Genomic DNA, 57671 nt, shown 5'->3' with positions numbered 1-57671 from the left:
CTTTCATATTGTTTACTTTATTACGCGGCAGCAAGAACTTAGAAAGCCAATTGAAAGAGGAACTACCAGAAAATGACGGTGACTCGGTCGCAAAATCTTTGATCATATCCTTAATTGGCTTAGTCGTATTAATCGGCAGTTCTAAACTTCTTATTTGGGGGGCTGTTGGCATCGCCAAAGGGCTTGGCGTTAGTGAGCTAGTTATCGGCCTTACCATAGTCGCTGTAGGAACAAGTCTTCCAGAGCTCGCCGCCTCTATCAGTAGCGTTCGCAAAGGATTACATTCTATTGCAATAGGCAATATCATTGGCTCAAATATCTTCAACCTAGCCACCGTATTGCCAATTCCTGGCTTAATATCACCAGGCGCTATAGATCCAAATGCATCCGGACGAGATTACTACTGGGTTCTTGGGCTTACTCTAGCGCTTTCCATACTTATTTTTGTCTTTGGAAAATCCAAAAAGGCAACCATCCCAAGATGGATTGGCATCCCTTTAATTGGATCCTATATTGCCTACTTACTTCTCATTAGCTTTGGAAGTACTGTCTAATGATTCAACTCAACGCAAAATACACCGTACTTGGCGTCATTGTGATCGCTCTGGCATCTGGCGTTTTTTTTGCTGACACCCCTTTAACTAAAAATCTGGTGGCGACTCAAAAGCTCAGCAGCACGCCAGATTATTTCATCACCAATATCAAAGCAAAAGAATATGATCAAAATGGCGCATTACAAGAGACGCTAACGGCAACACAAGCTCTGCACTACAATCAAGAATCTCGCACCTTGCTAGACAATCCGACAATTCAGCGACATGACTCAGCTGGGGCTTGGAATGCAAAAGGGAAAAAAGGAGTAATAGAGGACGGTAGTCATGATATCCTATTAACAGATGACGCTGTCGCTGTTAAACAATTTTCAGATTCTCCTGATATCACCCTTAACGCAGACAGCATTCATTATTTGGATGACAAGCAATCATTAACAAGCAGCGGTAACGCCACCCTTTATTCAACGCAAGGCAAAACTACCGCAAAAACAATTACTACCTACATTAATTCAGAAGAAGTCGTGATGACAGGATCTGTACGAGGACAGTATGAAACAACTCATTAACATTAGCGCGCTACTGGCCGGACTCATAATTAGCCAGCACGCACTTGCACTGCCTGATGACTTAAGCAAACCGCTGACGATACAGTCTAACGAAGCATTTTTAGACCAAAAAACTGGCATAGCGACTTATAAAGGTGATGTTTTTGTTAAACAAGGATCCATTGAGATACAAGCTCAATTCCTGAAAGTAACAACGGATCCTAAAACACGCAAATTCAGCAAATTGGTAGCCACAGGCAAGCCTGCAAAATTTAGCCAACAAATTGATTGGAATGGCAACATGATGATCAGTCGAGGTGAGCAAATTAACTATGAAGTTACCAGCTCAACATTAGACATATCAGGCAATGCTTACCTCAATAGAATGGATGATAAAATCACAGCAGATCATATTCTATACCACATAGACACTGGCACCTTTAACGCTCAGAAACAAGGTTCTGGCCGAGTATCCATGACACTACAACCAGCAGATGACAAAAAAGAGAAATAGATGGCCCTGTTAGAAGCTAGAAACCTTGCTAAAAGCTACAAAAAAAGACAAGTCGTTAAAGATGTCTCCATTTCTGTTGAATCAGGACAAGCTGTTGGACTACTTGGGCCAAATGGTGCAGGCAAAACAACGTGCTTTTATATGATAGTGGGCATGGTGTCTAACGACGCTGGCGGCATTTTTATTGACGGTCATGACATCACCAAAAACGCCATGCATACTCGCGCCCAAAAAGGTATCGGCTACCTACCGCAAGAAGCTTCAATTTTTAGAAAAATGTCCGTTGAAGACAATATTTATGCCATTTTAGAAACACGCAAAGAATTATCCAAAGAGCAAAAGCACGAAAGATTAGAAACATTATTAAATGAATTTCATGTCACCCATATTCGTAGCAACCTAGGCATGGCACTATCAGGCGGCGAAAGACGTCGCGTTGAAATAGCTCGCGCGTTGGCAATGAACCCTAAGTTCATTCTTTTGGATGAACCTTTTGCTGGTGTTGATCCCATCTCTGTCGGCGACATCAAATTAATCATAAAACATTTACAAGAAAGCGGCATAGGTGTTTTGATTACAGACCACAATGTACGAGAAACGCTGGATATTTGCGACAAGGCTTATATCGTTGGTAATGGAAAAATCATTGCTTCAGGTGATGCCCAAACAGTCATAAACAATGAACAAGTAAAAAAGGTTTATTTAGGCGACGACTTCCGCCTATAGCCCCTTATCTTTGCAGCCGAAAGGGAGTAGTATGCATAACTCGTTCCAATTTTCTCTTATTAGAAGTGTTTCTTTATGAAGCAGTCCTTGCAACTAAAAATCGGTCAACAACTGACCATGACGCCTCAGCTGCAACAAGCCATTCGGTTGCTGCAGCTTTCTACGTTAGATCTGAAACAAGAAATTCATGAATTTCTAGAGTCAAACCCTCTATTAGAAATAGACGATGATGACTATGCCAGTTCAGAAGTACCGACAAGAGAACAACAAGAAGCAAACGACAAGAAAGTTGAAGCGAACTCAAGCGAAGAAGCTCGTGTCGAATCGGAGTGGACCGACAGCATCCCTGAAGAGCTATCTATCGACAGCAACTGGGACGACACCTTTCAAAACTCAGCGGCCGCGGTCACTTCTAGCACAAACTATGAAGGCGAAAGCGACTATGAGAGCCGTAATGCTCCCTCAGAAAGCATTCAAGACCATCTAATTTGGCAACTCAATTTAACGCACATGTCAGACCGAGACATAGAAATCGCTTACGCAATCATCGAGTGCGTCCAATCTGATGGCTATTTGAGCATTACAGCGGAAGATATATGGGAATCGCTCTCCAGCGAACTAGAAGACTTAGAACTTGACGAAGTAATGGCGGTGCAGCATAGACTCCAACGCTTTGATCCTGTTGGCGTTTGCTCAACCGACTTACGCGATTGCTTATTAGTCCAACTAGAAGCCTTTCGCGACCACCCACTGTACAAAAGCACTTACAATTTAGTCGATAACTATTTACCTCTGCTGGGTAATCGTGATTTTGTACAATTAAGTCGAAAAACAAAACTCAAAGAAGAATCATTAAAAGAAGTGGTTGAGTTAATTCAACAACTTAATCCACGCCCAGGCTCTATCATTGATTCCGATGACACAGATTATGTAATACCTGACGTATCTGTTAAAAAAATAAATAACACTTGGCAAGTCGAACTAAATAATGACGCCCTTCCACCTGTCAAAATTAATGAAACCTACTCTGCAATGGCAAGCACTGCGTCCACCTCAGAAGACGCAACATACATAAAGAATTCATTGCAAGAAGCCAAATGGTTCATGAAAAGCCTGCAAAGCCGCAACGAAACACTATTAAAAGTGACTAGCTGTATCGTTAAACGTCAAATTGATTTTTTCGAATTAGGCGAAGAAGCCATGAAACCCATGGTGTTGCATGATGTAGCCGAAGAAGTAGGCATGCACGAATCTACTATTTCGCGAGTTACTACGCATAAATACATGCACACACCTAAAGGCATATTTGAACTAAAATATTTCTTCTCTAGCCATGTAAACACCGCCTCAGGTGGCGAATGCTCTTCTACTGCAATAAGAGCCATGATTAAAAAATTAGTACTGGAAGAACCGGCTAAAAAACCGCTAAGTGACAATAAACTGGCCACTGTTTTAGCCGACCAAGGCATACAGGTAGCACGACGTACTGTGGCAAAATACCGCGAGGCAATGAATATTCCTCCTTCAAATGAACGAAAACGATTGATCTAATACGGATAATATTTCCCTATGCCATTGAAATCATTATTAAAAACAGACCTTGTACTAGCAAAACAAGACATCGTCAGTAAAAAACGCATTCTTGAAAGCATTGCTGAAGTTGCTGCAAACCGACTTCATTGTGACAAAGAAGCCATTTATGAAGCACTGTTAAGTCGAGAAAAACTCGGCAGCACAGGCATAGGCAATGGTATTGCTATTCCACATTGTCGCCTAGAAACTGCCAATCACACTGCTGTTATCGCAATTTCGTTACAATCTGCTATCGATTTCGATGCTATAGACAAGAAACCCATTGATTTAGTCTTTGCACTTATCGTACCGCCACAGGAATGCGACGAACACCTATCTACACTTGCCGAAATAGCAGAGTTGGCACAGTCGGATGACGCCTTAAACAAGCTTAGATCAGCAGAAACAAACGACGCTCTATTTGCAGCACTAGATTCTCTACTATAAGGAAAAAACATGTTGGAAGAGTCTGTCACAATCATAAACAAACTTGGCCTTCACGCTCGTGCAGCGGGAAAACTGGTCGAAACAACCTCACGTTTCTCTTCTGACATCACCATTGAAAAAGATGGTCGTAATGTGGATGGGAAAAGCATTATGGCGATGATGATGCTAGCAGCCAGTAAAGGTACTGACATCAAGATCAAAACCAATGGGGAAGACGAAGAGGAAGCAATCAAAGCGATCATCGCCTTGATCCATGATCGCTTTGGCGAAGACGAGTAAGGACGGCCATGTCAGAACAAACTACTCTCGCTCATCTTCAAACGGTCACCGAATCTCTAGAATCCGGTGCCACCATGCAAATCCGTTATTTACTTAACGGCGCCCTACCCGCACAAGACGTTGCCCGCTTACTTGAGTCATCCCCACCAAAAGAACGTAAACTTCTCTGGGATTTAATCGACTCTAAAAATGAAGGCGAAGTACTCCAATACTTAAGTGAAGAGATTGGCGTACAGTTCATGTTAAACATGGACACAGAACGCCTAGTCGCTGTTTCTGAGCATTTCGAAAGTGATGACCTTGCCGATCTTTTACAACACCTCCCAGAGACCGTTGTAAAAGAAGTTCTAGCTTCCATGTCCAGCCAAGACAGAATGCGAGTGGAAGCATTATTAAGCTACTCAGAGGACTCCGCTGGCGGTTTGATGAATACGGATACAATCACTATCCGTCCAAACATTACCCTTGATATCGTTTTTCGCTACTTACGCCGGCATAAGACTCTTCCAGATATGACCGATAGCCTACTGGTTGTTAGTCGCTCTGATCGCCTACTAGGAACGCTGCCTCTAACAAAACTACTGGTTGCAGACGTGAATTGCACCGTGCGCGACATTATGGAAACAGACAATACCGTTATTGATGCCAACACACCCGCTAGCGAAGTAGCACAACTCTTTGAAAAGATGGACCTAGTATCGGCTCCCGTTATTGATAGCATCACAAAAAAACTATTAGGTCGAATCACTATCGATGACGTAGTTGATGTAATTCGCGACGAAGCAGAACACTCAATGCTGAGCATGGCCGGCCTAGACGATGACGAAGACACTTTTGCCCCCATACTAAAAACAACGAGACGACGCGCAGTTTGGCTCGGCATCAACTTAATTACCGCATTCATCGCATCGTATGTAATTGGCTTATTTCAGCACACCCTAGATCAAATTGTCGCGCTTGCTATTCTGATGCCAATTGTTGCCAGCATGGGCGGCATTGCAGGGTCTCAAGTACTGACTCTTGTCATTCGAGGCATTGCCTTAAACCAGATAGGTGCGACCAATACTCGATGGCTTTTAAACAGAGAACTCATTGTTGGCGTATTAAATGGTATACTTTGGGCGACCGTTATTGCCGCTTTAACAGCACTTTGGTTTGACAACATAAAGATTGCCTATATCATTGCAAGCGCGACAATCATAAATCTGTTTTTTGCCGCACTCACAGGCACGCTATTACCAATTTTCTTAAAAAAACTTGGTATCGACCCAGCTTTAGCCGCCAGTGTGATTTTAACAACTGTGACTGATGTCGTTGGCTTTTTAGCCTTCCTCGGTCTTGCTACCATTTTTTTAGTATAGGTTCCCATGACAGACTTTGATCAAATTGATGACGATGAAGAAATTATTAAAAGTAAAACGCAGATCAAGCGTGAAATGGAAGGCCTACAAGAGCTAGGTAAGAAATTATTAAGCCTGAGTAAAAATCAGCAAAAGAAAATCCAGATGTCTGAAACATTGAGAGCCGCTCTTACTGAAGCCACTCGCATAAAACAGCACGAAGCATCAAGAAGACATCTACAATATATTGGCAGAGTGATGCGCACTGAGGATCATGAATCTATTGCGCATAGCATAGCCATATTTGATAGTACGTCTGCTGCCTATAACAAGCTATTCCACCAACTAGAGCTAAAACGTGATGCTCTAATTGGAGAACATAGCAAAGAAGTGCTTGCTGAGTATCTAACAGATCACCCTGAGGTCGAAGATATTCAACAACTTAGACAACTGATTCGCTCATCACAAAAAGAAGCCTCTCTACAGAGCAATACAACAAACAGAAAAAAACTGTTTCGCTTTCTAAGAGAAGCTGAAGAAAAGAAATTAGGCTTATCCGAATAGAACAATTCGCTAAGCAAGCACAAGATTAACAATCGTTATTTGATTAAAGCGCCTTAAGTGAAATACCTAAGGCGCTTTTTTTACAGACGACGATGCGACAAACAAGGCATCTTGTTACGACACTCCAGCAATACTTCATCGGTAATGTCGCAAACAAAATACCCAGGCTCTTCTTCCAATCCAGCAAGAAACTCACCATTTGGTGAATACAACACACTATGACCATAAGTTTGTCGAGTATCGTTGTGCCAACCGCATTGATTAACACCTAGTACAAAACACTGGTTCTCTATGGCTCGGGCTGCTAATAAAGTGTTCCAATGCGCCTTACCTGTAACATAGGTAAATGCCGCCGGCACAAGCAAGACTTCCGCTCCCGCCTTTGATAAGGCCCTATAAAGCTCAGGGAAGCGCACATCGTAGCAAATACTTAGACCCACTTTAAAACCATCCACATCAATGATCTGGGTCTCAATATCCCCAGGCTCAATCGATGCCGATTCTTTGTAAGTTCCTGCTTTGTCGTTAACCGCCACGTCAAAAAGGTGAATTTTGTCATAGCGTTTTATCAGTTCCCCATCAGGAGAAAAAACCAAGCAAGACTGACGCACTCGCCCACCGCCAACGTCCTCACCTGTGACACGATTAGCCGATGGGTGAGAGCCTACAACAAGATAAATAGAGTGCTTGATAGCTAACTGGGATACTTCTTTCAGAATTTCATCCTGTGGAGGAGAATCTGCCAAATAACGCATTGCTTTGCCATCAAATAAAAACACATTTTCTGGTAAAACAATCAACCTCGCGCCATCTTTTGCCGCCAAACCGACCCATTTTTTCGTCATTTCTAAATTTTGAGCCCAATCAGCGGTACTCGTTAACTGAATAGCTGCGATGCGAAGTGATTTCATTTAATTACTCACCTTTTTTACTGGCTTGTGCTTTACCGGTGTAATTTCAGGACTGTCAAATGATCCCTTTATATGGTACTGGACACTGGTGACTTTTGATAAACTATCGCCGATCAATTTATCTGTAAGAAACAAAATTCCCGCCAATTGAGGCGACCCCCACAACAAACCTGCCAACGGCAAAGAGCGCGTAATAGGCAAGGTTGCCGTTAACGTTTCATCTAACGCCTCATTCACTATATCTGCCGTGCCTTCCAATGACACCTCTGCCGTTGGAGAACTGATACTCAAAGGTTTTGTGGTCTTAAGAATGCCTTTATTAATATCAAAAGTACCTTTGAAACTGTCATACGTTAATCCAGGTTTATAGACATCAGAAAAATCCAGACTCAATCGTCGTTTTAATGATTCGACATTAAAAATACCAAATATTTTCATAAAAGTAGGCAATTCATCCACCTGTGAAAAGTTGCCATCCTCAGCGTCAAAAGAAATCCTTCCCGATACCGTCTTGCGGTTAAAGTAGAAAGGGTGACCTTGCCAATTTAAAACCACATTAATTTTATATTGCTTAGAGGTGACAAAGGGCTTATTTGAAAACTTATCTATCAACTCAGCCAGATCCTTGCCATTTACCGAGATAGTTAACATAACGGTTGGCTGAGCTGCATGATCCTTCCAAATAAGGTGACCATCAAATTTGCCTTTTTTCAAAACAGAAGAAAATGGATCTATACGTAGCTCATTACCATTTCGCACCACATTTAAATTCCAATCACCATAAGGCTTTTGATTAATGTACAGTTGATCCACTATTAGGATCATATTAGGGACTTGACTGGCATGAAAAGGCGGTTTATCAGGGCTACCGTCCCCCGCGTCTCTATCGGTATTCCAACTTAAATAACCAAAATGCAATCTCGGCTTAAGCCCATCATGATCAAATTTGAAATTCAGCTCATCTGAACTAACCTGGAACTTTCCATTCGGATTGCTGGCATCATAATTCACTTTAACATTATGCAGGCTGTTTTGCGGGTTCACTACAACCTTATCAATCAATAAATTCACGTAACGTAGCCAGTCAGGCAACTTAATATTACTGTCATTTAATGAAGGAACAGAACCCTCCTCCCCACCTAACTTCTCAAATACATTACTCCAGTCTGATACATCAAAAGACGAAAACTGTCCTTCTACTGCCAAACCTTTTTTCATATTACTCGGAAGCGGCTTATCACTATTAAAATACAGTTCGCCACCAATAAACTGGCCCGATTTTATTAATAAATTCGTCTTTACTAAGGAAGAAAAGTCACTTTGAATCACGATATCTTGTTGGTGAGACATCATTTTAAAGGTAAAAGGCATGACCTGAGCAGATACTTTAGAGAATGGTTGCGGAAGCGCAATCGCTCCTCCCTTAAGATCGCTATTAATCAGTAAGTCAACCTGCCCCTCCTGGGACTTATTTATCGACAAAGTGCCGTTATATTTAACATCTCCAGTGATCTTATTCGCTAGATAGTCCGGTAGTTTTCGCCACTGTGCAATTTGATAAAGGTTTGCCGAGCCTGATAGTTGACCCAATATACTAATTCGACCATCTTTTTCAAAAGATGATGTAAGCACCATATGTGTATGGCCAGCAAAAGATTGAATATCGAAATCGGAGTCATAAATTCCTTTTTCGCTGGAAAAGTTGAATTGGCCTTTATCAACGACATTATTCAAATCGATATCGCCAATATAAACCGGATTATTCTTAAAGCGTAACCCAAGACTTACTCTTGGCTCTTTATGCGTTTCATTAAGCGGAATGGAAACATTAAAATCACCAGCCATAACGCCTGATACACGCCATGTTTTAAAAGGCTCCAATACATTATTCGCCAACGGCGTCGACTGCAATAAACGGAGCATTTCAGACGATTCTTGCGCAACACTTCCCTTTACACTTAACCAATCTGCCTTACCGTTTTTAACGGGCACATCCACTGAAATATTCGAGACAGCAACATCTGATAAGGACGCAGATTTCACCAGAACATGCACACCAGATTCATTCAACGTAAATTGACCATTAACCGATTTTGCCGTGGGCCAATTCTTATCAAAAGTAATATCCGCATCGCTTACATCCATTTTTAGCCTAACATCTGGCACTGCACCATCAGCCAAATCACTTTGAATAAGTAAATCAACATTATTCACTTCGCCTTTATTGGCAAAAGAGTCTTTTATCCAGCTTCGCAACCCAGCATCAAGCGCCTTGTCAGGAAGGTAAGTAAGCCTATCCGCCACAGGCACATGTTGCGCCGCAATATTCAAAGACAGCCAATCTGGAGCGTTCTGCCGGGCTTCAAAACGAAAGCCGCCCTTAATGTCAGAACCATTACGCTTCAACTTTAAGTCTTGCCCTCTAACAACCAGTGTATTTTGCACAAGCTGCCAATTAACCGTGCCAGATAACGAACTGACTTGCCATTCGTTAGCATAGAGATCAGGAAAGGCAATCACACCCTTGTGCTGCTTGAACTGAATATAACCTCCAGTATCAGCAATACTTAATACCGCATCAATATGATCAGCTTTGGGAATACCTAGATAGCCTGAGCTAGAGACATTTTGTAAATTGCTTAAAAAGTGATAAGACACCGCATTGTCTTTTTTACCAATACGTAATGAAGCATTCGAAATAACACCTTTAGGCGATAGTCCAGAAATTAGTTTTGTTATATGCCAATCAGGTTGTAAAAAATGATTTGCTATCCGATGAGCCAACGCCAAATCAAACTGATTGAAAAGCAAATAAGATTGGTTGGTAGCAGTCGACCATTCATAGGATAAGTTCATTGGCTCATATGTTTTTTCATGCTCATCTTTAAGTTGCATATGATGAACATCGACAGACAAACTCGCCTTTTTTTGACTGTACCCAACTCGCACAGAAGGCGCAGATTCATAAGCTTCACCATTTTTAAAAGCAACACTAAGTTTTGATGCTTTAGCCTGAAGCATAAACCCTTCGCCAACTCGATAATTAAGCCAAAGCTTGCCCGCAAAATCAGCACTCGTTAAGTCAGCCGACCAAGTTTCAGACTTACCATTGAAAGGAATTAAAATATTAGGGACATTAACACTCGCGTCAACTTGATAATCACCAAAGGCACCCAGTGATTGATAGATTTTAGCGTTGAGATCAAAAGGAGTCGCATTACCATCGACATATACTTTTGACTTAATCCACGAGGATTGAGAATACTGAAAAACATAGGCAGCTGGGATAGCAATAGCGTGCTTACCATATTGCTCACTATTGATATCTATTTTGGCATTTAGAATAGAAAACCGCTGTTGCGCCGTTAAATAGCCTAAGATCCTCTCCACCCCCACATCGCTTTTGACATTGGATGAAGACACAGCACCTTTTAGTCGCCATTGACCACCACTCTCCTGAAAGGATAAAGAGGGCTTAACAAAACGAACATAGATAAATTGAGGCGTTAAAGACAGAAGAGACTTAATAAGATCAATTCGAACTCTTATTTCTGGAATACTGACAGCGGACTCACCATTAACTGTTAGCACTAAATTACTAACAGAGACAGTAGGATCAACCCCTTCCAAATGACCACCGATCTTACTAAGCGTCACTTGATAGCCCGTTAACTGACTGAGATTACTCTCTATTTGTAATCGATAGTCATCAAGACAAGGCAGCAACAACTTAACCGCAACAACCGTCATAGCAAGCAGAGCGGCTACACACACTAGCGCCCACCACACAACGCCGATCGCTCTTTGCAGAGACTGCCTCATCTTAGAACCTATTATCGAAGAACAACATCATATTGATCCTGCGTATAAACCAGATCAACTTGAAAACGAATTGTTTTACCTATAAAGGCCTCCAATTCAGCAACAGCAACGCTTTCTTCATCTAAAAAGCGATCAACCACTGAGCTCGCGGCCAATATTGTATAGGTCTGTGAATCATAAGCACGATCAGCTCGAAGTATTTCACGAAAGACCTCATAGCAAACTGTTTCAGGTGTTTTTACTAACCCACTACCCCGACAAGAACGACATGGTTCGCAGAGCGTCTGCCCCAAACTTTCCCGTGTACGTTTTCTCGTCATTTCGACCAAACCAAGCTCAGAGACACCAGTAATTTTTGTCTTAGCATGATCGGAGTCTAGTGTTTTTTCTAACATTCTAAGTACTTGCCGCTTATGCTCTTCATCTTCCATATCGATAAAATCAATAATGATGATGCCACCCAAATTTCGCAATCGCAGCTGACGACCGATAGAAGTCGCGGCTTCTAAATTTGTCTTGTAGATGGTTTCTTCTAAATTTCGACTGCCAACAAAAGCCCCAGTGTTGACGTCAATGGTTGTCATAGACTCAGTTTGCTCAACCAGCAAGTAACCGCCCGACTTAAGCTGTACCTTACGATCCAAGGCTTTTTGTATTTCATCTTCAACGCTGTATAAATCGAAAATAGGACGCTCGCCTGGATAATATTCAATGCGTTCTGTCAACTCAGGCATAAAATCTTCAGCAAAAGAGCGAAGCTTGGCATAATTTTCTCGAGAATCTATACGGATTTTTTCCGTTTTTAAACTCACTAAATCACGCATTGTTCTCAAATGAAGCGGCAGATCTTCATAAATAATGGAGGGAGCTTTGGCAACTTTAATTCGTCGTTTCACTGCTTGCCACAAACGCGTAAGGAATTTTATATCGGCTAGGATTTCTTCTTCGCCAGCTCGCTCTGCTGCAGTTCGTAAAATATAACCATTCGTTTCATCCGCGTCTTTTAACGCCTCAGAAATAAGAGATTTTAAACGCTCACGCTCCTCTTCATTCTCAATACGTTGACTAACACCAACATGAGACTGATCAGGCATATAAACAAGGTAACGAGAGGGTATAGAAAGATGGGTGGTTAAACGCGCCCCTTTTGTGCTGATGGGGTCTTTTGTCACTTGAACAACAAGAGATTGACCTTCTCGAAGGTAATCACCGATTTGATCACTTGGATTGATCGCATCACGATCAGCCACTTCAGAAACATGAATAAAAGCCGCTCGCTCTAAACCAATATCCACAAATGCAGCCTGCATTCCAGGTAAAACACGAACCACTTTACCTTGATAAATATTGCCTACGATGCCTTTACGACTGGCTCGCTCTATATAAACTTCTTGCAGCATCCCATTTTCAACAAGAGACACTCGAATTTCCATCGGGGTGACATTTATTAATACATCTTCACTCACCGGACATCTCCTCTAATGCATGAATACCAAACAAAGCAAGTAACTGAGATGTTTCATAAAGAGGCAAACCCACCACAGCAGAATAAGAGCCAGATACTGAGCGAACAAACACCGCCCCTAACCCTTGAATCGCGTAAGAGCCCGCTTTATCTTGAGGCTCTCCGCTTTTCCAATACTGCGCTATTTCAACATCAGACAACGCTCTAAAAGAAACATTACTAGTAACATTAGTTAGTTGAACATGCTCACGATGTAAATCATAGAGGCAAATCGAGGTCATTACCTGATGATCACGACCTGACAATAATCTAAGCATTCTTTTTGAGTCTTCAAAACAAGAAGGCTTTCCAAGAATAACCCCATCAACAACAACACTTGTATCGGATGCTAAAATAACAACATTTTCTATTTCGTTTCGTTTTGCTTTAAGCTTCTCAGCAGCGGCTTGCGCTTTCTCGCGCGCCATCCGAAGCACATAATCGACAGCGCCCTCATTTTCATAAGGTGCTTCATCTATATCAGCAGGACAGACCTCAAAGCGCTTAACTAATTGCGCCAGAAGCTCTTGTCTTCTTGGCGATGCTGAAGCTAATACAAGCATAAACCCTTCCTAATAAACGACCTTAAAGACCTAAAAACCAACTTGAAAAAACAGTTTAGCGAATCGAGTAAATGCGACGAATACTGCGTAATACAACAAACGACCATGGCCAAAGCAAGCCAGTAATAATCGCCGGCATAAAAATCATCAAGGTTGGTTGCGCATTACCAAGATAATGATCAATCCAGAAGCCAACCAACTGATTAATGCTCACTAAGAGACAGACAAAAATACCTTGCTGCCAGCGATGATACATTCGTAATCGTTTATAAAAAATTGCACATGAAAAAGCGATAATGACATAAGTCAGAGAGTGTTGACCGATAATACCACCTTGCAGTAAATCCACCATCAACCCAAGAAACCACGCGACTCCCACTCCAACACGAAACGGCAAAGCAATAACCCAATATAAAATAACCAACAAAGCCCACTCAGGTCGATACCATACCAACGACTCGGGTAAAGGCATCGCCTCAAGCATAAGCGCAACTATCAGTGTGACAACAAAAATACTAAAGGATTTCATTGATGCTCCGTCTTAGATTTTTCAATTAACATCACATGACGGCTTCGCCCTAACTGAGCCAAAGGCACAACATCCACCTCAGTATAGGGTTGTCCAGATATATGCTTTACAGAACGCACAACACCGACCGGATACCCAGCTGGAAAACGCTTACCTAAGCCCGACGTTGTCAAAATATCACCTTTCTTAATGTCAGCAGATTGCGGAACACTCATCAGTTTCAAATCTTTTAAATCGCCAACACCACGTAATACACCTCTAAAACCTGTGCGAGATAACTGAACAGGTATAAAATGGCTCGCATCAGCAATTAATAAAACACGACTAGTATAGGCAGACGTTTCTACAACCTGACCCAGCACTCCTGTCGCATCCAAAACAGGTTGACCAACATACGCACCTGAAGAGAAACCTTTATCGATAAGTAGCTTATGACTATAAGCATTTTGGTCAAAACCAATCACTTCTGCCATAACGACTTTCTCATCAACTCGCTGCGAAGCATCTAACAATTCTCGCAGACGAACGTTTTCAGCCTGGAGAGAGTTTAACTTCTGCAGTCGACTTTGAAGCATAAGTACTTCTTGGTTTAATGATTGATTTTCTTTAACCAGTCCTTCGCGACTCTCTAAATGTTCACCAGTCCAGTAAAGAATTTTTTGTGGCGTGTTTACCACGACCTGAATAGGCGCAACAAGCCAAGTGAGATAAGGACGAACCGGGGCAAACAAAGAATATCTAGTATCAGCAACAATCATCATGATAGATAAGATGACCAGCACAACAAAACGCGTGCTGGATATCTTGCCATTAAAATAAAGCGAATTATTAATGGTATGGCTCCTAGCAATTACTCATTTTCAGCAGTAAAAAGCTCTGAGGCATGTTTATCCATCATTTCAAGCGCCATACCACCACCTCGAGCAACACAGGTAAGCGGATCATCAGCAATAATCACAGGAAGACCTGTTTCTTCGCTAATTAAACGATCGATTTCACGCAACAAAGCACCGCCACCAGTCAGAACCAAGCCCGTTTCACCGATATCAGCCGCTAATTCTGGCGGAGATTGCTCTAGAACACCTTTGATTGCTTGAACAATTTGCGCGAGCGGTTCTTGCAAGGCATCTAGTATTTCGGTACTGGTCAACGTAAAGGAACGTGGAATACCTTCAGCTAAGTTACGACCGCGAACATCAATCTGCAACTCTTCACCAGTATGATAAGCCATGCCTATTTCGGTTTTAATGCGCTCAGCCGTAGCATCACCAATCAAACTACCGTATTGACGACGCACATACGTTGTAATCGCTTCATCAAAACGATCACCACCAACGCGAATAGACTCAGAAGTAACAATACCGTTTAAGGAAATAATTGCGATTTCTGTGGTACCGCCACCAATATCAATAACCATTGAGCCAGATGCTTCTGCAACTGGCAGACCAGCCCCAATAGCTGCCGCCATTGGTTCTTCAATAATATAGACTTCGCGAGCACCGGCACCCAATGCCGATTCTTTGATAGCACGTCGTTCAACTTGTGTTGATTTACAAGGAACACAAACCAACACCCTCGGGCTTGGTTTTAAAAAGCTATTCTCATGCACTTTAGAAATAAAATACTGAAGCATTTTTTCAGTGACATGAAAATCGGCAATGACCCCATCTTTCATTGGTCGAATCGCCGTAATATTTCCAGGCGTTCTGCCCAACATGCGCTTTGCATCTTTACCAACTGACGCGACTGTTTTTTGATTCCCATTATGACGAATGGCGACAACAGATGGCTCATCAAGCACTATGCCACGGTCACGAACGTAGATAAGGGTATTAGCCGTCCCTAAGTCAATTGACAAATCGCTAGAGAACATTCCCCTAATTTTTTTAAACATGTAATTCCACACCCTAATGAATACAATACGAACAGTGTGAAAATGTAACAATCGCCCACACATTCAGCAAGCCGATTCGTCGTAAATAAGCAAAAAGTCTTAAGGTATTTCATTGTTTATACGAATTTTTTTAATTTGATCGAAAAGAAATTGCTTTTTCCCTTCATGGTCTTTCTAGCTCCTGCCTGAAGAGATACAATACACACCATTTTCGACAATCTAACATCAGGTGGAACATGTCCATAAACAAACAAGACGTGCAAAAAATAGCACACCTGGCTCGCCTCGCCCTCACTGAGGAAGACGCAGCTCAATACCAGCAATCACTATCCAGCGTATTAGCACTCGTTGAGCAAATGCAATCGGTTAATACCGATGGTATTGAACCGCTTGGCAACCCACTTGAAATGACCCAGAGACTCAGAGAAGACGTCGTCACAGAAGGCAACCGTCGAGACGAGTTCCTAGCCAACGCGCCACAAACTGAAGCTGGCCTTTTCTTAGTACCGCAAGTGATTGATTAACGAGAACACAATATGTTTGAACAAAGCATCTCTACCTTAGCGACAAAATTGCGCAATAAAGATATTTCTAGCGTTGAGTTAACACGCCTTTTTTTAGATCGAATTAGCAAACTTGATCCTCAGCTCAATAGCTTCATCACCATCAGTGACGAGCTTGCATTACAACAAGCAAAAGCAGCCGACACCTTGCTAGCAAGCAACAAGGGCACCAGCCTAACCGGCATACCTATCGCTCACAAAGATTTATTTTGCACCCAAGGCGTACTGACAACTTGCGGCTCTAAAATGCTCAATAATTTTGTTCCGCCTTATGAGTCAACAGTAACAAGCCGCATACAACAAGCGGGCGCAGTAATGCTAGGCAAAACAAATATGGATGAGTTCGCGATGGGCTCTTCTAACGAAAACAGTTTTTTCGGGGCCGTTAAAAACCCTTGGAACCTAAACAAAGTACCTGGCGGGTCTTCTGGTGGCTCCGCTGCTGCCGTTGCCGCTGGACTTGCTGTTGCCGCTACCGGCACAGACACAGGCGGCTCTATTCGCCAGCCCGCATCGTTTTGCGGCATAACAGGCCTAAAACCGACTTATGGACGCGTGTCACGCTTTGGCATGATCGCTTACGCTTCCAGCCTAGATCAAGGTGGCCCAATGGCGAAAAGCGCCGAAGATTGCGCCCACTTAATGCAAGCCATGGCAGGCTTTGACGAAAAAGACTCGACTTCTTCTGAAACACCTAAAGAAGACTACTTAGCTAACTTAAATGCGCCATTAACTGGCCTTAAAATTGGCTTGCCGAAAGAGTATTTTGGCGAAGGCTTAGACCCTAAAGTAGCTGATACAATTATGTCGGCAGTGAAAGAGTTTGAAAAACTCGGCGCGACAGTGAAAGAAATATCACTACCGAACCTACAACTAAGCATTCCAGCCTATTACGTTATCGCACCTTCAGAAGCGTCTTCTAATTTATCTCGCTTTGACGGCGTTCGATTTGGACATCGCTGTGACGATCCAAAAGACTTGCTAGACATGTACACCCGCTCGCGCGCTGAAGGCTTTGGCACAGAAGTACAAAAACGCATCATGGTAGGTACCTATGCCCTGTCTGAAGGCTATTACGACGCTTACTACCTAAAAGCACAAAAAATTCGCCGCCTAATCAAAGAAGATTTCGTTAAGGCGCTCAGTGAAGTCGATGTCATCATGGGACCCGTCGCACCAACCACTGCGTTTGACATTGGCAGCAAAACAGACGACCCAGTCGCTATGTACTTAGAAGATATTTACACCCTATCTGTGAACCTTGCTGGCATTCCAGCCATGTCTGTTCCTGCCGGCTTTGCAGACGACATGCCTGTTGGTTTACAAATCATGGGCAATTACTTTGCCGAAGCCAAGCTATTAAACATCGCACACCAGTTCCAGCAGAATACCGACTGGCACTTACAAACACCAACATTGGCAAAAGGAGCATAATATGGACTGGGAAGTTGTTATTGGCCTAGAGATTCATACTCAGCTCTCTACGAAATCAAAATTATTTTCTGGCGCAGCCGTTGGCTTTGGCGCTGAACCAAACACCCAAACAACCCTTGTCGACCTAGGCATGCCTGGCGCCTTGCCCGTTTTCAACAAAGAAGCATTGCGCATGGCTGTTATGTTTGGTCATGCTATCAACGCTGAAATTGGCATACATTCTGTCTTTGCTCGCAAAAATTACTTTTACCCCGACCTTCCAAAAGGCTACCAGACCAGCCAAATGGACCACCCTATTGTGGGCAAAGGCCATTTAGACGTTCTTCTTGACGACGGCACCACTTCACGCATCGGCATCACTCGCGCCCACCTTGAAGAAGATGCTGGCAAATCATTACATGAAGACTTTCAAGGAATGACTGGCATCGACTTAAATCGCGCCAGCACACCCTTGCTAGAAATTGTTTCTGAACCAGACATCCGCTCAGCAAAAGAAGCCGTAGCGTACGTTAAAATGATTCACTCTATCGTCACCTATTTAGGTATTTGTGATGGCAACATGGCAGAAGGCTCAATGCGCTGCGATGTTAATATTTCACTACGCCCAAAAGGTCAAAAAGAGTTTGGCACTCGAACTGAAATTAAAAACGTGAATTCATTTCGCTTTATCGAAAAAGCCATCTACACCGAAATTGAACGCCAAGCTGACATCCTTGAAGACGGCGGCAAAATCACTCAAGAAACTCGCTTATACGATGCCGAAAAGAATGAAACTCGAAGCATGCGTTCTAAAGAAGACGCGAATGACTATCGCTACTTTCCATGCCCCGACCTACTCCCTATAGAATTAACCCAAGAGTACGTTGACGACATTAAAGCAAGCCTACCTGAACTACCTAGCCATAAAGCTAAACGTTTTCAGAGTGAGTACAACCTTAGCGAATACGACGCTCACGTTTTGTCTTCTTCTCGTGAAATGGCCGACTTCTTTGAAGCAGCAAACTCTGCCACAAAAGACCCTAAATTAACCGCCAACTGGGTAATGGGGGAGCTAAGTAAATTACTAAATCAGGCTCAGCTAGAAATCAACCAATCTCCCGTTTCAGCAAGTGCTTTTGGCAAACTTCTTGCCCGCATCCAAGACAACACTATCAACGGCAAAACAGCCAAAGATGTGCTGCAAGCTATGTGGAACGGCGAAGGCTCAGCCGACGCCATCATTGACGCGAAAGGCCTTAAACAAGTCACCGACACTGGCGCGATCGAAAGCATGATACAAGCCATTTTAGACGCGAACGCGACTCAAGTGGAACAGTACCGCGCCGCGGAACCTGACAAGCAGAAGAAAATGATTGGCTTTTTTGTCGGCCAAGTTATGAAAGCTTCTCAAGGTAAAGCAAACCCTGGCATGGTAAATCCAATTCTAGCCAAGCTACTTAAAGGCTAACCAACCCATACCAATTTAAAACGACCCACTTTAGGGTCGTTTTTTTTCCCGAATATTCAAAAAACACATTACAAAAGCCTCAAGACACAAAAAAAGCACTCTAATCACTTAGAGTGCTTTTCAATAAACAGGCGACAAAAATAACAGACTATTGATCCAATAATGCTCTTACAATCACTTTATTGGCCTCAGGAAAAGAGTAATCAGCTAAGTCAGTAATAGAAACCCAACGCACTTCCTGTCCTTCTTTCCCTCTTGCCTCTCCGTCAAATTGAGTGACAACAAAGAAAATCAACTCAACCTGCTTATCACCATAATCATGCGAAATCGTCTGAAAAAAATTCGCTTGCCTAACAACTATTCCACACTCTTCATGCAACTCTCTCGCTAACGCATCAGCAGGAGATTCATCAGGCTCACATTTTCCACCCGGAAATTCCCACAGATCACCTTGATGCTGACTTGCCTTACGAAGAGCAATAAAAACAGATTGATCTCGCAGTATAATACCTGCCGCAACACGCACCAACATCAGGTACGATAATCTGCATTAATAGTCACATAATCACGCGAAAGATCCGTCGTCCATACCGTGTCTGAGACATCACCCGCCCCAAGGTTAATCACGATATGAATTTCTTCAGGCGCCATCGCCTCTTGGCCATGTTTCTCAAGATAGTCTGGTGATCGACAACCATCACGAACAATTTCAAAACCATTTATATGGAGCTGAACTTTATCCACGTCAAGACCTTCAACGCCAGCACGACCTACCACCGCCAAAATTCGACCCCAATTAGGATCAGAGGCAAATAAAGCTGTTTTCACCAGAGGAGAATGAGCTACCTCAAACGCAACCTTAGTCGCGTCAGATACTAAATTCGCCCCTTGAACTTCAACAGTAACAAATTTAGTCGCACCCTCGCCATCACGCACAATCGCGTGAGCTAACTCTTGCATCACCTCAGTAAAGGCAGTTAAAAAAGCTTGAGCCAATGGTGAGGCAACATCAGTTACCACCTCATTACCCGCTTTCCCTGTTGCAACCGCAATACAGGAATCATTTGTCGAGGTATCGCCATCGATCGTAATACGATTGAAACTCTTTCCAACCACTTCTTTCAACATTTTCTGAAGAAGCGACGTATCCATTGCAATATCACTAAACACATAACCTAGCATGGTAGCCATATTAGGACGAATCATTCCCGCCCCTTTAGAAATACCAGCAACAGTATAAGCACGCCCCTCATACTCAAATGAGCGAACAGAACCTTTAGGCAGTGTATCTGTGGTCATAATGCCAGTGCCTGCAGCGCGCCAACTATCCCCAGAGAGAGACAGAAACGCAGCTGGGATTGCCGCTACTATTTTATCCGTCGGCAATGGTTCACCGATAACCCCTGTAGAAAATGGCAAAATAGCATCGACATCAACACCAGCTTGCTCAGCCAACACCTGGCAAGTAAGCAAAGCATTTTCAACACCCAACTTACCCGTACCCGCATTGGCATTACCGGTATTAATCAGCAAATACCTAGGGCTTGAGCTAGCCAAATGTTTCTGACATAAACGTACTGGCGCTGCACAAAAAGCATTTTGCGTGAAGACTCCAGCAACAGCAGCCCCTTCACACAATTCAAAGATAACAAGATCTTTTTTGTTTGGTTTTTTAATACCCGCCTCAGCAACCCCTATCTTCACTCCTTTGATTTCAGGAATATTAGGGAAATCACACAATCCTACTGCCATTCGAACACCCTCAACTAAACAAGACTGCCGTGACAATGCTTGTATTTTTTACCGGAACCACAAGGACAAGGCTCATTACGACCAACCTTAGGATACTCTGCATCATCCGAAGACCCCTCAGACAGCACAGATGAAGACTCATGCTGCATACTCAATGTCGTTTTTTCTTCTTGAATACGGCGCGCTTCTTCTATTTTCTCAGATTCTTCAGGAGACTGAACTTTAACGCGAGTCACAATCTGAATAACTTCAAACTTAACTTGCTCAAGCAAATCTTGGAACAACTCAAAAGCTTCACGCTTATACTCTTGCTTCGGATTTTTTTGAGCATAGCCGCGTAAATGAATACCTTGACGCAGCATATCCATAGTTTGAAGATGCTCTTTCCACAAAGTATCGAGCACTTGCAGTAAAACCTGCTTTTCAAAAACTCGAAGCGACTCAGCGCCAGCTACTAACTCTTTAGCCTTATAGTCATCAACAAAGGCATCATGTATCTTTTGTCGTAGTGGCTCTTCATATAATTTAGAATCTTCCTCGACCCACTGAACAACAGGCAACTCTAGACCAAACTCATTACGAGCTTTTTCTTCCAGTCCTTTCAAATCCCATTGATCGTAAACACTTTGAGGAGGAATAAACTCATTAACAAGATTGGCAACCACTTCTTCACGCATCGCGTTAATCGCTTCGGATAAGTCTTCAGAAACCATCATATCGAAACGCTGACGATAAATAACCTGGCGTTGATCGTTTGCTACATCATCATATTCGAGAAGCTGCTTACGGATGTCAAAGTTACGACCTTCTACTTTACGCTGAGCTTTCTCAATGGCATTAGAAACCATCTTATGCTCAATAGCCTCGCCTTTCTCCATCCCCAAAGCCAGCATCATTTTTTTAATGCGGTCAGACATGAAAATTCGCATCAAGCTATCTTCAAGAGACAAGTAAAAACGCGAAGAACCCGCATCACCTTGACGACCAGCACGACCACGCAACTGATTATCAATGCGGCGCGACTCATGACGCTCTGTACCAATAATATGCAAACCGCCGGCAGCTAATACAGCTGCATTTCGCTCTTTCCAATCCGCTTTTAACGCATCAACTTCTTCCTGCGTCGCTGATTCGCCAAGCTGATCAAGCTCTACCTGCAAATTACCACCCAACACAATATCAGTACCGCGACCTGCCATATTAGTGGCAATCGTCACTGCTGATGGACGCCCAGCTTCGGCTACAATTTGCGCTTCACGCTCATGCTGCTTCGCATTCAAGACATTGTGTTTGATGTTTTTCTTATTTAGATAATCAGATAACAACTCAGAATATTCTATCGACGCCGTACCCACTAGAATAGGGCGACCTTGAGCAGAGATGTTCTCAATATCAACGACAATGGCCTCAAACTTGTCTTCTGTAGACATATAAATAAGGTCATTAGAATCTTTTCGTTGTACCGGATTATTAGTCGGTATCACAACAACTGATAAGCCGTAGATTTGCTGAAACTCAAACGCTTCAGTATCTGCCGTACCCGTCATACCAGATAGGTTGTCATATAAGCGGAAATAGTTCTGGAAAGTAGTTGATGCCAAAGTTTGACTTTCAGCTTGAATAGTCACACCTTCTTTCGCTTCAACAGCCTGATGAATACCTTCAGACCATCGTCTACCTTGCATAGTACGACCAGTATGCTCATCGACGATAATAACCTCATCATTTTGAACAACATAATCGATATTTTTGTGAAAGATTACATGGGCTTTTAAACAAGCATGAACATGATGAAGCAGAGATAAATTGCCTGCTGCATACAAGCTGTCCCCTTCTTGCAACATACCCTGTTCTACCAACCAACTTTCAACAAACTGGTGACCATCTTCAGTCAGCTCAATACTTTTCTGAGATTCATCGAACACATAGTGTCCCGCATCTTCACCCTCAGCACCCTCTTCTTGTCGCTTAAGCAACGGAGGTAAGAAGTTGATTTTACGATATTGTTCAGAGCTGTCTTCAACCGCACCAGAAATAATCAAAGGTGTGCGGGCTTCATCAATTAAAATTGAGTCAACCTCATCAACAACGGTAAAGTTTAATTCTCGCTGTACACGATCTTCAAAACGAAACACCATGTTGTCGCGCAGATAATCAAAACCAAACTCATTATTTGTACCGTAGGTGATATCACACAAATACGCCGCTCGTTTTTCCTCTCGCTCTTGTCCAGAAAAAACAACCCCTACACTCATATCTAAAAATTCATAGAGTGGACGCATCCAGTTAGCATCACGCTTAGCGAGGTAATCATTCACAGTAACAACATGAACGCCTTTTGAGGAAATGGCATTCAGATATACAGCCAAGGTAGCAACGAGTGTTTTACCTTCACCGGTGCGCATCTCAGCGATTTTACCTTCATGAAGGACAATACCCCCAATCAGCTGCACATCAAAATGGCGCATCCCCATTACTCGGCGACTTCCTTCACGGACAGTAGCAAAAGCTTCGGGCAACAAAGAATCTAATGACTCACCTTTGCTGACACGCTCACGAAACTCGTTTGTCTTCCCCGCTAACTCGCCATCGGTAAGCTTGCTGAAAGATTCTTCAAGTTTATTAATTTGAATAACGACTTTTTTGAATCGTTTTACTTCTCGGTCATTCTTTGTGCCGAGTACTTTTTTTAATACAGTTCCTAACATCTTGAATACAACGCCGCCAAATTAGTAATGAATTAGAGTCTACCATGGTAATGTGGGACAAAACATGGAATATCAAGGAGCAAAACGCAAAAAAGCCAGACTAATTTGCCTGGCTTTTTTAAGTTTTCAGTATTTCGTACAATTATTAAGCGCCTACAAAAGCTGGCTCAATATACGAAATTGGGGTTTCTTGGGCCGCGTCTTCAAAGACAACATATTCCCATGCGTCTTGTTGCGCAAGCAATGTCAACAAAAGCTTATTATTTAAACCATGTCCAGATTTAAAGGCCTTATATTCCCCAATCAAACTATGACCAAGAAGATACAAGTCACCAATTGCATCTAGCACTTTATGACGAACAAGTTCATCTCTATAGCGTAACCCTTCCTCATTTAACACGCGAAAGTCGTCAAGCGCTATCGTATTATCCATGTTCGCGCCACGGGCCAAATTGTTGTTTTTGAAGTACTCAAGATCCTTCATAAAACCAAACGTTCTAGCACGGCTAATTTCTTTAACAAACGTAGTAGTCGAAAAATCAAACGATGTATGTTGAACATCTTCACCAATCGCAGGATGCTCAAAATCAATCGTAAAAGATAAGCGAAAGCCAGAATGGGGCTCTAAAGTTGCATACTTATCGCCATCTTCTACTCGAATCGCTTTCTTAATACGGATGAATTTTTTAGGCGCACTTTGCTCTTCCAATCCTGCAGATTGCAGAAGAAAAACAAATGGGCTAGCACTACCATCCATCAACGGAACTTCACTAGCGCTCACTTCAACATAAGCGTTATCAACGCCTAACCCTGCCATAGCAGAAAGCAAATGCTCTACGGTACTAACCTTCACATCTCCTTGACATAAAGTCGTAGCTGAGTTCGTTGAACCAACCGAGCGCGCATCACCATGAATCTCTACAACTGGATCCAAATCTGTGCGAACAAAAACAATCCCTGTATTTACAGGGGCCGGTTTTAATGTCAAATACACCTTCTCACCAGAGTGTAGACCTACACCGGTAGCTCGAATAATGTTTTTTAATGTGTGTTGACGTACCATTAGATTCCTACACTTTCATGACAAGATATATTTTCAATTAAGAATAATATCAATAACACAATTTTTATACAATTCAACGCTTTATAGTTGCATCTTTTTTACGCAAACTAATCAGCTTGCCGACGCAAGAAAGCGGGAATGTCCAAGTATGACAATTTATCGCCATTTACTGATGAAGAAGATTCATTTAAGTCTCCAGCATCAGATTCAGAACTTTTCTCAACGACTTCATCTCTCTTAGCTGAAGACGGAGTTAACATTGGCCTTGAAGCAGTTTTCTGCTGAGCCGGCACAACGCGCTCTTCTTCAACAACCTTCTCAACGTTAGCTTGAGTTGGCTGAGAAACAACGGACTCACCTACTGCCGTCTGCATCTCTGCAGAAGATCGTCCTTCTAACCCAGTTGCCACCACTGTAACTCGCATCTCATCTCCAACACTTGGATCGATAGCACAACCAATGACAACCGTTGCATCTTCCGATGCGTATTCTTCAATAATACCACCAACCTCTGTGAACTCAGACAATCCAACTTCTTCGTTGGCTGTAATATTCACTAGAACTCCACGAGCTCCCCTAAGGTTAATATCTTCCAATAATGGGTTATGTATTGCTGCTTCCGCCGCTACGCGCGCGCGGTCATCACCAGAAGCAGAACCTGTTCCCATCATCGCCATGCCCATTTCAGACATCACTGTTCTTACGTCTGCAAAGTCAACATTGATTAAGCCAGGGCGCATAATAAGATCGGTAATACCCTGTACTGCATTAAACAATACATTGTTCGCTTCACCAAACGCCTTCAACAACGTAATATTTTTTCCTAGTACGGGTAACAATCGCTCATTTGGCACAGTAATCAATGAATCGACATTTTCTCGCAATTCTTTAACACCCGCTTCAGCTACTTTAGCTCGGCGACGACCTTCAAAAGGAAACGGTTTAGTTACTACAGCAACCGTTAAAATACCTAATTCGCGAGCAACTTTAGCAATAACTGGAGCCGCACCTGTACCTGTACCACCACCCATACCAGCAGTGATAAATACCATATCGGCACCGGTTAGCAATTGTGTAATTTTTTCTTGATCTTCAAGAGCAGAATCGCGGCCAACCTCTGGGTTAGCACCAGCACCTAGCCCTTTTGTAATAGTAGAGCCAAGCTGTAAAGAAACACCTGTATCAAATCCTATCAATGCTTTTGAATCTGTGTTCGCACAGATAAATTCAACACCTTCCAACTGACTCTCAAGCATATGACGAACAGCGTTACCGCCACCGCCACCAACACCGATAACCTTAATAACAGCATTATCAGATAAATTCTCATCGGCTAAATCAAAGACGTTCATGGGCATATAGCTCCTTAATTAATTCGTTATCAATGCTGACTACATGTAGCTCTGAAACCAGTGTTTTAAATTGTGCCACACCTTCGTTGCACTGAAGGAAGACCCGGTTTCTTTTGTTGCCAACAATGATATATCTCGTTTACTTTGCGTCTTAGACATAACTTGCTTAGAAGGCTCTGCAACTTCAGCCTCTTTGCTTCCATAAGCCAATAATCCAACACTTGTTGAATATATCGGGTTATCGACAATGCCTGACATTCCTTTAGCACAATCTGGTACTGATAAGCGGACTGGCATATCAAATACCTTTTCTGCTAACTCGGCAGCACCCTCCATAAGAGACGTACCACCAGTAATTACAATACCTGCAGGGATTCGTTCAGCATAACCACTGCGTCTTAATTCATCTTGAATTAAACTGTAAATTTCTTCATATCTAGCCTCAACAACTTCCGCAAGAGCATGTCGAGAGATAGTTCGAGGCTGACGATCACCCACACTAGGTACCTGAATCGCTTGATCAACAACCGCTAGCGAAGACATAGCACAGGCATATTTAACTTTAATTTCTTCTGCATGCTGTGTCGGCGTACGCAACGCCATAGAAATATCGTTTGTCACCTGATCACCAGCGACTGGTACTACCGCAGTATGATGCAACGCACCATCCAACCAAACAGCAATATCCGACGTGCCCGCTCCAATATCAACCAAGCAAACACCTAATTCTTTTTCATCTTCACTCAGCGAAGACGCACTCGAGGCAAGCTGAGATAAAATCACACCATCCACACCAAGACCGCATCGCTTAATGCATTTTTCAACATTCATCACAGCGTTTGCCGCACCCGAAATCATATGAACATTCGCTTCTAAACGAACCCCCGACATGCCTAACGGGTCCTTGATCCCTTCTTGGGAATCTATATGATATTCTTGAGGAAGGATATGTAACACACGTTGATCAGAAGAAATTGGCACTGCTTGAGCTGCATCAATAACTCGATCAATATCCTCTTTTTGCACTTCCCCATTTTTGACCGCGACAATACCATGAGAGTTCAAACTACGAATATGACTTCCGGCAACACTCACATAAACAGAGTGAATATTACACCCAGCCATTAACTCAGCTTCTTCAACAGCACGCTGTATGGACTGAACGGTTGATTCAATATTTATAACAACACCGCGCTTCATTCCCTTGGAGCTGTGAGAGCCAATACCGACAATTTCCAAACTACCGTCTGCCAGAACTTCTCCTACCAAACAAATAACTTTTGATGTGCCTACATCTAGACCGACTATCATTTAACCTTCCCGGCATTTAAATACTGTTATAACTGCCCTCTATACTTGTTTAAAAAAGCAACAAACAGGCCAAGTTTATTTAATTTTTTTCCAAGCCACTGCAACCCCGTGAGGATAGCGCGCGTCTATGGAGCTAATTTGATCTATTCTACCCGATAAATCACTTTTATACACCGCTATAAAGCGCTGTAACCTCTCTAAAATATCCTCTCTACCCAATTTAACCATCACCCCATTACTGAAAGTGACAATCCAAGCACCACGCAACTCTAACTGCAATTTTTCAATGCGCAGCGAGGTTGAAGACAACACCTGACTAATAAGGCCAAACTGCCCTAACACCTGATCACTTGTGTCTTCAGGACCATAAAGCTTAGGTAGCGGCAAAATAGGCACCGGTTGCGGCGAAATAATGGCCGCTCCAGTGGATATTAGTTGCCTATCGTTCCAGTATGCTAGAGGCTTGTACTCACGAACAAGCACCTGCAACGTATTTGGCCAAACTTTACGCACCTCAACACTTTCCACCCATTGTGGTGACACTGCAATAGACTTTATTGACACTAATGACGTCGTCAATAAGCTTTGACCAATGAGAGACTGGTAATCCTTTTGAAGCTCAGCCCTAGAGGCAAATTTCAAATCACCTTTAATATTTATGCTTCGAATAGAAAACCAATTTTCAGGTGAATTATTCCCCTGAAAAGTAGCAACAAGAATTAATACTAATGCACCAATAAGGGCAGCAATCCTCATAATCTAATCACGCCCAAAATTATGCCAAGCACTTAACGCTACTTTTTCTACTAGCGAAGCATAGTCCAGACCGACATGATTGGCAGCCATAGGCACCAAACTGTGAGAAGTCATGCCAGGCGAGGTATTTACTTCTAACACCCAAAAGACACCAGCTTGATCTCGCATAACATCAACGCGACCCCAGCCCGAACAACCTAGCGACTGATAGGCCTCTAAAGCAAGAAACTGAAGTTCATTCTCATCATCTTCATCAAGCCCGCAAGGCAATAAATACTGAGTATCTTCCGCCAGATATTTTGCATCATAATCATATAATTCATGAGTCGGAGACGCTTTAAGACCAATAACAGGGTATACGACATCATCAATAATCGTAATGGTGTATTCAGGCCCATCGACAAACTCTTCAACTAAAATATCAGAGTCATATTCCAGCGCCTTGGACAGCGCAAACTCTAGTTCAGCACGATTATTGGCCTTATTAATCCCAATCGTTGACCCCTCTCGCGAGGGTTTTATAATCAACGGGTAGGACATTGACTCTTCAATTACTGAAGAATCAGGCTGACCTTCAAACGATAAATACGCCGGAGTCGCGATGTCAATACCTTTCCAAAAGCGCTTTGTCATCACCTTATCCATGGCAAACCCACAAGCAAGCGGTGAACTCCCTGTATAGGGCTTATCCATCATTTCGAGCAATGCTTGAATACGACCATCTTCACCTTCTCCACCATGGAGCGCGATAAAAGCCAGATCAAATTCAACTTCCTGCAATTGCCTTACAGGATCAGCACCTGACTCACCATACAAATCAACAGCAACAACTTGATACCCTTTGGATTCTAATCCTTTGACCACCAAAGGCCCGCTTTGTAGCGAGACATCTCTCTCTGCAGATCGTCCGCCGTAAATCACAGCAATAACCGATTTTTTCAAACTTGATGGCATGCGTTATATTCCACTGTTTGCTAAATTTTTCGAAATGACACCTATGTCGCCAGCACCTTGAGTAATCAGCAAATCATCTTTCTTTAAAATATTACTCAAAATGGAACGCAAGTCCGCCACACTACCAACGTGTATTGGATCCACAGTACCTCGTTGACGAATGCTGCCACACAAAGAACGGCTATCAGCGCCATTAATGGGGGTTTCTCCAGCAGAATAAACATCCAACAAAAGCAACACATCAACTTGGGACAACACTCGAACAAAATCTTCATACAAATCACGAGTTCTTGAAAAACGATGTGGCTGATAAATCATTACCAAACGCTTTTCAGGCCAACCAGCTCGAATCGCCTTTATCGTCGCCAACACTTCACTCGGATGATGACCATAATCGTCAACAAACATCACTTCGGAGCCATCAGGCAAAGCCAGCGGCGTTTGCTCTTGGAAGCGCCTACCGACCCCTTCAAACCCCATTAAACCTGCTTGAATAGCGGCCGCGTCAACACCCAAATCAGTGGCTACTGCAATCGTTGAAAGCGCATTAAGGACATTATGTCGGCCAGGCATTGGCAAGCGAATTTTTAATGGATCACCTTCAGGGCGATGAGCAAGAAACTCACAAAAACGTCCCGTTTGAACAATATCAGTCGCGTAAAAATCAGCTTCATTATCAATGCCATACGTCAGTACAGGGCGACTCAGCGAAGGCAATATCTCTCTAACATTTGCATCATCCACACACAAAACAGCCAAACCATAGAATGGTAAGTTATGAATAAACTCTATGAATGCACGCTTAACCTTTTCAAAATCACCTTGGTAAGTATCCATGTGATCTTCATCAATATTTGTGATGATCACAGTTTGCGGTTGTAAATGAAGAAAAGAGGCGTCACTTTCATCCGCTTCGGCAACTAAATACGAACTGCTTCCTAACTGAGCATTTGTACCAGCACTCGTTAAACGCCCACCGATAACAAATGTCGGCGCCTCACCGGTAGCCGCCAAGACAGATGCCATCAGACTTGTCGTCGTCGTTTTACCATGCGTTCCCGCAATGGCAATACCATGACGATAACGCATCAACTCTGCCAACATTTCCGCACGACGTACAATAGGAATTCGATTTTCTTTGCCCCAAATAATTTCCGGGTTCTCATCATTAATTGCCGTAGAAACAACAATAACGTGTGCGTCAAAAACATTTTCTGACTGATGGCCAAAATAAATTTTGATCCCTAGCTCGGATAAGCGATCCGTTGTTGCAGAGGACTTTAAATCAGAACCGGATACTGTGTAGCCTTGGTTGTGCAACACTTCAGCAATGCCACACATACCCACACCACCAATACCGATAAAATGAATATTTTGAATACGACGCATGGTCGGAATATCATATTGAAATTTATTAACTATCATTTTATTAACCTTAAACAATGTGCAACCACATCTTGCGTTGCATTAGGATGAGCAATTATCTTTGCCTGCTCACCCATCGTTTGTAATATAGATTCACTCTTAAGAAAATCCGTTAGTATTGATATAATTTTTTGACTTGTTAGCTGTGTCTGCGGCAGTAAATAAGCGGCTCCCACCTTTTCAAGGTGTCGAGCATTAGCCGTCTGATGATCATCAATTGCATGAGGCAGAGGCACCAAAATGGAAGGTAAACCTGCTATTGCTAATTCACTTACTGTCATGGCACCGGCTCGGCAAAGAACAACATCTGCCCAATAATATGCCTGATCCATATTTTCTAAATACGGTTCCACTCTAGCCTTAACGCCAATTTCTTTATATAAAGCAGTCACTGCATCAAAATTTCGTTTGCCCGTTTGATGCCAAACATCCAAACGCGACGACTCACTCCATTGATCCAAAACCAATGGCACCGTTTCATTGATAACTTTAGCGCCTAAACTCCCACCAACAACTAACAGTTTTAACGGCCTATTCTGACCATTTCTCACAGGCCGAACCGTCTGCGACAAAATATCTTTTCGTATTGGATTTCCTACCGTAATGGCATTCGCTAAAGCGCCATCAAAAGCCTGCAACCTAATATTAGCGACTCTTGCTAATATTCGATTAGTCGTACCTGCTATCGCGTTTTGCTCATGGATAACCAAGGGAATGCCAAGCAATTTTGCAGCAATCGCCCCTGGCCCAGCCACAAACCCACCCATTCCTAAAACAACAGACGGCTTTGTTTTTTGCAAGAAAGCGACAGCTTGACCAATAGCGTGCAAAATTCTAAAAGGAGCCGACAAAAGCCCAAAAAGACCTTTCCCCCTGACACCTTTAATAGATAACGTATGAATCGCAATATCATGCTGTGGAACAAGCAACTCCTCCATTCCACCTTTCGAACCCAACCAGAAAACATTCATACCTTTTTCTTTAAATTGCTGGGCACAAGCCAACGCAGGATAAATATGCCCTCCGGTTCCGCCTGCCATGATCACTACGCGTCCAATATCATCCATCTTCTTTCTCTGTCGTTGTTATCGGCGCCTTTTGACCCGCCGCCATTTTCGCTTCGGCACGTCTATTTTCAATATCCACTCGTGCAATAACAAATAAACTGCCCAAGGTAATAATCAAGCTACTACCACCATAACTAATAAGAGGCAGCGTTAAACCTTTAGTAGGAAGAAAGCCGGTATTCACACCAATATTGATAATAACCTGAGCCAAAATCAGAATAGAAAAACCAAAGCACATATAACCTGAAAATGGCCGTGATAAATCCATGGCTTTATGACCAATCTTAAATGCACGACTCACCATAATGCCAAACAACGCAATCAAGAAAAGACCACCAATCAATCCCGTTTCTTCCACCCAAACAGAAAAAACAAAGTCAGTATGTGCCTCAGGCAAATAAGAAAGCTTTTGTATACTATTCCCTAACCCTAAACCAAACCACTCGCCACGCCCATAAGCAATGAGCGCCTGACTCAGCTGATACCCCTCATTGAAAGGATCCGCCCAAGGGTCAATAAAGTTCATCAAGCGTTTCATACGATAACTTTCAGAAACAGCCACTACGCCCAACATACAAATAGCGGCAACCAGCAATAGCAAGAACTGATACAGCGGAGCACCACCCAAGAACAGCAAAGCCATTACCGTACCAAGCAAAACAACTGACGCCCCAAAATCTGGCTCAAACAACAAAAACAAAAGAAAAATACTACAAAGACAAAGCGGCAGAAAAAAGCCAACCCAGCCCTTTCGAACGCGGTCAGCACGTCGCACTAAATACCCAGAAACATAGACCACCATGCACACTTTGGCCACTTCAGAAGCCTGCAAGTTAAACACTACAAGATTGATCCATCGACGACTGCCATTAACGCTTTTCCCAATACCAGGAACAAGCACCATAACAAGTAGCAAAAATGATAAGCCCATCAGCAGGATACCCCACTTTTGCAACCTCTCCGTTGGCAAGGAAACCATCACCCAACCAAAAATCAATCCAATAACCAGGTATAGAATCTGCCTACCCATAAAAAAATAGGGATGACCATGAAGGTTTACAGAAATTGAAATAGAAGCACTGGATACCATCACAATGCCCAATGCCAAAATAGAGACAACAGAAACAATAAAAATGGAGTCGACCTGACTAAATTCACGCCATGTCACACGATCAAAAAAATTCGACCAAATCATAAAGCAGAAACCAAATCGATAAAATGCTGCCCGCGCTGCTCATAGTTCTTGTACATATCTAAGCTGGCACAAGCCGGCGAAAAGAGCACAACATCACCAGATTGAACCTTGCTTGATAAAGCAGCAACGATGTCATCTAAAGTCGTAAAAAATGCAACGTTAGCCGAAGCTGGCAAGGCCTTGGCAATCAAATTTGCATCTTTACCGAACAAGTAGGTTTGTTTGACTAAATCGGAAATAGGTTTAGCCAAAGGCGCAAAATCTGCCCCTTTTCCTTCACCGCCAGCAATCAAATGTATATTTTTCTGAGACGCATTACCCAAACCTTCTAATGCCGCTAAGGTCGCCCCTACATTCGTGCCTTTTGAATCATTTATGTAGACAACACCCTTGTGCGTTCGCACTGTTTCACAGCGATGAGGTAACCCCCCAAACTCACCTAAAACTTGAGCCACACCAGCAGATCGAACATCTTGTCCTAACAGCTCAAGCATCGCCAACGACGCCAAGACATTGGCATAATTATGCGAGCCTTGCAGCGCAATATTTGAAGTGTGGTAAAGCCGCTCAACACCTCTACAAAGCCAAGCACCATCATCGTCCGGCAGCATGCCATATTCTTTTAGGTCAGGACTTTTTGTGGTGAACGTTCGCACCGGAACACCTTCTGCAAGCAAAGGCGCGGTTAATATGTCTTGTTTATTGCACACCGCCGCCTTACAGCCTCGATACACTTTTTGCTTGACCCTTTGGTACTCATAAAGATCGTTATAGCGATCCATATGATCTTCAGAAACATTTAGTAAACATGCCAAATCTGCCTTTAGTGCATGCGTCGTTTCCAATTGAAAACTAGATAACTCAAGCACATAAAAATCAACTCCTGCACTGAGTAAATCCAACGCGGGCAACCCAAGGTTCCCGCCCGCAACAGCACGATTACCACACGCCTCTAGAAGCTTAGCAACCAAAGTGGTGACAGTGCTTTTGGCATTAGATCCAGTAATCGCAACAAAAGGCGCATTGACATAATCACAAAAAAGATCAATATCCCCACGCATCGCCACGCCTTTTTCAGCAAGCGCCTGTAATACTGGGGTTTTTAGCGGAATACCCGGACTAACATAAAGCTCATTGACACCTAAGCGCTCTAGCACGGTTAAATCACCGGTAAAAATACGATCAGCAGGGCAAAGCGCCTTGGCTTGCTCTAACCCTGGAGGATTGTCGCGGGAATCCACAACAAAAAAATCAACATTCTGACTTGCCAAAAAGCGCACACAAGAGAGACCTGTCGCCCCCAAGCCAACGACGGCTCTTATCCGATCTGACCCGATCAACGACATAAAACGCTCCTAACGCACTTTTAAAGTGGCAAAACCAACCAAAACAAGACAAACAGTAATAATCCAAAAACGCACAATAACCTTTGGTTCAGCCCAGCCTTTTAATTCAAAGTGATGGTGAATCGGCGCCATTCTAAAAATCCGCCGCTTGGTTAATTTATACGAAGCCACCTGCAATATAACGGACACGGTTTCCATTACAAAAACGCCCCCCATGATAAACAACACCAACTCTTGGCGCACAATCACTGCAATCGTACCCAATGCCGCCCCCATTGCTAAAGAGCCAACATCGCCCATGAATATTTGCGCAGGATAAGTGTTAAACCATAAGAAACCTAAGCCCGCACCAATCAGCGCAGAGCAAAACACCAGTAACTCACCAGAGCCATGAACATAAGGAATCAACAAATAATCCGCGAAACGCACATTGCCTGTCAGGTAAGCAAAAACACCCAGCGCACCACCGACAAGAACCGTCGGCACGATAGCCAAGCCATCGAGACCATCGGTTAGGTTAACTGCATTACTGGTACCTACGATGACAAAATACGTCAACACAACAAAAAAGATACCTAGCGGCAAGGCCAAGTTTTTAAACAAAGGTATCAACAAAGCGGTTTCAGCAGGTGTGGTCGCGGTAAAATACAAAAAGAACGCCGCCGCCAAACCAAACACACTTTGCCATAAGTATTTCCACTTCGCAGGTAACCCTTTTGAATTCTTTGCCACTACCTTGCGATAATCATCAACCCAACCAATTACACCAAAAGCCCACATCACTAACAGCACGAGCCAAACATACTTATTACTCAAATCCCCCCATAATAACGTACTGATGGAAATCGAAAATATAATCAACGCTCCACCCATGGTTGGGGTGCCCGCTTTACTCAAGTGCGATTGAGGCCCATCGCTGCGAATAGCCTGCCCGATTTGCAAACGCTGCAACAGTAAAATGACTCGATTACCGATAAGTAGAGAAATCGAAAGCGCAGTAAGCACGCCTAAAATAGCTCGCAATGAAAGGTAATTAAAGACCGTAAAAAAAGTGTGGTGCTCGCTCAAATAAGTCGTAAGCAGGAGTAACATGAATTAATAGCATCCTAATTTTTTAAAATATCGACGACATTCTCCATTTTAGAAGAGCGTGATCCCTTCACTAAAATGGCATGTGTTTTATCAAGCGCCTGAACAACAGACGCCGCTTCATTGTGTGTTTGGCAAAAAATCGCCTCTCCGCCATGGGCGCGAAACGCTTGGGCTGCCACCCCAGCCACTGGACCTACGCTAATCAAACAGGAAATCCCTTTTTGTTGAGCGTATTCTCCAAGTGCTTTATGTATCTCATTTTCCTGCTCACCCAACTCACCCAGCGCACCAAGAATAAGCCACGTTTTATCGACTTTTTGCATGGCTAATACATCAATTGCCGCTTCAACAGAGGTAGGACTTGCATTGTAACAATCATTGATTAATAGAGCCTTATTTTTTGTCTCTAAGCGCTCCATTCTGCCAGGCACTTGAACGGGGTGCGCCAATTTAACAATCGCATCTTCCAGACTCACACCTAACGCCAGCAAAGCCAACACGACAGCCATGCCATTCGAAACTAAATGCCGCCCTGCGCCAGAGATATAAACCGGCACACTCCGCCCTTGATAAGTAAAAACAGCTCGACTCGATTCTGCTCCTAATACTAAATCATGAGCGTACAAATCTGCCAACTTAGTAAAACCAAAAGAACAGACCTTCCGAGCACCAGAGAGTGTTTTCCAATAATCAAAATAGGCATCGTCAGCGTTTAGAATAATGGTCGCGGTCGCTTTAGCTGCAGATATCAGCTCACCTTTTTCAACCGCAATGCCTTCCAAACTCCCAAACCCTTCAAAATGACTGCCACTCGCATTGGTTAAAATGACAACATCTGCATAAAGTGTTCTCGCTAACTTTTTAATTTCCCCGGGATAACTGGTTCCAGCTTCAATGACTGCCACATCCTGCTCATCGGTCATTTCAAGTAACGTTTGTGGAACACCAATTTGATTGTTTAGATTAGCGCGTGTTTTTAACACATTTTTTTCCGCAAGGGATTGAGCTAACCAGTCTTTTACGGTTGTTTTACCGTTACTACCCGTAATAGCGACAACTGGGCCCGTGAAAGCATCTCGAACAGCACGGCCAATTTTTCCATACGCCTCAACAGTATCTGCCACCTTAATATAAGTGGACACATCTAAATCGCTCTCAGACAAAACACCTACAGCACCTTGCTCTAAGGCCAATGACGCATAATCATGCCCATCAAACCGCTCACCTTTGATAGCAACAAACAAACAACCCATTTGTATTTTTCGAGTATCGGTCACAACATCGGTAATGATCTGATCACACCCAATAAGAACCCCATCGCATAGAGCGGCAATTTGAGACAAAGAAAGCTTAATCAACATAATTATTTAGCGCCTTCATCGCCTCTTCTTTATCATCAAAATGGTGTTTCACACCATTCACATCCTGATAGGTTTCATGCCCTTTGCCTGCGATCAAAATAATATCACTTGGCGACGCCGTAGAAATTGCATCCGCTATCGCTTTGGCACGATCAACTTCAATATTAAATTTTTCAGCACCAGAAACACCATCTACGGCATCATTAATAATTTGCGTAGGTGATTCCGTACGAGGATTATCTGACGTCAACCAAATATCATCCGCATACTCTAAAGCTGCCTGTAACATAAGAGGACGTTTGCCTTTGTCTCTATCGCCACCACAACCAAAAATACAAATTAATCGCCCTTTCGAATGCTCTCTCAAAGCTTCTAAAGCCACTTTCAATGCGTCTGGTGTATGAGCATAATCCACCACAACAGAAGGCCCTTTATTAGACAGAACTCGTTCCATCCGGCCTGGCGCACCTTTTAATGATGCTAATGTCGATATCAATAATGGTTTATCGGCACTGTTTGACCAAAGACTGGCCAGTGCGGCAAGCGCGTTTTGAATATTAAACCGACCGAGCAAAGGCAGAAAAACAGCGCTCTCACCCTCTGGATGACACAAAACAAACTCACATCCGCTAGGTAATAATCGTAAAGACGTCACATAAAAGTCGGCAAGTGGATTATTTTCACTGTAATAATATCGTTTACAATCAGACGACAAACCTTGCGCCATAAAGGCAGCATAAGCATCATCCAAACAAAAAACACCACAAACCACACTGGGTGAAGAGAATAAACGCCGCTTAGCTTCTGCGTAAGCTTCCATGGTGCCATGGTAATCCAAATGATCACGAGACAAATTGGAAAACACAGCGGTTTCAAACGGCACACCAAATAAACGCCCTTGATCTAAGGCGTGTGAAGACGCTTCAAACGCAACAAAATCAACCGACTGCGTCGCCATTTGTAGAAGTAGCTTATGCAATGACAATAAATCTGGCGTCGTTTGACTGGCTTCTCGCAGATCACCAATAGGGCCCACACCAAAGGTACCAATTAGACCGCTTGAGTGACCTAGCGCTTCAGCCATTTGAGCCAAGTAATAACAAATAGAAGATTTACCATTAGTCCCTGTGACAGCAACCAACGAAGATGGAGGACGACCAAAAAAAGAATACAAACAGGCTACAAGGAAAGCCGCTGGATCCTCCACATGAATCAGCAACAAGGATGTGTGTGTTAGCCCTAAGCTTTTGGGCACGACAGCGACCAAACCACCGAGCTCAGCCACTTTATCAAGGTAAAGCCAGCCATCACTCGTTACACCAGGCAAAGCAAAAAAAACACCTTCAGCGTTCATTTTACGACTGTCTGTTTCTAAATGTGTGTACGCTCTTTCGGCAATAACCCCATCTGCCGTAAGCCCGACCAAATTAAGAAGCTGAGCATGCGTTAGATTGGCCATTTTAATTCCCTAGCGCCACTCGATATGGAGCCTTCTTACTTTCAAGACGAACTTCACGAAGACCATCAGGTAAATCTGGTGGAACATTCAAAGTAGTCAAAGCACTTTCCATCACTCGAGAAAATACTGGCGCCGCCACTTCGCCACCATAATATTTCCTACCTTTAGGATCATTAACAATAACAACCATCGCTAACCTTGGATTAGAAGCGGGAGCAAAACCAGCAAACATGGAGTTATACTGATCATATTCATAGCCTTTAGACCCAACCCTATGAACCGTTCCTGTTTTACCCGCCACGCTATAACCAGGCACTTGAGCTAACTTACCTGAGCCACGCTGAACAACCGCCTCCATCATTTTAGTAACATTTTTCGCAACACTACGCGGAATAATTTGCTTGCCTACAGGACGCGAGTCTTGCTTGAAAATAGTCACTGGAACACGAGAACCATTATTCGCCAACGTCATGTAAGCTTGCGCTAATTGCAGTGCGGAAACAGACAAGCCATAACCATAAGACAGTGTAGCAACTTCAGAAGGGTGCCATTTTGGATGAGATGGTAAATTCCCCGTTGCTTCACCTGGAAAACCAATCCCTACAGGAGAGCCAAAACCCAACTCATAATCTATATTCCAAATTGCATCCTGCGGAAGCGAAAAGGCCACTTTAGTCGCCCCAACGTTACTGGATTTAACTAATAAGGTTTCTAAATTGATTTTTCCATAATTGCCTTCATCACGAATCGTAAAACGACCAATACGCAAATAGCCCGGCGCAGTATTAATAATAGATTCCGTATTATACTGCCCTGACATTAGCGCAGCAGACACAGTGAAAGGCTTCATCGTGGAACCAGGCTCAAAGAGATCGATAACGGCTCGATTTCGTAGTTCATCGTATTCCATCGTAGATCGATCATTCGGATTGTAAGATGGCTGATTAACCATCGCTAGAATCTCACCGGTTTTTACATCTAAAATCACAGCGGATGCGGATGTGGCATGGTGTTCAGTTACGGCCGCTTTAAGCTCTCTATAAGCTAAATACTGTAAGCGTAAATCAATACTAAGCTCAATATTCTGACCAGGACGCTCTTGCTTATCTTCTCCTATAGAACGAAGAACATTGCCATTTAGATCCTTTAAGAAAGTTCGCTTACCTGGCGTACCGTGCAATGCTTTATCGTACGCCAGCTCAATACCTTCCTGCCCTTTATCATCGATATTGGTAAAACCAACCACTTGAGCTGCCACTTCACCAGCTGGATAAAAGCGTTTATATTCTTTTGTTTTGCTGACGCCCACAATATGAGCCGCCATGATTCTATCCGCATCATCAGGGGCAACTTGTCTCTTCAGGTACATATAAGAGCGAGACTTATTGCTTTTAAACTTATCTTCCAGCCACGCAGCACCAACACCCATAGCAACTGCAAGACGTTTTATTTCCTGACCTGGAGTGCGCCCTTGCTGTGGATCTTGATCCATATTCCAAAGCGCTTTAGGATTGGCAATCAAAGTCCATGTCGGCGTACTTACCGCCAAAGGCTCACCACGGCGATCTAAAATCATGCCTCTCGTCGCAGGAATTGACTCACTTCTGACCGCCCTCATCTCACCTTGATTCTGCAAAAACTCTTTATCAAGTACAGTAAGATAAAAAAGACGACCGCCAGCAACTAGAAATAACACTAGTGCAATAGCGTAGACAAATCTAAACCGCCACTTTCCTGGTCGATGATGTGTATCGTTTTTAATATTCATGGTTTAACTATTATCAATTCATCCTGAGAGGGGGAATGCATGTGCAATTTTTTAACGGCAGCCTGCTCTAAACGACTCGGTTGAGTCAGAGCACTTTGTTCTAATAACAGCTGCCCCCATTTAACCTCGTAATTCACCTCATCTTTTTTTAACGCCTGAAGATGAGAAAAATTTGTCCTAAAATCATAAACTTGTATAACAACCGCAATAGATACGATCGACAGAGCAACAACACCAAGGCAGAATGGCCATGGAGAAAAACGTTGCTTAATTTTAATCACTAATACGTTCCAATACGCGCAATACCGCGCTTCGAGATCGAACATTGCCACTCACTTCTTCTTCTGAAGGTTTTGTCGCTTTGCCTATTGTTTTGAATTTGATATCTAGATGCGCATTTCGAATAGGCAAATGTCGCGGTAACTCAGGACCTTTTGCCTTAAGCTTCATAAAGCGTTTCACCATGCGATCTTCTAGAGAATGGAAACTAATAACCACCAGACGACCACCCACTTTTAAGGATTCTGCCGCCGCCTCTAAGCCAATTTCCAAATCTCCCAATTCGTTATTAATAAAAATACGAATACCCTGGAATGCACGCGTAGCAGGATTTTTTCCTTTCTCCCACGCAGGATTGGCCTCAGCAACCACTTTGGAAAGCTGAAGAGTAGTCAGTATTTTTGTATGTGATCGATATTCACAAATTGCCTTGGCAATGCGACGAGAAAAGCGTTCTTCACCAAATTGATACATTACATCTGCGATTTCTTTTTCAGACGCAACAGCAATCCACTCGGCCGCACTCATCCCTTTATCAGGATTCATACGCATATCAAGCGGACCATCATTCATAAAACTGAAGCCTCGTTCTGCATCATCTATCTGTGGCGATGACACGCCAAGATCCATCATGATACCGTCGACCTTATCGACTCCGAACACGTCATTAATATGGGTCGCCATAGTCGCAAAACTGTCTTGGACAATGGAAAAGCGCGAATCTTCAGACTCAAGCGCCTTACCGAAACCAATTGCCACAGGGTCTTTGTCAAAACCCAGTAATTTTCCGTTATTCAATCGGTCTAGCACTAAGCGGGTATGACCACCGCGACCAAACGTTCCATCAACGTAAAGCCCATCAGCATTAGTAACCAACATATCCACTGACTCATTTAACATGACACTGATATGTTTTGAGGTCGCGTCTGTCATAAAGAGATATCCATCATAGTTTCTGGTTGCAATTCATCGAGTGATTCTTGAGACAAATAGTCATCGCGTTGCGATTCCCACTCATCCTGACTCCAAATTTCTAACTTCTTACCCTGCCCTAGCAAGGTAACTTTGCGATCCAATCTGGCAAATTCGCGCAGTGGAGCGGGCAATAAAATTCTGCCGGCTTTATCTACTTCCAAATCGGTAGCATGCCCCACTAAAAGACGCTGAAGGCGCCTAGCTTGAGGCTGAAAACTGGGTAGCTTGTCTAATTTTTCTTGGATCTGCTCCCACTCAATTAATGGGTATAGCAATAAGCATTTAGAGGCTGGATCGATTGTGACAACCACGCCGTCATCTTCGTATTGAGCGAGTTCATCACGTAGGCGTGCCGGAAGCGACATTCGCCCCTTTACATCCATACTGACTTGATGAATTCCTCGAAACAAAGCTAAACCCCACTTATCTACACTTTATCCCACAATTTAACACTATTTATTGAAAAGAGTAAAAAAAAACACTGTAAATAAGCAAAAATAGATGCAATGTTTCCGTAAAGAGGAATAACAGGTGGTTTTGAGCAGAAAAAGCGCAAAGAAAAGCGCACCATTTTTTAAATGGTGACTTAAAGAGGTAGAAAGGGATTATATTTTATAGAAGGGAAGAAAAAGCACGTTAACTGCTAATTCGAACTCTGTCGTGGACAGCCTAACAACCAATCTGTAACCCTTAGCGCCCACACCTCGACCAAAGTCGGTGTTCTTAAGACAAATTGATAACGCTTGTTTCGCTGTGTAGTAATGTCTAAGGAATTTAATTTGAGAATATTTATCGCCAATCGCGACAAGAGAATAAGACAAGGGGTATGTTCGGAGGCCAATCTTAATCTTACGAAGTAAGGAGAACATAACGTTCTGAGGAATAACAATGCGGGAGCGGTATGATAACCCTCTGAGAAATACAGGAGGGTGATCTATTATACCAGCTTTGCTCCATCAGTTTAACCCTGTCAAAAAGGTCGTTACTTACTGATGAACAAAAAGCTGGTAAACAAAAATTAGTGTGCAAGTTGGCCGATAAGCCGGGTTCTGTCGTGGACAGTCATTCATCTAATCCGTACATCACTGCACGTCTCTAGCAACCTACCCGAACTCAGCGCGGGTCACGCCAAAGAGTTCCTATTTGGTCTTGCTTCAAGTGGGGTTTACCTTGCCACGAACTGTTACCAGTCGCGCGGTGCGCTCTTACCGCACCATTTCAACCTTACCGGTAGTAAACTACTTAGGCGGTTTATTTTCTGCTGCACTTTCCGTAGGCTCACGCCCCCCAGGAATTACCTGGCACTTTACCCTGCGAAGCCCGGACTTTCCTCCCCCTCTTACGAGGCGGCGACTGCCTAGCCAACTTGCGGCGTGGATATTACTTACCTCACTAAAAAATAACAAGAACTTTCTTCCCTACTAACTAACAGCTAAGGAAAAAAGTAACAAACAGATTAAACCAGCGGAATTTTAAAGCAAACTTCCAAACCACCTTGCGGACGGTTTTTCGCTTCTATACACCCTTTATGAGCATGAATAATGCGCTTTGATATCGTTAAGCCAACACCAAAACCACCACTATTTGCTTCCCTAGCTTCAGAAGATCGATAAAAAGCGTGAAATATTTTTTCCAATTTTTCTTCTGGAACGCCCGGCCCATTGTCACGCACATAAATAAGCGCGTTACCTTCTTTTTCTTCGGTTGCCACTTCTATGACACCACCTTCACCGGCATAAAAACACGCATTGCGCAGAACGTTTTCAATAGCGTGACGCAACTGCAAAGGATCACCCAACAAGGTTTTCGGTAAATCTCCTGACTTAGTCACAGAAATACCTTTAAGCTGACTTTCAAAACTCACATCTGCAACAATTTCATCTAGCCATTCTTGTAAATGCACAGTCTCTTTGCTTAACGCGGCAGCCTCAAGACGACTCAAGGTCAAGACCTGACCAATCAACTCATCTAATTCATGAAGCTCCGTACGAATTCGGCAAAGGTAACTTTTTTGAGTCTCAAGCCCATGTTTATCTTCTGCGATAGTGAGCGCGACTTCCATTCGAGCAAGCGGCGTCCTTAACTCATGAGAAACATCTCGCATCAAACGCTCTTTAGAGGATAAAAGAGTCTCAATGCGCACCGCCATCTCATTAAACTCTTGAGCTAACTTACCAACCGCATCACTCCGCCTAGCCAGCTTATCCTCAACACGCGCCGACATATCACCCTGGCCAAACAACCTAGCCACTCGCTGTAGCTTAAGCAAGGGCCCTAGAAGCCAATAAGCCAGCACACCACTAGACACTAACAAGCCTAATAGCGACAGCGCTATCACCAAACCAGGCGCTAAAGAATCGATTTCAGGATTAGGGCGAAAGATCAGCAAATACTGAACATTATTCGCACCAATCACCTGTATAAACTGACTATGAAGAAAGTCCGCTGAAGGACGACCATCCGCCCGAGGGCGCGCACCCGCCTTACCTAGTTCAGCACTTGAGTCAGCACCATCAGTTTCTCGGAAATTCTTTGGCAGAGGCTTAAGCAAAGGTTTACCGTTTTCCTGATAGAGATAAATACTACCGGACAAACGCTTTTCAGCCTTTTCCGCCTCTTCTTTTAATGCCGCTAAACCAAACTTTTCGTACCCTGCTACCAGCTGAACACCAATATCACCTAGTAAATCAGCAGACACCTGGTTGTGTTTCTGGACAAACTCAACAATGGTTAAACCAATACTTACTACAACAGTATTGGATAACAAGACAACCAGAAACACTCGCAAAAAAGTACTTTTCATAAAAAACTAGATACCCTGTTCGCTTGCCACAAAAATATAACCAACACCACGAACAGTTTTAATTCTTGGATCGCCATTTTCTAAGTTGCCGATCTTTTTACGCAGGTTACTAATATGCATATCCAAACTACGATCATACATGGTCAACTTGCGACCCAATGCTTTTTCAGATAATTCCTGCTTAGTTAACACCTGACCTGGCGCCATCAACATGCACTCTAACAAGGTGTATTCAGACGTCGTCAATTCAACCAACTCACCTTCTAGGAATACGCTGCGATCTTTACGACGCAAAAGAACACCGGATAACTCAATATCAGCGGTTGGATCATCTTCTTTTTCCTGGCTAGCACGACGCAAAATCGCTTTAATGCGAGCTAGCAATTCTCGTGGATTAAAAGGTTTAGACAAATAATCATCAGCCCCCATTTCCAAACCAAGAATACGGTCTATGTCGTCACCTTTTGCTGTTAGCATAATGACAGGCACCGAGCTTTTGTTTCGGATTTGCTTAAGTGTTTCAAAACCATCGAGCTCAGGCATCATGACATCAAGGATAACAATATCCGGCATATCCGCTGCCATTAATTCTAAAGCTTCTCTCCCATTCCATGCGTGAGCAACTTCGTAACCTTCACCATCAAAATATTCTTTGATTAAATCAGATAAACGAGCATCATCATCCGCTAATAACAACTTCATCATAGTTACCTTATCTCTTTTCAAATAGGTTTATTCTTTTACGACACGTATGCGTTCGCAATATCAATTGTAAATATTACCTTAGCCACAAAAAAAGACCTCACTCCATTTTCACTCTATTTACAATTCATACTAATAAATGACTTCTTATCACTGAAATCAAACAAAAAAAGCCGCTGATGCGGCTTTTTTATAAGTTTCACAAGCAATTAGCTTTTGAAAGGGTCACGCATAACGATTGTTTCGTTACGATCAGGACCGGTTGAAATGATATCAACTGGGATACCAACATGCTCTTCTAAGAAGCGAATGTAGTCTTGAGCATTCTTAGGCAGTGCTTCAAAGTTTTCAGCACCAACCGTTGACTCACTCCAGCCTGGCAATTCAACATAAACAGGACGCGCCTGTTCATAGCCTTCACTATCAACCAATGAACCTACTACTGGCTCACCATTCGCGTTCTCGTAAGAAACACAAACCTTGATAACACTAGAACCATCTAGCACATCAAGCTTGGTCAAACACATACCAGAAACAGAACTGATTTGAACAGCATGACGAACAGCAACAGCATCAAACCAACCACAACGACGTGAACGCCCAGTAGTTGCTCCAAACTCATGCCCACGAGTGCCTAAACGCTCGCCATCTTCATCAAACAATTCCGTTGGGAAAGGACCAGAACCAACGCGAGTTGTATACGCCTTAGTAATACCCAGTACATAATCCAAATACAAAGGACCAAACCCAGTACCCGCTGGCGCACCACCGGCTGTTGTATTAGATGACGTTACATAAGGATATGTACCGTGATCAACATCTAGCAACGAGCCTTGAGCACCTTCGAACATAATGTTCGCGCCGGATTTTCTCAAATCATGAAGAAGAGTAATAGTATCTGCAACCATAGGGCGCAAGAATTCAGCCATTTCCAAGCCTTCAGCGTAAACCGCTTCGTAGGAAATAGGCTCAACTTTATGATAATTAGTCAGGATAAAGTTGTAGTACTCTAGCACTTCTTTTAATTTGGCAGCAAAGCGTTTCGAATCAAGCAAGTCACCAACACGAATGGCACGGCGAGCTACTTTATCTTCGTAAGCCGGCCCGATACCGCGACCTGTTGTACCAATTTTCATCTCGCCTTTTGCAAGCTCACGAGCTTGGTCCATGGCAATATGGTAAGGAAGAATCAAAGGGCAAGCCGCACTTATTTTAAGACGGTTAACCGCAGGAACGCCTTGCGCTTCAAGATCAAGTACTTCTTTTTTAAGCGCAGCAGGAGAAAGAACAACCCCATTACCAATAACGCAATCAACACCTTCACGTAAAATACCGGAAGGAATCAAATGAAGGACTGTTTTTTTGCCGTCAATCACCAATGTATGACCCGCATTGTGGCCACCTTGAAAACGCACTACAGCAGCAACGTCTTCAGTCAGTAAATCAACAACCTTACCCTTACCTTCGTCACCCCATTGGGTGCCTAAAATAACAACATTTTTACCCATAATCTCAGGTCTCATTTTGATAGTTCTTAAAGAAAGTCTATTTTTCGACAGACACAAGCTGCCAAGTATCGCCAATAAAAGCCAACGTGAAATCTATGGCGTCAACACAACCATCATCCAGCGCTTCAATAACGCGATACCCTTGTGATCGTAATGAGTTTACTTTTGCCCACAGCTCATCACTTACACAAATAGGAGACAACACAGTCTTTGGCGCAGCAATATCAATATTTGCCAGCGCAACCAAAGCCTTAACATCAGTACTAAAACCTGTCGCTGGACGGGAACGCCCAAATACATGCCCAATATTGTTATAACGACCACCTCGGGCAATAGCATTACCATGCCCAGGAAGATAGGCCGCAAAAAGCAAACCAGTGTGATAGCTATAAGAAACCAAGTCACTTAAATCAAAGTGCAACCCTATGCTTGGGTAACGGCGAGTAACAACATCACTCACACTCTTCAACAGAACCAGTGCATCATCAATAGAATCACTAATGCCGCCTAATCCTTTGACCGCAGCATCAAGCACTTCAACGCCACCACATAATCGCGGCAAAAGAGCCAACCAGCCGGACTGAGTCGAACTAACCTGCAAACCTTTTACAAAAGCATCTAGCTCAGGAAGGTCTTTCGCATTATAAAGTTCGAGCAGCTTAGCTTCTTGGTCATCAGATAAGTCACAAGCAACCAACACGCCTCTAACAATATCTACATGACTAAGATCCAGCACAAGATTAGATAGGCCTGCAGCGAAAAGCGTTTCCAACATCAAAGACAAGACTTCGATATCACTTTCCAATCCACCATGACCATACAATTCTGCGCCGAGCTGAATAGGGCTACGAGTGCCATCTAAACCGGCAGGCATTGTCCGCAAGACGCTACCGCAATAACTTAAACGCTGGACACCCTCACCTTTAAGGCAATGAGCATCGATGCGTGAAACCTGCGATGTAAAATCGGCACGAACCCCCATCAGACGACCTGAAAGCTGGTCAATCACCTTAAAAGTTTCGAGTTCAAGGTCTGATCCAGCACCGATAAGAAGGGAATCTAAGTATTCTAAGAGAGGCGGGATTACAAGATGATAGCCCCAGCTTTCATGGAGATTCAGCAGGGTTCTTCGAAGATGTTCAATTTTAGCGGCCTGTTCAGGCAGCGCTTCATCGACACCTTCCGGAAGCAACCAACGATCTGCTAATGTCATTAATCTATATCCTCTTAGCTTCGAGTCAGCAAAAGGAGCACTAATCCAAGGAAGATACTAATCGAACCCAGAATACGTAAATTCACATTAGAATTCACGACCACTTTCACCATGTTTTACTCCTCCAATCGGGAGCCAAAAACGGCAAAAAACCTTCGGCGATCAATAACAGGCTGACAGCAAAAAATAGCGACTGCAACAGCTCCTGCATAGACTCTCTTTATTTTGACCATTAAAAAACCGGGCATAACCCGGTTTGTGTAATGATACCATGTTTCCTATTTCAACAAATAGGCTTCACGATCCATTATTTTTGAATATTTCACCCTTTTTTAGAAGCGGTAGAACTATTCAAATATTTAAAGAATTCACTATCTGGGCTCAGGATAAACAGATCTTTCTTACCTTCAAAGCTATCTCGGTAAGCCTGAAGACTACGATAGAAATCATAAAACTCAGGATCTTGCTTATACACTTTAGAGTAAATTGCCGCAGCTTTTGCATCGCCATCACCACGAATCATCTCTGCATCACGCTGAGCTTCCGCTTCAAGCACAACACGTTGACGATCTGCATCGGCACGAATACCTTCTGCTAACTCAAGACCTTTCGATCTATGCTCGCGAGCTTCACGCTCACGCTCAGTTCTCATACGCTGGTAAACAGACTCACTAACATCGGGCGGCAATTCAATTCGCTTCACTCGAATGTCAACAATCTTAATACCCAACTCAGATTGAGCCACTTTATCCAAACTATCACGAAGCTCGGTCATCAGCTGATCTCGCTGACCAGACACAACTTCATTCATAGTTCGCTCACCAAACTGATTTCGTAGTCCTGTATCGACTCGAGAAGAAAGCACTCGATTCGCAACCACTACATCACCTGATGTTGCTTGATAAAATTTAGCAACAGATTCAATCTTCCATTTAACATAAGAATCAACAATAACGGCCTTTTTCTCCAGCGTTAAATAACGCTGAGGACGAGAGTCCATTGTCAAAATCCTTGCATCAAACGTCTTCACTTCATTAACAATGGGGATTTTAAAGTGGAGACCAGGCTTAACGTCTGCATCTACAATTTCACCAAACTTAAGAACCACTGCTCGTTGTGTTTCTTTCACAACATACAGAGTTTGTGAAGCAACTAAGATAGCAACTAGAGCAGCAAACAGAATTGAAAAAGAAAGTCCTTTCATTAGTTTCTCCCCTGTCTACTTGCCGCTGTACCTTGGCGTTTACTCAATTCATTAATAACTTGGTCTGTCAAAGAACTAACGCTTCCAGAATCAAGAGATTTAACATCTATTTTTCCAGCCGAAGCCTGATTTTTCATCAACTGATCAATTGGCAGGTACATCATATTATTGCCGCCTTTTGTATCAACAACGACTTTGTTGGTATCTTTATAAACAGATTCCATCGTTTCAATGTATAGACGTTGACGCGTCACATCTGGCGCTTTCACATACTCGCGGTATAAGCGATCAAAACGATCGGCCTGACCACTTGCACGAGCAACAATCTCAGAACGATAGGCTTCAGCTTCTTCACGAATACGCTGAGCATTACCACGCGCTTCCGGAATAATACCATTTGCGTACGATTCAGCTTCGTTGCGGACACGCAATTCATCTTCTTTCGCTTTGATAACGTCATCAAACGCCTCTTGCACCTGAGTTGGCGCCTGAGTGTTTTCAACGTTTACCTTGGAAATCAACAAACCTGTACCGTATGCATTATTATAATCCTGCAGACGAGTTTTCACTTCAGATGCTAACAATTCGCGGCCTTCAGTTAAAATCTGGTCCATTTCAGAACTACCAACAACATGACGCAATGCGCTTTCTGTCGCTTGAGCCAATGACTCTTCAGGATCTTTAACATTCAGTAAGAAGTCTTTTGGATTCTCTACTGAATACTGAACAGAAACACTAACATCTACGATGTTATCATCAACGGTCAACATCAATGCTTTGTGATCATGAGAACGTACTTTCGTTACGTTCACCTTGCTCACAGAATCAATCATGGCTGGATTCCAATGCAGACCAGGCATTACAGTTTCGTAATATTTACCCAATCTCAAAACAACCCCACGCTCCTGCTGATCAATCTGATAAACGCCTGATGCGCCCCAGAGACCAATAATAGCGACAAGCACTATAGCAATTAAACTACCGCTCAATTTGCCAGGAAATCCTGAATCACTACCACCGCCAGAACCGCCTTTACGACTTTTCTTAACGCCTAGCATTCCCATTAATTTTTTGAACGCTTCTTCTAAATCTGGTGGACTTTGATCTTTACCACCTGATGGACGACCCCATGGATCATTACTATTGGTATCCTTATCACGACCGTCATCAGGGCGATCGCCACTGTTACGATTCTTATCTGGATTCCATGGGTCCTTGTCGTTATTACCCGGTTCATTCCAGGCCATACTACGTCTCCACTTTATTTTAATGATAATCAAATATTGATTTAGGCTGTTTCAATCTGATCTTCAGACATTTCAGCACGCGACAATATTTGTAAATAGTCTTTTTTCGGCAATCTAATTTCTAACACGGACTGACCAAATTCATCGTAGCGCTCAGAACGAACCGCTCCATGTTCAAACAGCATCGCTCTTAAACGACCATGCTCACCTGGCAACACCAGTGTTTCATTGAGTACATCTTCAGCTAAAAGTTCCGCAATTGCCTGCTCTAATAAATCAATTCCTACGCCATCACGTGCAGATACCCACACTCGGATAGGCTTACCATCGATATCTCGATCTATACGAGGCTCACAGGTTGGCAACATATCGATTTTATTATAGATTTTCAGCAACGGAACCTCATCGGCTCCAATTTCTTTTAGCACACTATCTACTTCAGCAATATTTGCATCCCGAGAGATATCTGCCGCATCAACAATATGTAAGAGCAAATCTGCTTCAGCAGACTCTTTCAATGTCGCCTGAAACGCCTTCACCAAACGGTGCGGTAACTGACGAATAAAACCTACCGTATCCGCTAATATGACCGTACCTATTTGCTCAATATCTAAGCGTCTTAACGTAGGATCCAAGGTCGCAAAAAGTTGATCGGCTGCATATACCTCAGCACCAGTCGCTCGATTAAACAAGGTTGACTTTCCGGCATTGGTATACCCGACTAACGACACGGTCGCTACCGATGAGCGCGTACGCGCTCGACGACTTTGATCGCGCTGAGCACCTACTTTATCTAGACGTTTTTGAATCGCCTTGATGCGCTCACGCAATAATCGGCGGTCTGTTTCAAGCTGAGTTTCACCTGGACCACCGCGCATGCCGATACCGCCTTTCTGGCGTTCCAAGTGAGTCCAGCCTTTAACTAGTCTTGTCGACATATGTTGAAGCTGAGCTAATTCAACTTGTAACTTACCTTCATGGGATCGTGCGCGCTGACCAAAAATATCCAAAATTAAGCCAGTGCGATCAAGCACACGACAATTTAAGAAACTTTCAATATTTCGCTCTTGGGAAGGAGATAGCACATGATCAAAAAGGACAACTTCTGCCCCTTCTCGATCTATTATGCTTTTAATTTCACTTAATTTGCCACTACCGACAAAGTACTTCGAATCTGGGCGTTGGCGAGACCCTGTCACTACAGCAATAGGGTCTGCTCCAGCAGAGAGGGCAAGTTCTATAAACTCTTCAGGTCCATAGGATTCACGCTGATCGTGAAATTCCATATGAACCAATACAGCCATTTCACCACTATCGGGGCGTTCAAAAAACAAATCTATATTCCTCAGTTTGCCCTGTTAACAGCAAACTATTCAGTAGCATCTTCCGGCAGATCAGGAGACGGGACGCGTATAGTACGAGAAGGCACAACAGTAGAAATGGCGTGTTTGTACACCATCTGACTTACCGTGTTTTTCAGCAGAATCACAAACTGATCAAATGACTCGATTTGGCCTTGAAGTTTAATACCATTTACAAGAAAGATAGATACAGGCACTCTCTCTTTACGTAAAACATTTAGATAAGGGTCTTGTAATGATTGCCCTTTCGACATTGGAATCTCCTTAAGCATGCGCAAAAAAAATAAAATTAATCTTAGTAAAACAATACGGTAGATAGTACACGAAAACTTTCTGCACTTCCCCTATATAATCCTGCTTTCTATGTAATTCAAGGTCTGAGGAATAAGATCTTTTGCTAAACTATCGAAAATCATCAAATCCTCCCACCCTCGTAACCAAGTTAGCTGCCTTTTTGCCAATTGACGAGTAGCAACCACACCTTTAAAGATAGCATCTTCAAGCAAATCGTCACCATTTAAATACCCCCACAACTGGCGATAACCAACACATCTCATTGAAGGAAGGTCAATTGATAAATCACCACGATGATATAAGGACTCAACTTCTTGCAAAAAACCTTGTTGCATCATGTCATTAAAGCGCTGCTCAATGCGTGCATGCAGTACACTTCGTTCTTGTGGCATAACCGCTATATTCACCATATTAAATGGCAATGCAACAGGCTCTTGCTCTGCCCACCACTGAGTCATCGACCGACCAGACACTCGATAGACCTCTAGCGCCCGCTGCAACCTTTGTGGATCATTGGGATGAATCCGTAACGCAGATTCAGGGTCAACTCGCGCCAGCTCTTCATGCAGAACCACCCAACCTTTTTCTTGAGCCTCCATTTCGAGAGCCTGACGAATCTCTTCATTAGCACTCGGCAGCGGCGCCAACCCTTTTTGCAGGGCATTGAAATACATCATAGTGCCACCGACTAAAAGCGGGATTTTGCCTTTCGCAAGAATCTCCTGCGAATGAGCGACGGCATCCGTTACAAAATCAGCTGCGGAATAAGACTCTAAAGGATCAATAATATCAATCAATCGATGCGGCGCTACCGCCAAAGTTTCTGCATCGGGTTTCGCCGTACCAATGTCCATGCCTTTATAAACTAAAGCCGAATCGACACTGATAATCTCGTAATTGTGATTTTGAACTAACTCAACAGCCAACCCAGTTTTACCAGAAGCCGTTGGGCCCATAAGACAAACAACACTTGGTTTTGTCACTTTAGCGCCCTCGTAAAAATAATTTATCAAGATCAGACATTGTCATTTGAGTCCAAGTCGGCCGTCCATGATTACATTGACCACTGCGCTCGGTAATCTCCATATCACGCAACAAACTATTCATTTCAGCAATCGTCAATTTGCGATTCGCCCTGACGGCACCATGACAAGACATGGTCGCCATTAACTCATTCGCCCTAGCCTCTAATAGATCCGACACGCCATTAGCAGACAAGTCACTGATTACGTCTCGCACAAGATTCTCAGTGTCTGCTTTAATCAGGATCACAGGCACTTCTCGAACCATAACGCTTTCAAGCCCAGTTCTCTCTACCTTAAAACCAAAGGCTGAAAACGCCTCATCGTTTTCTTCGACTAAATCTGCTTCACTTTGCGATACAGACACATTAATTGGCACCAATAATGGCTGAGTAGCGATATTTTTCTCATAAAACGACGTTTTCATTCGTTCATAAACAATACGCTCATGAGCGGCATGCATATCCACCAGAATCAAACCATTTTCACTTTCAGATAGAATATAAACACCATGTAACTGAGCCACTGCAAAACCTAATGGCGGCACCGTTTGATACTCATCTCTTACACCTTGAGAAAAAACAGATGCGGAGGCCAATCCATTCGATGATGGCGCCTCCCTTTGTAGCGCTTCCTTTTGAATAATCTCCCCAGTTTCAGGGTCAACCACTTCATTGCTAGCCGCTGAGGCGTAGTCGTCAGCATAACCAGACAAACGACGCATACCTTCAAGCTGACCTGATACCTGCCCTGCATCCACTCGTTTTTGCGATGATGCCATCCAGTCATAACTTGTGGCACTGCGATTTGCCAGTGGCAAAGCAGACTGTTCAGTGATGGTAGATTCTTGAGACACGACTCCAGCCGAAGCATTCAAACCCGCGTCACTCGCACCTTCACCTTCTGACTCAGGACGAACATCTGCAATCGCTTTGTGAATACGACTGAACAAGAAATCGTGAACCAATCGCCCATCACGAAAGCGAACTTCATGCTTTGTTGGGTGAACATTTACGTCAACCGTTGCGGGATCTAACTCTAAATACAAAACAAAGGTTGGATGACGGCCGTTATACAATACATCTCGATAAGCCTGCCTGACCGCATGCACGACTAATTTATCCTTAACCACACGCCCATTAACAAAGAAATACTGGAGATCCGCTTGTGACCGTGAAAATGTAGGTAAACCAATCCACCCCCACAAACGAAGACCTGCCGCCTCCACATCAATAGTCAGTGCATTTTCAATAAATTTTTTGCCCAACAAACTGGCAAGCCGATGCTCAGCATGCAATTGATCGGTAACTGGGCGTAAATCATATATTTGCTTACCATTATGACTTAGTCGAAAACCCGTATCATAACGACTTAACGCCAGACGCTTCACCACCTCTTCAAGGTGATTGAATTCAGTTTTTTCCGTGCGCAAAAACTTACGTCGAGCGGGTGTATTAAAAAACAAATCGCAAACATCAATGGTGGTACCCTGTGGATGGGAGGCTGGACGCATGGTGGTACTCATATCCTTCCCTTCGGTTTCCACTCGCCACGCCTCTGTTTCACCTTCAGCCTGCGATGTTAAGTGCAAACGAGACACAGAACTAATACTTGCTAAGGCCTCTCCACGAAACCCCAGTGTGCGCACCGCCTCTAAATCGTCTAATGTCACAATTTTACTGGTTGCATGCCGACTTAATGCTAACGAGAGATCTTCTTTTAATATCCCCATACCATTATCACGAATTTTGATGCGTCGCACACCGCCCTGCTCAACATCAATGTCTAGTTGAGTCGCTCCCGCATCTAAGCTATTTTCAAGTAATTCCTTAACCACAGAGGCAGGACGTTCGACCACCTCACCGGCGGCAATTTGGTTAGCTAAACGAGGAGATAAAAGATTAATTCTTTGCATGAACTGCCTTTTATGTAGAAAAGGGTCATACACAATGGTAGACCCATAGAAAAATTAACTTGCAGGAATGAGAAGCTTTTGACCAACCCAAATTACGTCGTTTTTAATCGAATTTGCACCTCTTAATGCATCAAGAGACACTTTATTCCGTCGAGCAATTTCAGATAAGGTATCGCCTTTGGTAACCGTATATTCATAACCGGCATGACGCTGCTGCTGCCAGGCAATTAAACTGCCTTTCGGGGCGTTTTTTGTAAAATAATCCACTATGCCACGCGAAACAGCCGCCGCTAGTTTATAACGATATGTCCTGCTCGATAAATTTTTAGCTTCTGTTCCATTAGACACAAAACCTGTTTCGATAAGAATAGAAGGTATATCTGGCGATTTTAACACAACAAAACCCGCTTGCTGAACCGTGCTTTTATGCAGCTTAGCCACGCCTTCTAAATCACCCAAAACACTTTTCCCAACATTTAAACTCATCTGAATAGTAGAGTTCATCGACATATCCAACAAGACTTCTGCCAGCAACTGATCTTTATCATCAAGGGAAATACCACCAACCAAATCGGCTGAGTTTTCTTGCTTCGCCAACCAACGCCCCATTTCGGAGCTCTTACCACTTAAAGAAAGCGCCCAAACAGAAGCGCCTCGGGCACTGGCCCTAGTAAAAGAATCTGCATGAATAGACACCATGAGATCAGCATTCGCCTCTCGCGCCACTTTCGAACGGTCACGTAACTTTAAAAAAACATCAGTTGAGCGAGTCAGCACCGCTTTAAAACCTTCCACACTATTAATGCGTCGCGCCAACTCTTTACCAATCGAAAGCACCACATCTTTCTCTCTAACATGGTATTTACCTAACGCTCCAGGGTCTTTACCGCCGTGACCTGGGTCGATGACGATAACAATGTCTCTCTTTTCTTTGGAAATACTCGCTAGGCTTTTGACAACTTTAGTCGTTTGTTGAGCGCCATATTCAAGCTCAACTAAAATACGCGGACCATAAGTACCATTAGCCGGCAATAGAGTGCTTTTCGCTTTAGCGTATTGAGAGAGATCAAGAACGAACCGCACACCATCATTGCGGCGCGCGTAACGAACCCTCATCAACACACCCGAAGACACGGCTGACAATCCATTTACAACACTTTCACTCAGGTGCGCTTTACTAATATCAAGCACAATACGATCAGGATTAGACAATGGAAAAAGTCGATAATCTGACGTAGCAGATAACTCAAAAACCAAACGAGTCACGCCATTTTGTTGGGCAACCCGAATATCACGCACCTCTGCTGCCGATGCATTGAAACAAACAAACAACAAAAACAGATTAACAAAAACAAACAAACAAGAACGAAATTTATTATGCATATCAGACAGCTAGCTAGTATATGAGACACACTATAACTGCAGACTAAGTGGATCTCAATCTTAGTCAGAGCAAAGAGAATAACAAAGCAGCAAAACTTAACTGGCTGCAATCAAACCTAACGCACTATTTCCCCTTTCCGTATTACTGGTTATTGATACCTTACGACCTTGAGGAAGTAGCGCTAAAGAAACCACCACATCCGCTTCAGGTAAAACCCCCGCCCCCATTTCTGCCCATTCAATCAGACATAAACCTGTCGCTGAAAAGTAATCCCGAATGCCCATATATTCCAGCTCTTCAGCATTGGTCACGCGGTACAGGTCAAAATGAAATACTTCTAGACCAACAAAATCATAGGGCTCTACTATCGTATACGTTGGACTCTTTACTGGCCCCTCATAGCCTAAACCACGTAAAATGCCTCGCACTACCGTCGTTTTCCCCATGCCCAGATCACCTTCTAGATAGACGACCGCTCCGCCTTTCAAGGCATTAGCTAGACTGGCACCAAGTGACTCCATCGATTCTTCGCCGTAAACATCTTTTTCAAATAACATTAACCTTCTATTCCTCAATCAATTTGGGGGCATTCATTCTAAATAATCCAATAACTCATAAGGCTGCCCTCGGCGCTCACCAAGATCTTTAGCCATTTCACCAGCCGCATAATTGTGCCAAGCCGTTGCAATTAAAGCCGCTTCTAAGGGTGTTTTATAATAAGCCAATGCCGCACCTACCAAGCCACTAAGTACATCACCAGAACCTCCCTTTGACAAAACCGGCTCTGATTTTCCAGTAATATAAACAGTCCCCATAGAATTTGCCACTACGGAAGTCACCCCTTTTAAAATAGCAACACAATGGTACTTTTTAGCCAGAGTAATACTCGCTTTTATAAGCGATCGATTTATTTCATCAACACTCCAACCTAACAAGCGAGACGCCTCACCAATATGCGGCGTAATAATAGAACCCTCAGGCAAACAAACACTCGAATCTTGAGACAACCAAAAAAGACCATCCGCATCTAACACAATCGGCAAGGATAAATCGATTACCTTTTGGAAAACCTTGCGCCCCCACAGATCACGACCCAACCCCGGCCCCAGCACAACCACGGTGTTTTTTCGAATAACCAACCCCATCGCTCTATCATTAGCCGAATCAAACGTCATTACATTTGGATTTCTAGCCAACGCAGCGGCAAGGTGCTCACCACGAGTTACCAAGGCAACCGTTCCCGCTCCAGACTTAGAGGCCGCTTCACTCGCCATAATAGCGGCTCCACCATAACCATGATCACCACCAAATACCGCAACATGCCCGTAACGACCTTTGTGCCCATCCGGATAACGAGGGCATGGTGTATTTTGCGCCAACTGATGACTATCAAACCAATGCACTTTGGATTGTGACTGACCATGCAACGACTGACCAAACAATGCCCCAGACAGCGGCAACTTGGATAACAGAGAATTGGACCCTAAAGCCTCATTAATCAGGCACCCAGACGCGATTGCACCTGCCCCCAAATAGTGACCCAACTTTCTCTGCACCATAGAGACGGTTAGGTCCGCATAAACACACTCTTCTGCATAACCAGTATCCGAATCAATGCCCGTTGATATGTCTATGGCGACAACATACGCCCCCATTTCTTTCGCGCTGTTAATCCAGCGAACCACAGACAAAACAGGTCCAGTAATGGGTAAACGTGCTCCAATACCGAGAACACCATCAACAACAACGCTATGAGTAAACTCGCGCATTGCGTCAAATGGTTCAATCAGCACATTACCTGCACGAGCAGCCTCATAGGCTTTAAGCGCATCGCCCTTTCGCTCGCCTTGCGCGCAATCCAACACCACCACATCCATACCCGCCTGTGTCAGCAATAGAGCCAAAACGAGGCCGTCCCCACCATTATTACCACCTCCAACAATAACG

Annotated in this window: 51 protein-coding genes and 1 other RNA gene (2 of these 52 running past the window's edge); 12 read left to right on the top strand and 40 right to left on the bottom strand. The window is 43.4% G+C overall.

Going from position 1 to position 57671, the window contains the following annotated elements; all coding sequences use genetic code 11:
- The 9 genes from E0D70_RS04840 to yjgA all read left to right on the top strand — a co-directional run.
- Window positions 1-554, top strand: the 3' portion of a protein-coding gene (locus E0D70_RS04840) for a calcium/sodium antiporter (protein WP_133011150.1). Its footprint begins 409 nt before the window's first position; the window shows 554 of its 963 coding nt (coding positions 410-963); the start codon falls outside the window, past its left edge; the stop codon is at window positions 552-554.
- Window positions 554-1120 carry an LPS export ABC transporter periplasmic protein LptC gene (gene lptC, locus E0D70_RS04835; protein ID WP_133011149.1) on the top strand — a complete coding sequence of 189 codons (567 nt, stop codon included), beginning with the start codon at window positions 554-556 and terminating at the stop codon, window positions 1118-1120. Before E0D70_RS04840 ends, lptC begins: the two co-directional genes overlap by 1 nt.
- A complete protein-coding gene (gene lptA, locus E0D70_RS04830) occupies window positions 1104-1613 on the top strand; it encodes a lipopolysaccharide transport periplasmic protein LptA (RefSeq protein ID WP_133011148.1) in 510 nt (169 codons plus the stop codon). Before lptC ends, lptA begins: the two co-directional genes overlap by 17 nt.
- Window positions 1614-2339 carry an LPS export ABC transporter ATP-binding protein gene (gene lptB / locus E0D70_RS04825; RefSeq protein ID WP_133011147.1) on the top strand — a complete coding sequence of 242 codons (726 nt, stop codon included), beginning with the start codon at window positions 1614-1616 and terminating at the stop codon, window positions 2337-2339.
- 75 nt (window positions 2340-2414) lie between these two features.
- Window positions 2415-3890: an RNA polymerase factor sigma-54 gene (locus E0D70_RS04820; RefSeq protein WP_133011146.1), complete on the top strand. Its 1476-nt coding sequence runs from the start codon at window positions 2415-2417 to the stop codon at window positions 3888-3890.
- An 18-nt stretch (window positions 3891-3908) separates the two neighbouring features.
- Window positions 3909-4358, top strand: coding sequence for a PTS sugar transporter subunit IIA (locus E0D70_RS04815; RefSeq protein ID WP_133011145.1), 450 nt, complete (start codon window positions 3909-3911; stop codon window positions 4356-4358).
- Window positions 4359-4367: 9 nt separating this feature from the next.
- Window positions 4368-4637 (top strand): HPr family phosphocarrier protein, encoded by a 270-nt coding sequence (locus E0D70_RS04810; RefSeq protein WP_133011144.1) that lies wholly within the window; start codon window positions 4368-4370, stop codon window positions 4635-4637.
- A gap of 8 nt (window positions 4638-4645) precedes the next feature.
- On the top strand, window positions 4646-5998 hold the full coding sequence (gene mgtE, locus E0D70_RS04805) for a magnesium transporter (protein WP_133011143.1): 1353 nt from the start codon (window positions 4646-4648) through the stop codon (window positions 5996-5998).
- Between the two features lie 6 nt (window positions 5999-6004).
- The gene (gene yjgA, locus E0D70_RS04800) at window positions 6005-6541 is read left to right on the top strand and encodes a ribosome biogenesis factor YjgA (RefSeq protein ID WP_133011142.1); all 537 of its coding nucleotides are present in this window, start codon (window positions 6005-6007) and stop codon (window positions 6539-6541) included.
- An 80-nt stretch (window positions 6542-6621) separates the two neighbouring features.
- Here the strand turns inward: yjgA and E0D70_RS04795 are convergent, their stop codons facing one another.
- The 7 genes from E0D70_RS04795 to E0D70_RS04765 all read right to left on the bottom strand — a co-directional run bounded on the left by E0D70_RS04795 (window position 6622) and on the right by E0D70_RS04765 (window position 15764).
- Window positions 6622-7452, bottom strand: coding sequence for a carbon-nitrogen hydrolase family protein (locus tag E0D70_RS04795; RefSeq protein WP_133011141.1), 831 nt, complete (start codon window positions 7450-7452; stop codon window positions 6622-6624).
- Window positions 7453-11274 carry a YhdP family protein gene (locus tag E0D70_RS04790; RefSeq protein ID WP_133011140.1) on the bottom strand — a complete coding sequence of 1274 codons (3822 nt, stop codon included), beginning with the start codon at window positions 11272-11274 and terminating at the stop codon, window positions 7453-7455.
- Window positions 11275-11285: 11 nt separating this feature from the next.
- Entirely contained in the window at window positions 11286-12740 is a 1455-nt protein-coding gene (gene rng, locus E0D70_RS04785; protein WP_133011139.1) for a ribonuclease G, read from the bottom strand.
- On the bottom strand, window positions 12733-13341 hold the full coding sequence (locus E0D70_RS04780; protein WP_133011138.1) for a Maf family protein: 609 nt from the start codon (window positions 13339-13341) through the stop codon (window positions 12733-12735). Before E0D70_RS04780 ends, rng begins: the two co-directional genes overlap by 8 nt.
- Window positions 13342-13396: 55 nt before the next feature.
- Entirely contained in the window at window positions 13397-13870 is a 474-nt protein-coding gene (gene mreD, locus E0D70_RS04775) for a rod shape-determining protein MreD (RefSeq protein WP_133011137.1), read from the bottom strand.
- Entirely contained in the window at window positions 13867-14652 is a 786-nt protein-coding gene (gene mreC / locus E0D70_RS04770) for a rod shape-determining protein MreC (RefSeq protein WP_240536987.1), read from the bottom strand. The genes mreD and mreC overlap by 4 nt, the downstream gene beginning before the upstream one ends.
- A gap of 68 nt (window positions 14653-14720) precedes the next feature.
- Window positions 14721-15764, bottom strand: coding sequence for a rod shape-determining protein (locus tag E0D70_RS04765; protein WP_133011135.1), 1044 nt, complete (start codon window positions 15762-15764; stop codon window positions 14721-14723).
- Between the two features lie 236 nt (window positions 15765-16000).
- Between E0D70_RS04765 and gatC the strand changes: the two genes are divergently transcribed.
- The 3 genes from gatC to gatB are packed head-to-tail and all read left to right on the top strand — an operon-like array spanning window position 16001 to window position 19208.
- A complete protein-coding gene (gene gatC / locus E0D70_RS04760) occupies window positions 16001-16288 on the top strand; it encodes an Asp-tRNA(Asn)/Glu-tRNA(Gln) amidotransferase subunit GatC (RefSeq protein ID WP_133011134.1) in 288 nt (95 codons plus the stop codon).
- A gap of 12 nt (window positions 16289-16300) precedes the next feature.
- The gene (gene gatA, locus E0D70_RS04755) at window positions 16301-17761 is read left to right on the top strand and encodes an Asp-tRNA(Asn)/Glu-tRNA(Gln) amidotransferase subunit GatA (RefSeq protein ID WP_133011133.1); all 1461 of its coding nucleotides are present in this window, start codon (window positions 16301-16303) and stop codon (window positions 17759-17761) included.
- A gap of 1 nt (window position 17762) precedes the next feature.
- Window positions 17763-19208, top strand: a complete 1446-nt coding sequence (gene gatB / locus E0D70_RS04750; protein ID WP_133011132.1) for an Asp-tRNA(Asn)/Glu-tRNA(Gln) amidotransferase subunit GatB — start codon at window positions 17763-17765, stop codon at window positions 19206-19208.
- A 148-nt stretch (window positions 19209-19356) separates the two neighbouring features.
- Here gatB and mutT read toward each other — a convergent pair whose 3' ends face one another.
- The 33 genes from mutT to E0D70_RS04580 all read right to left on the bottom strand — a co-directional run.
- Window positions 19357-19740 (bottom strand): 8-oxo-dGTP diphosphatase MutT, encoded by a 384-nt coding sequence (mutT, locus tag E0D70_RS04745; RefSeq protein WP_207923198.1) that lies wholly within the window; start codon window positions 19738-19740, stop codon window positions 19357-19359.
- Window positions 19740-20960: a bifunctional glutamate N-acetyltransferase/amino-acid acetyltransferase ArgJ gene (argJ, locus tag E0D70_RS04740; protein WP_133011130.1), complete on the bottom strand. Its 1221-nt coding sequence runs from the start codon at window positions 20958-20960 to the stop codon at window positions 19740-19742. The genes mutT and argJ overlap by 1 nt, the downstream gene beginning before the upstream one ends.
- Before the next feature lie 14 nt (window positions 20961-20974).
- On the bottom strand, window positions 20975-23668 hold the full coding sequence (gene secA / locus E0D70_RS04735; RefSeq protein ID WP_133011129.1) for a preprotein translocase subunit SecA: 2694 nt from the start codon (window positions 23666-23668) through the stop codon (window positions 20975-20977).
- A gap of 145 nt (window positions 23669-23813) precedes the next feature.
- The gene (gene lpxC / locus E0D70_RS04730) at window positions 23814-24731 is read right to left on the bottom strand and encodes a UDP-3-O-acyl-N-acetylglucosamine deacetylase (protein ID WP_133011128.1); all 918 of its coding nucleotides are present in this window, start codon (window positions 24729-24731) and stop codon (window positions 23814-23816) included.
- 107 nt (window positions 24732-24838) lie between these two features.
- On the bottom strand, window positions 24839-26083 hold the full coding sequence (gene ftsZ, locus E0D70_RS04725; RefSeq protein WP_133011127.1) for a cell division protein FtsZ: 1245 nt from the start codon (window positions 26081-26083) through the stop codon (window positions 24839-24841).
- Window positions 26084-26122: 39 nt separating this feature from the next.
- Window positions 26123-27394, bottom strand: a complete 1272-nt coding sequence (gene ftsA / locus E0D70_RS04720) for a cell division protein FtsA (RefSeq protein WP_133011126.1) — start codon at window positions 27392-27394, stop codon at window positions 26123-26125.
- A gap of 75 nt (window positions 27395-27469) precedes the next feature.
- Entirely contained in the window at window positions 27470-28150 is a 681-nt protein-coding gene (locus tag E0D70_RS04715; RefSeq protein ID WP_133011125.1) for a cell division protein FtsQ/DivIB, read from the bottom strand.
- Window positions 28151-28153: 3 nt separating this feature from the next.
- A complete protein-coding gene (locus tag E0D70_RS04710) occupies window positions 28154-29104 on the bottom strand; it encodes a D-alanine--D-alanine ligase (RefSeq protein ID WP_133011124.1) in 951 nt (316 codons plus the stop codon).
- A gap of 3 nt (window positions 29105-29107) precedes the next feature.
- Window positions 29108-30529, bottom strand: coding sequence for a UDP-N-acetylmuramate--L-alanine ligase (gene murC, locus E0D70_RS04705; RefSeq protein ID WP_133011123.1), 1422 nt, complete (start codon window positions 30527-30529; stop codon window positions 29108-29110).
- On the bottom strand, window positions 30526-31596 hold the full coding sequence (murG, locus tag E0D70_RS04700) for an undecaprenyldiphospho-muramoylpentapeptide beta-N-acetylglucosaminyltransferase (protein ID WP_133011122.1): 1071 nt from the start codon (window positions 31594-31596) through the stop codon (window positions 30526-30528). The genes murC and murG overlap by 4 nt, the downstream gene beginning before the upstream one ends.
- Complete coding sequence (ftsW, locus tag E0D70_RS04695) at window positions 31589-32791, bottom strand: putative lipid II flippase FtsW (RefSeq protein WP_133011121.1); 1203 nt, start codon at window positions 32789-32791, stop codon at window positions 31589-31591. The genes murG and ftsW overlap by 8 nt, the downstream gene beginning before the upstream one ends.
- The gene (gene murD / locus E0D70_RS04690; RefSeq protein WP_133011120.1) at window positions 32788-34137 is read right to left on the bottom strand and encodes a UDP-N-acetylmuramoyl-L-alanine--D-glutamate ligase; all 1350 of its coding nucleotides are present in this window, start codon (window positions 34135-34137) and stop codon (window positions 32788-32790) included. The genes ftsW and murD overlap by 4 nt, the downstream gene beginning before the upstream one ends.
- A gap of 9 nt (window positions 34138-34146) precedes the next feature.
- A complete protein-coding gene (gene mraY / locus E0D70_RS04685) occupies window positions 34147-35229 on the bottom strand; it encodes a phospho-N-acetylmuramoyl-pentapeptide-transferase (protein ID WP_133011119.1) in 1083 nt (360 codons plus the stop codon).
- Between the two features lie 14 nt (window positions 35230-35243).
- The gene (locus E0D70_RS04680; protein WP_133011118.1) at window positions 35244-36590 is read right to left on the bottom strand and encodes a UDP-N-acetylmuramoyl-tripeptide--D-alanyl-D-alanine ligase; all 1347 of its coding nucleotides are present in this window, start codon (window positions 36588-36590) and stop codon (window positions 35244-35246) included.
- Window positions 36580-38049, bottom strand: a complete 1470-nt coding sequence (locus E0D70_RS04675; RefSeq protein WP_133011117.1) for a UDP-N-acetylmuramoyl-L-alanyl-D-glutamate--2,6-diaminopimelate ligase — start codon at window positions 38047-38049, stop codon at window positions 36580-36582. Before E0D70_RS04675 ends, E0D70_RS04680 begins: the two co-directional genes overlap by 11 nt.
- A 1-nt stretch (window position 38050) precedes the next feature.
- Window positions 38051-39817: a peptidoglycan D,D-transpeptidase FtsI family protein gene (locus E0D70_RS04670; protein ID WP_133011116.1), complete on the bottom strand. Its 1767-nt coding sequence runs from the start codon at window positions 39815-39817 to the stop codon at window positions 38051-38053.
- Window positions 39814-40098 (bottom strand): cell division protein FtsL, encoded by a 285-nt coding sequence (gene ftsL / locus E0D70_RS04665; RefSeq protein ID WP_240536985.1) that lies wholly within the window; start codon window positions 40096-40098, stop codon window positions 39814-39816. Before ftsL ends, E0D70_RS04670 begins: the two co-directional genes overlap by 4 nt.
- Window positions 40091-41029, bottom strand: a complete 939-nt coding sequence (gene rsmH, locus E0D70_RS04660) for a 16S rRNA (cytosine(1402)-N(4))-methyltransferase RsmH (protein WP_133011114.1) — start codon at window positions 41027-41029, stop codon at window positions 40091-40093. The genes ftsL and rsmH overlap by 8 nt, the downstream gene beginning before the upstream one ends.
- A complete protein-coding gene (gene mraZ / locus E0D70_RS04655) occupies window positions 41026-41481 on the bottom strand; it encodes a division/cell wall cluster transcriptional repressor MraZ (protein ID WP_133011113.1) in 456 nt (151 codons plus the stop codon). Before mraZ ends, rsmH begins: the two co-directional genes overlap by 4 nt.
- Before the next feature lie 612 nt (window positions 41482-42093).
- An RNA gene (rnpB, locus tag E0D70_RS04650) (RNase P RNA component class A) lies at window positions 42094-42440 on the bottom strand.
- Window positions 42441-42527: 87 nt separating this feature from the next.
- The gene (locus tag E0D70_RS04645) at window positions 42528-43874 is read right to left on the bottom strand and encodes a HAMP domain-containing sensor histidine kinase (RefSeq protein ID WP_133011112.1); all 1347 of its coding nucleotides are present in this window, start codon (window positions 43872-43874) and stop codon (window positions 42528-42530) included.
- Between the two features lie 6 nt (window positions 43875-43880).
- Complete coding sequence (locus E0D70_RS04640; RefSeq protein WP_133011111.1) at window positions 43881-44579, bottom strand: response regulator transcription factor; 699 nt, start codon at window positions 44577-44579, stop codon at window positions 43881-43883.
- Window positions 44580-44785: 206 nt separating this feature from the next.
- Window positions 44786-46084, bottom strand: coding sequence for an adenylosuccinate synthase (locus E0D70_RS04635; protein WP_133011230.1), 1299 nt, complete (start codon window positions 46082-46084; stop codon window positions 44786-44788).
- A 37-nt stretch (window positions 46085-46121) separates the two neighbouring features.
- The gene (locus E0D70_RS04630) at window positions 46122-47297 is read right to left on the bottom strand and encodes an ATP phosphoribosyltransferase regulatory subunit (RefSeq protein ID WP_133011110.1); all 1176 of its coding nucleotides are present in this window, start codon (window positions 47295-47297) and stop codon (window positions 46122-46124) included.
- 322 nt (window positions 47298-47619) lie between these two features.
- Window positions 47620-48501, bottom strand: coding sequence for a protease modulator HflC (gene hflC / locus E0D70_RS04620; protein WP_133011109.1), 882 nt, complete (start codon window positions 48499-48501; stop codon window positions 47620-47622).
- Window positions 48501-49748: an FtsH protease activity modulator HflK gene (gene hflK, locus E0D70_RS04615; protein ID WP_133011108.1), complete on the bottom strand. Its 1248-nt coding sequence runs from the start codon at window positions 49746-49748 to the stop codon at window positions 48501-48503. The genes hflC and hflK overlap by 1 nt, the downstream gene beginning before the upstream one ends.
- Window positions 49749-49789: 41 nt before the next feature.
- On the bottom strand, window positions 49790-51082 hold the full coding sequence (gene hflX, locus E0D70_RS04610; RefSeq protein WP_133011107.1) for a ribosome rescue GTPase HflX: 1293 nt from the start codon (window positions 51080-51082) through the stop codon (window positions 49790-49792).
- A 35-nt stretch (window positions 51083-51117) separates the two neighbouring features.
- Window positions 51118-51363, bottom strand: a complete 246-nt coding sequence (gene hfq, locus E0D70_RS04605) for an RNA chaperone Hfq (protein ID WP_133011106.1) — start codon at window positions 51361-51363, stop codon at window positions 51118-51120.
- A gap of 90 nt (window positions 51364-51453) precedes the next feature.
- Window positions 51454-52386 carry a tRNA (adenosine(37)-N6)-dimethylallyltransferase MiaA gene (miaA, locus tag E0D70_RS04600; protein WP_133011105.1) on the bottom strand — a complete coding sequence of 311 codons (933 nt, stop codon included), beginning with the start codon at window positions 52384-52386 and terminating at the stop codon, window positions 51454-51456.
- A 1-nt stretch (window position 52387) separates the two neighbouring features.
- Complete coding sequence (mutL, locus tag E0D70_RS04595; RefSeq protein WP_133011104.1) at window positions 52388-54340, bottom strand: DNA mismatch repair endonuclease MutL; 1953 nt, start codon at window positions 54338-54340, stop codon at window positions 52388-52390.
- A 54-nt stretch (window positions 54341-54394) separates the two neighbouring features.
- On the bottom strand, window positions 54395-55723 hold the full coding sequence (locus E0D70_RS04590) for an N-acetylmuramoyl-L-alanine amidase (RefSeq protein ID WP_133011103.1): 1329 nt from the start codon (window positions 55721-55723) through the stop codon (window positions 54395-54397).
- 96 nt (window positions 55724-55819) lie between these two features.
- Window positions 55820-56281, bottom strand: a complete 462-nt coding sequence (gene tsaE / locus E0D70_RS04585) for a tRNA (adenosine(37)-N6)-threonylcarbamoyltransferase complex ATPase subunit type 1 TsaE (RefSeq protein WP_133011102.1) — start codon at window positions 56279-56281, stop codon at window positions 55820-55822.
- Between the two features lie 33 nt (window positions 56282-56314).
- A protein-coding gene (locus E0D70_RS04580) for an NAD(P)H-hydrate dehydratase (RefSeq protein ID WP_133011101.1) crosses the window boundary here: on the bottom strand, window positions 56315-57671 show its 3' portion. 194 nt of this gene lie beyond the right edge of the window; the window shows 1357 of its 1551 coding nt (coding positions 195-1551); the start codon falls outside the window, past its right edge — the gene reads right to left on this strand; the stop codon is at window positions 56315-56317.

The organism is Marinomonas flavescens, from assembly GCF_004352835.1.
Lineage (GTDB): Bacteria > Pseudomonadota > Gammaproteobacteria > Pseudomonadales > Marinomonadaceae > Marinomonas > Marinomonas flavescens.
The sequence above is the reverse complement of the archived record's forward strand: the minus strand, read 5'-3'. Positions and strand labels throughout refer to the sequence as shown.

Coding starts and splice junctions, on each gene's coding strand:
- ftsW (WP_133011121.1), bottom strand. CDS start 32,791: ATGATTTGGTCGAATTTTTTTGATCGTGTGACATGGCGTGAATTTAGT.
- gatC (WP_133011134.1), top strand. CDS start 16,001: ATGTCCATAAACAAACAAGACGTGCAAAAAATAGCACACCTGGCTCGC.
- E0D70_RS04715 (WP_133011125.1), bottom strand. CDS start 28,150: ATGAGGATTGCTGCCCTTATTGGTGCATTAGTATTAATTCTTGTTGCT.
- ftsZ (WP_133011127.1), bottom strand. CDS start 26,083: ATGAACGTCTTTGATTTAGCCGATGAGAATTTATCTGATAATGCTGTT.
- E0D70_RS04635 (WP_133011230.1), bottom strand. CDS start 46,084: ATGGGTAAAAATGTTGTTATTTTAGGCACCCAATGGGGTGACGAAGGT.
- lptB (WP_133011147.1), top strand. CDS start 1,614: ATGGCCCTGTTAGAAGCTAGAAACCTTGCTAAAAGCTACAAAAAAAGA.
- E0D70_RS04765 (WP_133011135.1), bottom strand. CDS start 15,764: ATGTTTAAAAAAATTAGGGGAATGTTCTCTAGCGATTTGTCAATTGAC.
- E0D70_RS04680 (WP_133011118.1), bottom strand. CDS start 36,590: ATGTTGATTAAGCTTTCTTTGTCTCAAATTGCCGCTCTATGCGATGGG.
- argJ (WP_133011130.1), bottom strand. CDS start 20,960: ATGGCAGTAGGATTGTGTGATTTCCCTAATATTCCTGAAATCAAAGGA.
- E0D70_RS04780 (WP_133011138.1), bottom strand. CDS start 13,341: ATGCTTGTATTAGCTTCAGCATCGCCAAGAAGACAAGAGCTTCTGGCG.
- E0D70_RS04790 (WP_133011140.1), bottom strand. CDS start 11,274: ATGAGGCAGTCTCTGCAAAGAGCGATCGGCGTTGTGTGGTGGGCGCTA.
- murD (WP_133011120.1), bottom strand. CDS start 34,137: ATGTCGTTGATCGGGTCAGATCGGATAAGAGCCGTCGTTGGCTTGGGG.
- ftsA (WP_133011126.1), bottom strand. CDS start 27,394: ATGATAGTCGGTCTAGATGTAGGCACATCAAAAGTTATTTGTTTGGTA.
- E0D70_RS04630 (WP_133011110.1), bottom strand. CDS start 47,297: ATGACATTAGCAGATCGTTGGTTGCTTCCGGAAGGTGTCGATGAAGCG.
- hflC (WP_133011109.1), bottom strand. CDS start 48,501: ATGAAAGGACTTTCTTTTTCAATTCTGTTTGCTGCTCTAGTTGCTATC.
- tsaE (WP_133011102.1), bottom strand. CDS start 56,281: ATGTTATTTGAAAAAGATGTTTACGGCGAAGAATCGATGGAGTCACTT.
- rsmH (WP_133011114.1), bottom strand. CDS start 41,029: ATGACAGACGCGACCTCAAAACATATCAGTGTCATGTTAAATGAGTCA.
- yjgA (WP_133011142.1), top strand. CDS start 6,005: ATGACAGACTTTGATCAAATTGATGACGATGAAGAAATTATTAAAAGT.
- E0D70_RS04640 (WP_133011111.1), bottom strand. CDS start 44,579: ATGATGAAGTTGTTATTAGCGGATGATGATGCTCGTTTATCTGATTTA.
- murC (WP_133011123.1), bottom strand. CDS start 30,529: ATGATAGTTAATAAATTTCAATATGATATTCCGACCATGCGTCGTATT.
- E0D70_RS04795 (WP_133011141.1), bottom strand. CDS start 7,452: ATGAAATCACTTCGCATCGCAGCTATTCAGTTAACGAGTACCGCTGAT.
- secA (WP_133011129.1), bottom strand. CDS start 23,668: ATGTTAGGAACTGTATTAAAAAAAGTACTCGGCACAAAGAATGACCGA.
- gatB (WP_133011132.1), top strand. CDS start 17,763: ATGGACTGGGAAGTTGTTATTGGCCTAGAGATTCATACTCAGCTCTCT.
- lptC (WP_133011149.1), top strand. CDS start 554: ATGATTCAACTCAACGCAAAATACACCGTACTTGGCGTCATTGTGATC.
- E0D70_RS04815 (WP_133011145.1), top strand. CDS start 3,909: ATGCCATTGAAATCATTATTAAAAACAGACCTTGTACTAGCAAAACAA.
- E0D70_RS04710 (WP_133011124.1), bottom strand. CDS start 29,104: ATGCCATCAAGTTTGAAAAAATCGGTTATTGCTGTGATTTACGGCGGA.
- mraY (WP_133011119.1), bottom strand. CDS start 35,229: ATGTTACTCCTGCTTACGACTTATTTGAGCGAGCACCACACTTTTTTT.
- E0D70_RS04820 (WP_133011146.1), top strand. CDS start 2,415: ATGAAGCAGTCCTTGCAACTAAAAATCGGTCAACAACTGACCATGACG.
- mreD (WP_133011137.1), bottom strand. CDS start 13,870: ATGAAATCCTTTAGTATTTTTGTTGTCACACTGATAGTTGCGCTTATG.
- hfq (WP_133011106.1), bottom strand. CDS start 51,363: ATGTCGAAAGGGCAATCATTACAAGACCCTTATCTAAATGTTTTACGT.
- mgtE (WP_133011143.1), top strand. CDS start 4,646: ATGTCAGAACAAACTACTCTCGCTCATCTTCAAACGGTCACCGAATCT.
- mutL (WP_133011104.1), bottom strand. CDS start 54,340: ATGCAAAGAATTAATCTTTTATCTCCTCGTTTAGCTAACCAAATTGCC.
- lpxC (WP_133011128.1), bottom strand. CDS start 24,731: ATGGTACGTCAACACACATTAAAAAACATTATTCGAGCTACCGGTGTA.
- lptA (WP_133011148.1), top strand. CDS start 1,104: ATGAAACAACTCATTAACATTAGCGCGCTACTGGCCGGACTCATAATT.
- hflK (WP_133011108.1), bottom strand. CDS start 49,748: ATGGCCTGGAATGAACCGGGTAATAACGACAAGGACCCATGGAATCCA.
- E0D70_RS04590 (WP_133011103.1), bottom strand. CDS start 55,723: ATGCATAATAAATTTCGTTCTTGTTTGTTTGTTTTTGTTAATCTGTTT.
- E0D70_RS04675 (WP_133011117.1), bottom strand. CDS start 38,049: ATGGCCAATCTAACGCATGCTCAGCTTCTTAATTTGGTCGGGCTTACG.
- gatA (WP_133011133.1), top strand. CDS start 16,301: ATGTTTGAACAAAGCATCTCTACCTTAGCGACAAAATTGCGCAATAAA.
- E0D70_RS04670 (WP_133011116.1), bottom strand. CDS start 39,817: ATGAATATTAAAAACGATACACATCATCGACCAGGAAAGTGGCGGTTT.
- E0D70_RS04645 (WP_133011112.1), bottom strand. CDS start 43,874: ATGAAAAGTACTTTTTTGCGAGTGTTTCTGGTTGTCTTGTTATCCAAT.
- mutT (WP_207923198.1), bottom strand. CDS start 19,740: ATGTTGGTGCGTGTTGCGGCAGGTATTATACTGCGAGATCAATCTGTT.
- murG (WP_133011122.1), bottom strand. CDS start 31,596: ATGGATGATATTGGACGCGTAGTGATCATGGCAGGCGGAACCGGAGGG.
- E0D70_RS04810 (WP_133011144.1), top strand. CDS start 4,368: ATGTTGGAAGAGTCTGTCACAATCATAAACAAACTTGGCCTTCACGCT.